This is a genomic window from Phocaeicola sp. HCN-40430 (assembly GCF_037890285.1).
Taxonomy (GTDB): Bacteria; Bacteroidota; Bacteroidia; order Bacteroidales; family Bacteroidaceae; genus Phocaeicola; species Phocaeicola acetigenes.
Genome location: NZ_JBBKBS010000010.1, coordinates 1 through 57671 on the forward strand (window position 1 = coordinate 1; position 57671 = coordinate 57671).

The 57671-nt window shown below is 39.6% G+C and carries 57 protein-coding genes and 4 tRNA genes (1 of these 61 running past the window's edge); 33 read left to right on the forward strand and 28 right to left on the reverse strand.

Annotated elements, in window-relative coordinates:
- Positions 1-73 precede the first annotated feature (73 nt).
- The 7 genes from WKU26_RS05965 to WKU26_RS05995 form a co-directional block, all read right to left on the reverse strand.
- A complete protein-coding gene (locus tag WKU26_RS05965) occupies positions 74-571 on the reverse strand; it encodes a very short patch repair endonuclease (RefSeq protein WP_340321270.1) in 498 nt (165 codons plus the stop codon).
- 25 nt (positions 572-596) lie between these two features.
- Positions 597-719 carry a hypothetical protein gene (locus tag WKU26_RS05970; protein WP_340321271.1) on the reverse strand — a complete coding sequence of 41 codons (123 nt, stop codon included), beginning with the start codon at positions 717-719 and terminating at the stop codon, positions 597-599.
- Positions 720-729: 10 nt separating this feature from the next.
- The gene (locus WKU26_RS05975) at positions 730-2922 is read right to left on the reverse strand and encodes a DUF2357 domain-containing protein (protein WP_340321272.1); all 2193 of its coding nucleotides are present in this window, start codon (positions 2920-2922) and stop codon (positions 730-732) included.
- A gap of 12 nt (positions 2923-2934) precedes the next feature.
- Positions 2935-4842, reverse strand: a complete 1908-nt coding sequence (locus WKU26_RS05980; protein ID WP_340321273.1) for an McrB family protein — start codon at positions 4840-4842, stop codon at positions 2935-2937.
- Positions 4843-4845: 3 nt separating this feature from the next.
- Entirely contained in the window at positions 4846-5970 is a 1125-nt protein-coding gene (locus WKU26_RS05985; protein ID WP_340321274.1) for a DNA cytosine methyltransferase, read from the reverse strand.
- Positions 5971-5974: 4 nt separating this feature from the next.
- On the reverse strand, positions 5975-6178 hold the full coding sequence (locus WKU26_RS05990) for a helix-turn-helix transcriptional regulator (RefSeq protein ID WP_340321275.1): 204 nt from the start codon (positions 6176-6178) through the stop codon (positions 5975-5977).
- Positions 6179-6350: 172 nt separating this feature from the next.
- Complete coding sequence (locus tag WKU26_RS05995; RefSeq protein WP_340321276.1) at positions 6351-8273, reverse strand: HEPN domain-containing protein; 1923 nt, start codon at positions 8271-8273, stop codon at positions 6351-6353.
- Between the two features lie 642 nt (positions 8274-8915).
- Here WKU26_RS05995 and WKU26_RS06000 point away from each other — a divergent pair.
- The 3 genes from WKU26_RS06000 (at position 8916) to WKU26_RS06010 (ending at position 10786) form a co-directional block, all read left to right on the forward strand.
- Positions 8916-9200, forward strand: a complete 285-nt coding sequence (locus WKU26_RS06000) for a hypothetical protein (RefSeq protein WP_340321277.1) — start codon at positions 8916-8918, stop codon at positions 9198-9200.
- A gap of 758 nt (positions 9201-9958) precedes the next feature.
- Positions 9959-10318, forward strand: a complete 360-nt coding sequence (locus tag WKU26_RS06005; RefSeq protein WP_340321278.1) for a hypothetical protein — start codon at positions 9959-9961, stop codon at positions 10316-10318.
- Positions 10319-10417: 99 nt separating this feature from the next.
- A complete protein-coding gene (locus WKU26_RS06010; RefSeq protein WP_340321279.1) occupies positions 10418-10786 on the forward strand; it encodes a hypothetical protein in 369 nt (122 codons plus the stop codon).
- A gap of 11 nt (positions 10787-10797) precedes the next feature.
- Here the strand turns inward: WKU26_RS06010 and WKU26_RS06015 are convergent, their stop codons facing one another.
- Positions 10798-11019: a helix-turn-helix domain-containing protein gene (locus tag WKU26_RS06015; RefSeq protein WP_340321280.1), complete on the reverse strand. Its 222-nt coding sequence runs from the start codon at positions 11017-11019 to the stop codon at positions 10798-10800.
- A 761-nt stretch (positions 11020-11780) separates the two neighbouring features.
- Here WKU26_RS06015 and WKU26_RS06020 point away from each other — a divergent pair.
- The 4 genes from WKU26_RS06020 to WKU26_RS06035 all read left to right on the forward strand — a co-directional run bounded on the left by WKU26_RS06020 (position 11781) and on the right by WKU26_RS06035 (position 13845).
- Positions 11781-12341 carry a phosphoribosyltransferase gene (locus tag WKU26_RS06020; protein ID WP_340321281.1) on the forward strand — a complete coding sequence of 187 codons (561 nt, stop codon included), beginning with the start codon at positions 11781-11783 and terminating at the stop codon, positions 12339-12341.
- A 4-nt stretch (positions 12342-12345) separates the two neighbouring features.
- Positions 12346-12834, forward strand: a complete 489-nt coding sequence (locus WKU26_RS06025) for an SLOG family protein (protein WP_340321282.1) — start codon at positions 12346-12348, stop codon at positions 12832-12834.
- A gap of 115 nt (positions 12835-12949) precedes the next feature.
- Positions 12950-13243 (forward strand): hypothetical protein, encoded by a 294-nt coding sequence (locus WKU26_RS06030; RefSeq protein ID WP_340321283.1) that lies wholly within the window; start codon positions 12950-12952, stop codon positions 13241-13243.
- A complete protein-coding gene (locus WKU26_RS06035; RefSeq protein WP_340321284.1) occupies positions 13195-13845 on the forward strand; it encodes a helix-turn-helix transcriptional regulator in 651 nt (216 codons plus the stop codon). The genes WKU26_RS06030 and WKU26_RS06035 overlap by 49 nt, the downstream gene beginning before the upstream one ends.
- A gap of 134 nt (positions 13846-13979) precedes the next feature.
- Here the strand turns inward: WKU26_RS06035 and WKU26_RS06040 are convergent, their stop codons facing one another.
- The 5 genes from WKU26_RS06040 to WKU26_RS12745 all read right to left on the reverse strand — a co-directional run bounded on the left by WKU26_RS06040 (position 13980) and on the right by WKU26_RS12745 (position 19955).
- Positions 13980-14108 (reverse strand): hypothetical protein, encoded by a 129-nt coding sequence (locus tag WKU26_RS06040; protein ID WP_340321285.1) that lies wholly within the window; start codon positions 14106-14108, stop codon positions 13980-13982.
- Between the two features lie 229 nt (positions 14109-14337).
- Entirely contained in the window at positions 14338-15231 is an 894-nt protein-coding gene (locus WKU26_RS06045) for an Abi family protein (protein WP_340321286.1), read from the reverse strand.
- Positions 15232-15413: 182 nt separating this feature from the next.
- Entirely contained in the window at positions 15414-18707 is a 3294-nt protein-coding gene (locus WKU26_RS06050; protein ID WP_340321287.1) for a DNA primase, read from the reverse strand.
- A complete protein-coding gene (locus WKU26_RS06055; RefSeq protein WP_138273715.1) occupies positions 18704-18907 on the reverse strand; it encodes a DNA-binding protein in 204 nt (67 codons plus the stop codon). Before WKU26_RS06055 ends, WKU26_RS06050 begins: the two co-directional genes overlap by 4 nt.
- 745 nt (positions 18908-19652) lie before the next feature.
- Complete coding sequence (locus tag WKU26_RS12745; RefSeq protein ID WP_445323219.1) at positions 19653-19955, reverse strand: hypothetical protein; 303 nt, start codon at positions 19953-19955, stop codon at positions 19653-19655.
- A gap of 681 nt (positions 19956-20636) precedes the next feature.
- Between WKU26_RS12745 and WKU26_RS06065 the strand changes: the two genes are divergently transcribed.
- On the forward strand, positions 20637-21215 hold the full coding sequence (locus tag WKU26_RS06065; protein ID WP_340321288.1) for an SMI1/KNR4 family protein: 579 nt from the start codon (positions 20637-20639) through the stop codon (positions 21213-21215).
- A gap of 375 nt (positions 21216-21590) precedes the next feature.
- On the forward strand, positions 21591-21716 hold the full coding sequence (locus WKU26_RS06070) for a hypothetical protein (protein ID WP_340321289.1): 126 nt from the start codon (positions 21591-21593) through the stop codon (positions 21714-21716).
- Positions 21717-21987: 271 nt separating this feature from the next.
- On the opposite strand, the gene WKU26_RS06075 is transcribed toward WKU26_RS06070, so the two are convergent.
- Together WKU26_RS06075 and serB are read right to left on the reverse strand one after the other, a co-directional pair.
- Positions 21988-23241 (reverse strand): DEAD/DEAH box helicase, encoded by a 1254-nt coding sequence (locus WKU26_RS06075; RefSeq protein WP_340321290.1) that lies wholly within the window; start codon positions 23239-23241, stop codon positions 21988-21990.
- A gap of 31 nt (positions 23242-23272) precedes the next feature.
- Positions 23273-24499, reverse strand: coding sequence for a phosphoserine phosphatase SerB (gene serB / locus WKU26_RS06080; RefSeq protein WP_340321291.1), 1227 nt, complete (start codon positions 24497-24499; stop codon positions 23273-23275).
- A gap of 432 nt (positions 24500-24931) precedes the next feature.
- On the opposite strand from serB, the gene WKU26_RS06085 reads away from it, so the two are divergent.
- Positions 24932-25426: a thioredoxin family protein gene (locus WKU26_RS06085; RefSeq protein ID WP_340321292.1), complete on the forward strand. Its 495-nt coding sequence runs from the start codon at positions 24932-24934 to the stop codon at positions 25424-25426.
- A 98-nt stretch (positions 25427-25524) separates the two neighbouring features.
- Here WKU26_RS06085 and WKU26_RS06090 read toward each other — a convergent pair whose 3' ends face one another.
- The 4 genes from WKU26_RS06090 to lon all read right to left on the reverse strand — a co-directional run bounded on the left by WKU26_RS06090 (position 25525) and on the right by lon (position 31486).
- Positions 25525-26610 (reverse strand): site-specific integrase, encoded by a 1086-nt coding sequence (locus WKU26_RS06090; protein WP_340321293.1) that lies wholly within the window; start codon positions 26608-26610, stop codon positions 25525-25527.
- 152 nt (positions 26611-26762) lie between these two features.
- Positions 26763-27875 (reverse strand): LptF/LptG family permease, encoded by a 1113-nt coding sequence (locus WKU26_RS06095; RefSeq protein ID WP_269876446.1) that lies wholly within the window; start codon positions 27873-27875, stop codon positions 26763-26765.
- Between the two features lie 6 nt (positions 27876-27881).
- A complete protein-coding gene (tgt, locus tag WKU26_RS06100) occupies positions 27882-29012 on the reverse strand; it encodes a tRNA guanosine(34) transglycosylase Tgt (protein ID WP_269876445.1) in 1131 nt (376 codons plus the stop codon).
- Positions 29009-31486, reverse strand: a complete 2478-nt coding sequence (gene lon / locus WKU26_RS06105) for an endopeptidase La (protein ID WP_445323220.1) — start codon at positions 31484-31486, stop codon at positions 29009-29011. Before lon ends, tgt begins: the two co-directional genes overlap by 4 nt.
- Positions 31487-31663: 177 nt before the next feature.
- Here lon and WKU26_RS06110 point away from each other — a divergent pair, with 177 nt between their 5' ends.
- Positions 31664-32374 carry a tRNA1(Val) (adenine(37)-N6)-methyltransferase gene (locus WKU26_RS06110; RefSeq protein WP_340321294.1) on the forward strand — a complete coding sequence of 237 codons (711 nt, stop codon included), beginning with the start codon at positions 31664-31666 and terminating at the stop codon, positions 32372-32374.
- Positions 32375-32411: 37 nt separating this feature from the next.
- Here WKU26_RS06110 and WKU26_RS06115 read toward each other — a convergent pair whose 3' ends face one another.
- On the reverse strand, positions 32412-33446 hold the full coding sequence (locus WKU26_RS06115; RefSeq protein ID WP_338158668.1) for a diacylglycerol/lipid kinase family protein: 1035 nt from the start codon (positions 33444-33446) through the stop codon (positions 32412-32414).
- A gap of 213 nt (positions 33447-33659) precedes the next feature.
- On the opposite strand from WKU26_RS06115, the gene spt reads away from it, so the two are divergent.
- Positions 33660-34847, forward strand: a complete 1188-nt coding sequence (gene spt / locus WKU26_RS06120) for a serine palmitoyltransferase (RefSeq protein WP_340321295.1) — start codon at positions 33660-33662, stop codon at positions 34845-34847.
- Positions 34848-35324: 477 nt separating this feature from the next.
- On the opposite strand, the gene WKU26_RS06125 is transcribed toward spt, so the two are convergent.
- Positions 35325-36149 carry a Cof-type HAD-IIB family hydrolase gene (locus WKU26_RS06125; RefSeq protein WP_340321296.1) on the reverse strand — a complete coding sequence of 275 codons (825 nt, stop codon included), beginning with the start codon at positions 36147-36149 and terminating at the stop codon, positions 35325-35327.
- 107 nt (positions 36150-36256) lie between these two features.
- On the opposite strand from WKU26_RS06125, the gene WKU26_RS06130 reads away from it, so the two are divergent.
- Positions 36257-36928, forward strand: coding sequence for an MgtC/SapB family protein (locus tag WKU26_RS06130; RefSeq protein WP_340321297.1), 672 nt, complete (start codon positions 36257-36259; stop codon positions 36926-36928).
- Between the two features lie 86 nt (positions 36929-37014).
- Here the strand turns inward: WKU26_RS06130 and WKU26_RS06135 are convergent, their stop codons facing one another.
- Complete coding sequence (locus WKU26_RS06135; RefSeq protein ID WP_269876438.1) at positions 37015-37233, reverse strand: winged helix-turn-helix domain-containing protein; 219 nt, start codon at positions 37231-37233, stop codon at positions 37015-37017.
- Positions 37234-37465: 232 nt separating this feature from the next.
- On the opposite strand from WKU26_RS06135, the gene map reads away from it, so the two are divergent.
- From map to WKU26_RS06235, 20 genes are all read left to right on the forward strand, one after another.
- Positions 37466-38320, forward strand: a complete 855-nt coding sequence (map, locus tag WKU26_RS06140; protein WP_269876437.1) for a type I methionyl aminopeptidase — start codon at positions 37466-37468, stop codon at positions 38318-38320.
- 13 nt (positions 38321-38333) lie between these two features.
- Positions 38334-39356 carry a tRNA (adenosine(37)-N6)-threonylcarbamoyltransferase complex transferase subunit TsaD gene (gene tsaD, locus WKU26_RS06145; RefSeq protein WP_269876436.1) on the forward strand — a complete coding sequence of 341 codons (1023 nt, stop codon included), beginning with the start codon at positions 38334-38336 and terminating at the stop codon, positions 39354-39356.
- Between the two features lie 15 nt (positions 39357-39371).
- On the forward strand, positions 39372-39872 hold the full coding sequence (locus WKU26_RS06150) for a CinA family protein (RefSeq protein WP_269876434.1): 501 nt from the start codon (positions 39372-39374) through the stop codon (positions 39870-39872).
- 103 nt (positions 39873-39975) lie between these two features.
- Positions 39976-40236 (forward strand): 50S ribosomal protein L28, encoded by a 261-nt coding sequence (gene rpmB / locus WKU26_RS06155; protein WP_007569552.1) that lies wholly within the window; start codon positions 39976-39978, stop codon positions 40234-40236.
- A gap of 19 nt (positions 40237-40255) precedes the next feature.
- Complete coding sequence (gene rpmG, locus WKU26_RS06160; RefSeq protein ID WP_005841291.1) at positions 40256-40444, forward strand: 50S ribosomal protein L33; 189 nt, start codon at positions 40256-40258, stop codon at positions 40442-40444.
- Positions 40445-40453: 9 nt separating this feature from the next.
- The gene (locus tag WKU26_RS06165; RefSeq protein ID WP_269876425.1) at positions 40454-40609 is read left to right on the forward strand and encodes a DUF4295 domain-containing protein; all 156 of its coding nucleotides are present in this window, start codon (positions 40454-40456) and stop codon (positions 40607-40609) included.
- A 119-nt stretch (positions 40610-40728) separates the two neighbouring features.
- A complete protein-coding gene (gene ftsY, locus WKU26_RS06170) occupies positions 40729-41694 on the forward strand; it encodes a signal recognition particle-docking protein FtsY (RefSeq protein ID WP_340321298.1) in 966 nt (321 codons plus the stop codon).
- A complete protein-coding gene (rimO, locus tag WKU26_RS06175) occupies positions 41691-42989 on the forward strand; it encodes a 30S ribosomal protein S12 methylthiotransferase RimO (protein WP_340321299.1) in 1299 nt (432 codons plus the stop codon). Before ftsY ends, rimO begins: the two co-directional genes overlap by 4 nt.
- A gap of 21 nt (positions 42990-43010) precedes the next feature.
- Positions 43011-43301 carry an HU family DNA-binding protein gene (locus WKU26_RS06180; RefSeq protein ID WP_340321300.1) on the forward strand — a complete coding sequence of 97 codons (291 nt, stop codon included), beginning with the start codon at positions 43011-43013 and terminating at the stop codon, positions 43299-43301.
- The gene (locus WKU26_RS06185) at positions 43294-44421 is read left to right on the forward strand and encodes an HU family DNA-binding protein (RefSeq protein WP_340321301.1); all 1128 of its coding nucleotides are present in this window, start codon (positions 43294-43296) and stop codon (positions 44419-44421) included. Before WKU26_RS06180 ends, WKU26_RS06185 begins: the two co-directional genes overlap by 8 nt.
- A gap of 220 nt (positions 44422-44641) precedes the next feature.
- Positions 44642-45637: an AAA family ATPase gene (locus tag WKU26_RS06190; protein WP_178265462.1), complete on the forward strand. Its 996-nt coding sequence runs from the start codon at positions 44642-44644 to the stop codon at positions 45635-45637.
- A gap of 136 nt (positions 45638-45773) precedes the next feature.
- A complete protein-coding gene (locus WKU26_RS06195) occupies positions 45774-46643 on the forward strand; it encodes a DUF58 domain-containing protein (RefSeq protein ID WP_269876420.1) in 870 nt (289 codons plus the stop codon).
- 8 nt (positions 46644-46651) lie between these two features.
- Positions 46652-47755, forward strand: coding sequence for a hypothetical protein (locus tag WKU26_RS06200; protein WP_340321302.1), 1104 nt, complete (start codon positions 46652-46654; stop codon positions 47753-47755).
- Between the two features lie 18 nt (positions 47756-47773).
- Positions 47774-48772 (forward strand): vWA domain-containing protein, encoded by a 999-nt coding sequence (locus tag WKU26_RS06205; RefSeq protein ID WP_340321303.1) that lies wholly within the window; start codon positions 47774-47776, stop codon positions 48770-48772.
- A 14-nt stretch (positions 48773-48786) separates the two neighbouring features.
- Positions 48787-49806, forward strand: coding sequence for a VWA domain-containing protein (locus WKU26_RS06210; RefSeq protein WP_178265466.1), 1020 nt, complete (start codon positions 48787-48789; stop codon positions 49804-49806).
- Positions 49807-49813: 7 nt separating this feature from the next.
- Positions 49814-50509 carry a tetratricopeptide repeat protein gene (locus WKU26_RS06215; protein ID WP_178265467.1) on the forward strand — a complete coding sequence of 232 codons (696 nt, stop codon included), beginning with the start codon at positions 49814-49816 and terminating at the stop codon, positions 50507-50509.
- 32 nt (positions 50510-50541) lie between these two features.
- Positions 50542-52371, forward strand: a complete 1830-nt coding sequence (locus WKU26_RS06220) for a BatD family protein (protein ID WP_340321304.1) — start codon at positions 50542-50544, stop codon at positions 52369-52371.
- Between the two features lie 22 nt (positions 52372-52393).
- Positions 52394-53146 carry a tetratricopeptide repeat protein gene (locus WKU26_RS06225; RefSeq protein ID WP_340321305.1) on the forward strand — a complete coding sequence of 251 codons (753 nt, stop codon included), beginning with the start codon at positions 52394-52396 and terminating at the stop codon, positions 53144-53146.
- 4 nt (positions 53147-53150) lie between these two features.
- Positions 53151-53855 carry a phosphatase PAP2 family protein gene (locus tag WKU26_RS06230; protein ID WP_340321337.1) on the forward strand — a complete coding sequence of 235 codons (705 nt, stop codon included), beginning with the start codon at positions 53151-53153 and terminating at the stop codon, positions 53853-53855.
- A 105-nt stretch (positions 53856-53960) separates the two neighbouring features.
- Complete coding sequence (locus tag WKU26_RS06235; RefSeq protein WP_178265470.1) at positions 53961-54221, forward strand: DNA-binding protein; 261 nt, start codon at positions 53961-53963, stop codon at positions 54219-54221.
- Between the two features lie 379 nt (positions 54222-54600).
- On the opposite strand, the gene WKU26_RS06240 is transcribed toward WKU26_RS06235, so the two are convergent.
- The 6 genes from WKU26_RS06240 to htpG all read right to left on the reverse strand — a co-directional run.
- Positions 54601-54674, reverse strand: a tRNA-Arg gene (locus WKU26_RS06240).
- Positions 54675-54699: 25 nt separating this feature from the next.
- A tRNA-Arg gene (locus tag WKU26_RS06245) sits at positions 54700-54773 on the reverse strand.
- A gap of 27 nt (positions 54774-54800) precedes the next feature.
- Positions 54801-54874: transfer RNA gene (locus tag WKU26_RS06250), tRNA-Arg, on the reverse strand.
- Between the two features lie 30 nt (positions 54875-54904).
- Positions 54905-54978 (reverse strand) — tRNA-Arg (locus WKU26_RS06255).
- Between the two features lie 82 nt (positions 54979-55060).
- Positions 55061-57367 carry a patatin-like phospholipase family protein gene (locus WKU26_RS06260; protein ID WP_269876415.1) on the reverse strand — a complete coding sequence of 769 codons (2307 nt, stop codon included), beginning with the start codon at positions 57365-57367 and terminating at the stop codon, positions 55061-55063.
- Positions 57368-57556: 189 nt separating this feature from the next.
- Positions 57557-57671, reverse strand: the end of a protein-coding gene (gene htpG, locus WKU26_RS06265) for a molecular chaperone HtpG (protein WP_340321306.1). It continues 1931 nt past the right edge of the window; 115 of the gene's 2046 nt are visible here — the last part of the coding sequence; its start codon lies beyond the right edge, outside the window — the gene reads right to left on this strand; the stop codon is at positions 57557-57559.

Consider the following 57671-nt stretch of genomic DNA (forward strand, 5'->3'; position numbering starts at 1 on the left):
AATAAAAGTCTAAATATAGTCATCTGTCGAATTTCAGATACTATATTTAGACTTTCTTCTTAACAGACATTTATCAGTCACAATCACGTTCAGCAGCCAACAAATGCTCACTTTCATAATCCTCATAAGGTTTTACCCTTCTGTCACTCAAAAAAATATGATTAAGCGTATACTCCAGTGATTTTAAAGTCTGTTCACGAAGTGCTGGTTTCAGTTGACATTCCCATACTGTTATGCAGTGCCATCCCATGGAAGCCAGCTCTTTTTGCTCTTTTATGTCACGCTCCTTATTTTTCTGGATTTTATTCTTCCAAAACTCAGAGTTTGTTTTGGGTAATACAAAATATTTGCATCCGTCATGGCCATGCCAAAAACAGCCGTTTACAAATATTACAGTTCTGTATTTCCGCAATACAAGATCAGGATGCCCTGGCAGACGAGGATGATTCAGCCGATAGCGGAAGCCCCGGCTGAACAAGAACTTACGGACCAGTAATTCTGGCTTCGTATTCTTGCCACGTATAGCAGACATATTCTTATGTCTCTGTTCCTTTGTCAAACGGTCAGCCATAAAGCTTTATTTTAGTATATCTTGTTCAATGCAATGCACCGATTTGAGGTAAATGTAAGCCTTTACTGAAACAGGTTTCTTTTTTAATCAGAAACTGGCCTTGCCACGAATCGGCAATTTCATCGGAAGTAAGTTTCTCTATGCCCATAAGATTTGAATTAAATTTTATCAATTAAAAATTCTCCCAAAATATCGAATGTCGTATCAATGAATGTGTTATTCGCCATCTTACTTGTATTGATTGGCTGGAATTCATTATATTGTTCACGAACAAATCGCAATTCGAAAGCAAGGCGAAGATCATCCTTACCTTCTTCTCCTTCAGTTTGTTTCGCTTCTTTAGCAGTAATGGTCCTAACCCGTACAATCTCATATACATCACGAATTCCCTGTCCTTTCATGTAAGGCATGAAATAATGTAGGTCTTGTAATGCTATAGTAGTCGGAAAATGACTGCCTGTGTAATATAGAGTTGCAGTACCGTCAAGGAAACTTTGTAAATATCCTTTACGGCTACTATTTGTAACCAATCCTATCAAGACACGGTTGCCCACTTCTATGAATGTACCTTTCTGTGGTATCACACGATTGATTATTTCAGTTGATTTCTTGTTTATAAGTTCGGCAATGAAGTGTTGCAAAAGTTTTCTGTTTTCTTTGTCTTTAGGTCGTAATGGAAATGCACCGATATTCACTTCTTTTATTGACTTGTAGAACCTAGACATCTGCACATCCATCGGTTCTCCATCACCAGGAAACAGGATGTACCCACCAATAACTTCTTTCTTTAATGGAGCATAATCATATTCTTTATAATAAATGGCATCACGGTAACGGTGCATCTGATTAATGGTATCATCAGGTGGTACATCCACATTACCTTCTTTCCCCTCAATACGATATTTTGCGTCAAACAGGTACGTGAATTTCATTTTATTATGCAGATCGCTCTTTGTCAACTGTAAAACAATATCAGGCTTCTGGGGTACGGTAGGAACCACAAGATTACTTATCCCGATTGAAGTGTTTTCCTGATCTGTAGTCTTAGGATTATACACCAACTCAGCCAGCTCCACATTGTCTTTTTTGAAGAGAATTCGCGAATGCTCACCTTTACCTAATTCCCATGTAAAGACTCCATTCATCTCCATGCGATTGCGATGTTCAACCTCCTCGTTTGTCAAATGCAATTGCTCTTTCACTATATGACTTACCTCTATAAAACACCATATCTCATATAGAGTGGCTATGTCCTTTGTTTGGAGACGGAACATTCCATCATAAAGCGAATATCCACGTCTGAGCAGATTCCATGTGCGATAGACTTGACTATATCCAGTTGCTTTATGTAGTATTAAACTCTCTTGATTAAAACCTTTGAATCGCCCGACTGTTCGGAAAAAGGGATTACGTTGCAAGCGTTGAAGTCTGATAAATACATCAGTCATCTCATTTTTCTTTACTTCTGAAATATTATTCAGCCCTTCAATTCTTTTTTTCAGAGACTCATATTTCTTGGTTATCTGATCCAAAGCAAATTTGAGGAAACGATTTTCTTGCGTGTCGTTATTCTGTACCTGTTCCTCCACACGGTATAAATGAGTACTTTCCTTACGGTGTTCAGCCAGTTCGTTCTCTATACCTCTTGATATAATTTTCAGCCTGTCTGCACGCACATAAACTTCCTGTCCACGTAATCTGTGTCGTGGCCTCTCAATTATATTTTTACAGGCACATATGAACTTCTCCTGTTCTTCGGAAAAAATACTCCACCACACAATTTCCGGTGTATCTCCGTTCTGTTCAGGTGAAAAGCCATGGTAAGTACGCTTCATATAATCGAGCGAAAGCATACGATATTCACGTTCAATATCTTCAAGAATACTGCGCCAATGTTCATGGTAATTGAGTTTCGTACTCAATACCTCAAATGAAAATATGAAGTGCTTGATTTTTTCCTTTATCTTGTAAACAAGACGTATCTCACTACGTCCTATTTCATTCTTATAATTTAGGAAACCAGCCAATATATGTTTACGATACGTAAAACGTTCGTTATCTCCCTGTAACAAAGAACCGAACTTTGCATCTTTTACGTAATCCTTAAACTCAACCCATATAGGATAGTCGGCATTATCAAAAAAAACAGCATAAGTTTTCTGTTCTTTTTCTATAAAAATGTCCTCGCCTTCTGCATGGCGAACGACTGACAATACGCCATCAGACCAGGAATAACTGGAGAGCAGCCCTTGCTCACCTATATTATTCCTAGCTTTATTCCAAATAGTATCGAACTTATTACATTCAATACTCATGGTAAAATCAGTATGCGTAATTGTAAGTAATTCCATAACTTTAGAATATTAACTCCAAAAACTGGTATATCCAGAAGAAAGCCTATTTCTCATCTCTTTTATTTTTGAAAGAGAAATGGAAACTTCAAGAGGTCTTTCGCTGGAAATATTACTCAAGTTCTCTTCAATAATATCAGATAGATTAGTCAAAAACTCATCACTCACCTTACTATCATCTCCTTCAATACGTGAGAGAATCTTCATGCTCGTAATTTCATCCAGTGCACGGGCTATCACATAGTCTTGAGGCAGCTCGTTGTTCTCAGCATCCTTATTATAAGGCAGATTGTTCACCACATACAGCAAAAACTCATTACGGGTACGGTAAGCTATTTTGAATGGAGTTCCTTCAAGCGCATCATTAACGGCTTTTAGATAATTCAATGTTTTATCACACACCTCTTGATTCAAAGTATAAACATCTACACCTTCTACAGCAGTTCCTACTAAATCATCATTTGATAATTTACCAATAGATTCATAACGTTGGTTCAATCCACCGTACAAATCAACGTCATTCATTTCGATAGTCATTGCCCTGTCAAGTACTTTCCGAGAGAATGAGAAAGTCGTCTCGTCCATGTTTACTGTACCCACTACAATCAAGTTAGCCGGTAACGATAAACGTTTTCCGTTTTTCTCTGTAAGATATTCCTGACGTTCACTTTCATTTCCAATGAACAATTGGTCTATCAGATTTTTATAAGCTTCTGTATTTTCATAGTCAATGATAGGGTCAGTGACTACTTTCCCATTCTCATTAACTCTACGTGACTCAATAACGCTTAGGTATTCAGCAAAATACTGTTCCACAGGGGCCAGGTTCATCTCATCTAAACATAAGAAATGAGGCACGTCAGGATTCAATAAAGCCTTCACCATAAACTTCAAGAATGGACCTACAACATATCTTTCTCCATTAATTCTGCTCACATAACCGATCAATTCACTGCTGTCATGCCAATTCGGTTTCACCTGTACCATCTCAAAGTTACTAGGTTTTTGCGCTTTGTATTCTTCAGAACTTGAATCCCAACAAGCCCGGGCCAATTCACGTACAATTCGACTCTTTCCAGTGCCAGAGATACCGGCAAGGAGGAGAAAAGGCTTTGACTTTACGGCTGTGATATATGGGCGGTATGAACTATTTGCAATCGATGAATGTTCGATTTTTGTTTCTTGCCTAATCTGCATGGAAGGAGACCAGAATGCAGTATTATAATAATTTGAACTTATTAATTCTGCAAGTTTACACCCTTTATTTACTTCTGCATAGTAGTTTTCTGATATACCTGCGTAGTTTACTATTTCTTTAACATTATACTTATAACGCTTAATAATACGCTGGTATTTAAGGCCAAATAAATGAACGCAAGCAGATTGACTATTATTCTTACTACCTGATTCATACATTTTCTTCAAAATCATTCCTAAATCTGTTAAGGTATAGTCTTTTTCTTCTATATCATTATAGAGAATCAGGTCGATATATTGCCCTTGTAAAGAATGAGATATTTGAGAATGTTCTTTAATAAATGTCATATCTGTCCATTCAACTAGTTCACCAGGCTGATGCGGTTTGGATGGAATCCATACAGTAAATCTTGATCTATCTTTATTCAACCAATAAAATTCTGAAGTGTTAGCTATTATACTATCTACAACAGCTCTATTAGATCCTTTATTATTCAATATCTGACTAGTGTTAAAAGGAGTATTTTCCTCAATCCTATCAGCCAAATCCTTCAAAAAAGATTCTGCAAATGAAACTTCTTTTCCTTCAGGCGTTTTTGCATGAAGTCTGTTTTCATTCTTATCTATTTTCACAAAAACACATTTACTTTCACCTCTCACATAGCTTAAATCGCTATTTTCAGGCAATTCTGAAATCAATTGTATTAAATGACTAAACTCCATAGCTTATTGTTTGATATGATTAAGAAAATCAAATATACTATTTGCAATACCTTTGGCCAACAAAAATGGAACTCCATTACCAATTGTTTTGAAAGCATCAGATAGAGTCATATCCGTAGGCAATATAAAATTGGCAGGAAGAGATTGAATAGCCAAAGCTTCTGCTGCTGATATTCTTCTTGGTAAATACGGATGTATATGTACTTCATTATTTCCGTATGCCGCAGTAGGAGAATATCTCCATCTATGTAATCTTTTATAACACTTTTTTTCCACATCACCTTCATCTTTTGTTTCAAAACGCACTATTCCAGCACGAGGTTGAAAGTACATATTAGCATTCGGATGATTTACAACATCATTCTTTTCCCACCAATATTCTACAGTTAGCTCTTTAATCAATCCATCTGGTATAGAAGTTGGTATGCCTTTGTTATAAGGACTTTTGTCAGGCCAAGGAAGTTTTTTTACATCATCCAATTTATATAATTTATGGCTTTCCCACGGAAATTTTATTAAAGTTCCATCATATGAAGTTAGATTCAAGCGTTCTATCACTTTTTCTTGAATTCCAATCAGAATTATTCTATCTCTATCCTGTGGTGCACCATATTCTAATGAATTGACTAATTGCTCTGTTAGAGAATATCCAGATTCTCTAAATAAAACTTTTAACTCTTCAAAAAAATGGCGATGACGAGCCGTTCTATATAGACCTTTTACGTTCTCAAAAACAAAAAAATCAGGCAAAGCTCTACATATTAGATTTGCATAAGTACCTGAAAGCTTACCATTCTCACCTTCTTTTCCTCGGTTCTTACCAGCCACTGAAAAATCAGGACATGGAGGCCCACCTATAAATCCAGTTATATATTCCTGTTTGGATTCTTCTACCCAACCCAAAAGCCTCTGTAACTTTTCATCATGTTTACCATCTAAATATTCAGTAATATCTTCCACATGGTGACCGTATTTAGGAGTTGGAAGACCCATATGTTGTCTTGCATATTGATAAACACGATTGAAAGCTTTATGAAATTCATTAACAAACACAATATTATAATTGCCCTGTAACTCAAATCCTAAATCGAGAAAACCTGCTCCAGAAAAAAAAGAAAATATATTCATGTTACTAATTTATTGGACACAACAAATCCTTAATATCAACTTCAAGACACTTTGCAATTTCCACCAACGTTTCTAAATTTGGCTGCAAGGTATTAGTACACCATTTAGAAACAGTGGCAGGATCCTTTCCCAATTGTTCTGCTAACCATTTGTTGGTACGTTTCTTTTCAGCTAGAACAACTTTTAGTCGATTTATATCTTTACTCATAATATCATATATTTTAATACAAAAATAATAGTTTACTCTTTAAAAAAGAATATGAGGATTGAAATATCAAGTTTTATTATGATTTATTTTTCTATAACATGATATATATGTCATTTTATAGAACTAATTATCATTATAACTTGACTACGAAAGCTTCAAGTCATAAAATTGATTAAATCATTCTAATTAGCACATCATTGATAGACATTTTATTTATTTTTATTTTTAGAGCATTCAACTTTTCATGATTCCCTTCCTTTGTAACTTCTTGAACTTCTTGCATTAATTCATCTAATTTGGTACTAAATTCCAAAAAGAAATTATTCCTTCTTTTCTCATCTAATAGATGAGCATAAAAATCCAAATTAATAATATGACCTTTATATCCCACATACTTTAATAAAAGACAAACAATCAAAGTATGTAGCCTCAATGATATTTGTGTTAATTCAAATATATCACTTGTTTTTAATGGTTTACTTCCATGAAGATAAGAATTCCTCTTATCTATTGTTTCTTCATCTTTTTTTGAAAGAGTTATTCCATAATTTGTAAATGTCTTAATCAGTTTATCTTTGTTAGTAGGGAAGTTTATTCCATCAATTCTTTTGCTCAATATAATAAAACCTTCATCTGTAATCCTATCTCTATATTGTTCTAGGACACTTTTAAGTCCATTTGTAATTTCTAAAGATAATTTATTATCTTCTATTGGCTTTTGTGGTTTTTTGTTACCCAAATTCTTAGTTAAAGTTTCTAATGCAACTGCATATAAAGCTCCTTGTTGCATGGGATCTTTATTACCCATAGCACTTATAAGAATTTCTGCTACACGAAGCAATTCATTATCATTACATAAAAATTCACAGAATCTAGAAAACTGTTCCGAAGAAACTCGAGAATCAGATGTATGTTCTTCTGTTTTTGCTGATTTATATAGCTCAAAATTAATAACTTGACGAGCAGATAGCATTGATTCCTTTTCTATTTCAAACCATGCGCCGTTAATTTCCTTGAAAGACGAATCGTTTGAACTAACATAATAACAAGAGTCACCATAAAATTTACCACTTAAAATTGCAAAAGCAATTCTAATAACTTCAGCTTTTTGCCTAAATACATCAAGACTCTCTTTATTTTGGCTTTCAATCACTAACAATGTGCGTTGAGATTTGATATCCGTTACATTATAAAAATTATAACTTGATTCAGCAATGTTCAAAGTAGTATAAGGACCACCTGTTTTAAATGACAAGCCCAGTAATGATTGATTTATGTTAAAACCATCATTATCATAAACATTATATCCAGTTGTTTTAAGAATATTTTGAGGACTAATAGGTTTATCATCTTGTATTAATATTATTAACCTGTTAAATTGGTTTTCATATTTACTTTCAATATGAAAATTGGCCTGTTTAAATCTACCTCTAAGTACTTGAGGTTGTGTTGGAAATTTTGTCTCAAAATCAAAAACACTGTTTTTTTGAATATGAATGATTGTATTTTCTCCCTTGAGCCATAGTTCTCTATGTAATCCATAAGATTCTTCATACATTACTCCATGGACTAAAGGAGGAACAGTCATTGAAATCTCAAATTTAATTCCTGGTTCGTCATCCAAAAATAATTTAATTGGATACTCTGTACATTTCGCAGTTTGGACATCATCTTGAAATTCTAAATATAATAACTTAACTTTAAAGTTTCCTGGTGCGATGAAGTCATTAATTGTTACTATTGAAGGTATTAAATACGATTGAGTAATCTTACTTGGATCGTTTTTTATTTGGATTGGTCCTGTAAACTTAAGATACTTATTTTTTCTAGAAAACTTAAATCTTAATTTCTTTACAATATTGATAAAGTAGACTTTTAAATAATCTTTAAATACACATTTTGGGAAAACATGAAAGGCATATTTACGAGCATAAATAGATTCAGTTGGTGTATTAACACTCTCTCCATACATTTTATTATTCCAAACAAATGAATGCATAGTTACTGTACCATTAAAACACAAGTATAACATTTGTAAATAATTATAAGATCCTTTCCATTGTTTATGTTTATCAAGAAAATAATATTGTTTCATGTTTAAATTATTTTATTAGATTGTTATAATTCAGTTTGTTTAATATCCTAGATGAACAAAAAACCTAAATTATATATAATTAACAGTATCAATGAAGATGCAAATACATTCATCACTTAATTCATCTTGACATCATATAGAATTAATACAAATGTACGAAATACCATATATAATATATAATTCAAATTTATTAAATATCTTTCTTTTATCAATTATGGGCACTATTTAAATATTGAATATAATTAGCAGTTATTTAAATGGCATTACGTAATCATTTTCAAAACACCTAGCAGTTGAACTAGCTATCAATATATGTGTTTAACATCAAAATCTCCCGTAGATGTAGGCTAAAGCCTGCAATACTAGAGGAAGTAATATTCTTGAACACCTATCTTAAAATACAGGCAAGCTGTTCCGACTTTTCGTATTTCATGCGATGCCGAAACAACTTGCCTTATACTACGGAAACTTACCGGCTGACTTGCTTCGTATCTACAATACCAGGCAAGTTTCACCCGACAGGTTCATACAATCATGCAGATAAATCAGGGCAGTTACCAAAGACAGAGCCATTAAGGTTGCGCTACTCTTCACTTTAAAGGCTCTGACATTGACAACTGGTTATCGATAATATGTCTGAAAATGAAAACAAGCAGACCGTCCCGATTATACAGGCTAAAGCTTGCACTGACGGAACGTCCTATATCCTTGAATACTCGTTTTAAAATACAGGCAAGCTGTTCCGACTGTTCGTATTTCATGCGATGCCGGAACAACTTGCCTTATACTACGGAAACTTACCGGCTGACTTGCTTCGTATCTACAATACCAGGCAAGTTTCACCCGACAGGTTCATACAATCATGCAGATAAATCAGGGCAGTTACCAAAGACAGAGCCTTTAAGGTTGCGCTACTCTTCACTTTAAAGGCTCTGACATTGGCAACTGGTTATCAGTGACTCGTCTGAAAACGAAAACAAGCAGTCCGTCCCGATGATGCAGGCTAAAGCTTGCACTGACGGAACGTCCTATATCCTTGAATACTTGTCTTAAAATACAGGCAAGCTGTTCCGATTGTTCGTATTTCATGCGAAGCCGGAACAACTTGCCTTATACTATGGAAACTTACCGGCTGACTTGCTTCGTATCTACAATACCAGGCAAGTTTCAGCCGACAGGTTCATACAATCATGCAGATAAATCAGGACAGTTGCCAAAGACAGAGCCTTTAAGGTTACGCTGCTCTTCACTTCAAAGGCTCTGACATTGGCAACTGGTTACCGGTGGTTTGTCTGAAAACGGATACTGTGTTCTTCGGAAATCTCAGAATATTGAATATCAGGAAAACATTGGAGCATCATAGCCGAAACCATTTTTTATGTGCAAAGATACTTCGGACTGGAGAAACGCCAAGTGACGCTTGCGCTTTCAGTCGGAGGACTTGACGGCAGCCTTCCGCAAATTTTCTCATACCTCAAAAATTTGGGTATTCCGTCTGCATTCTCTGACTTCACACTTGTCTTTTTCTCCCTTTGGTCCGCAGTTACAAATGCACATAAAACGGTTTTTCCCGGCCATGAAGCTCAATGAGCTTTACTGGAGGGAAAAGAATCAGAACTTAAAAATTCAAGTGTTATGCGAACAAAAAGAATGAGTATCAAACAATCTTTTAATTTTTTACTGATATGTGCAGATTGATGACAACACAACTGGCGGAAGCTCTGGAGGGTTATCCGCTCTACTCCCAGGACGGCAAGGGAAAAGAGGCTGTTTGCCGTGCGGTTTTTGCCCTTGGTTCTGTAAGGTGGTTTATCCTTGAAGGAAACAGGGAGGACGACGATGTGATTCTATTCGGTATCGTAGTCGGACTCATGGAGGATGAATACGGGTATATTTCCCTCAATGAGCTTTCGGATGTGGAGCTTGACCTGAGTGCTCAGGGACTTGGCAAGCTTCAGGTAAGACAGCAGCAGAACTTTAAGCCGGTTCCGCTGAAGCAGATTCAGGACAGCAGGCTTCAGGAATTTCTTGAAAGGTTAAAATAGGCTGTATGAACACAGAAGTGGCCGGTCCTATCCGTCACGGACAAGACCGGCTGCTTATTATAGCAGGTAAATGAAAACAAAACTATAATTGTATGGTAAATGGAAAATTGTCGTAATATTTTTAATATCGCTGCCCGGCATGGGTGGAGCGTTTCTATGGAAGACATGGATGGAATCCGGTTTCTCAATTTCAGGAGGAAGACTTCGAGCGGTGTACCGTTCTGCTTTACCATTGAAGCCGATGACGGTACAGCCGGCTGCATAACAAAAGAAATATTCTCTTTCGTCAGTGCCGTTGTTCCTGAGAAATGTGCAAGGGAGTGGATGATTCAGTCAGGAGCAATGGAACCTTCGGAGTTCCTTCAGGCCGTGGCTGACATGGAGGATGTCAGGCTAAGGGCAAGGCTGCTGGCTCTTGAAATTGCAGCTATGAATGGCAAATGTAATCTTTTGGATACCATTCCATGAGACAGACTGAACTAACGGTGTTTCTTACGCTTGCGGCCACGTTTGGGCAGACCGGTTTCCTTGTAGGCTATCAGGTCAGTTCCTCTGAACACCTTTTTTGCCTTATCAGGAATCTTCAAGAAAGCCAGCGGCTTTTCCAGATAACGGATATAGGCATAGATGGTGCAGCGGTGAACACCCAGGTAGCGTGCTGCCTCCTTTACTGAATATGTCTTTCCCGGAACGACTTTCATTATATCTCATGCTGGTTAATCTTTTCGTTTATTGGATGCCGTAAAGGTAAACAGTTGATTATTAGTTGTCAATACGTCAAATATGGGATTATTTCGGAGATTGTGGGATTTGTATGGATTATGTGTTACCTGTCATATTCAATACAGTAGGTTTGGCGGTTGATAGCGAATCTTTTTTATGAAAATCAGGAAGGCATATATTTGATGGTTGACAGCGTTGACAGCAAATCCAATGAAAATCCGGCATAAAATCAGTCTTGGAAAATACTGTAATACAATATATTATATTCTTTCTGATTTTTCTTATAAAGAATAGAGTATTATAGTGTGTCAACGTTTGGCTATGGGTTTTTAGCGGACTGAAAATTGTGGCTACACTTGTCAACGTTTGTCAACGCATGATTTCTATGTGAAGTATCTGATACACTGACAGATACTCTCTGTCAACACTGTCACTCCTGAAACGTGTGCATTTTATTATCTGAAAACATCTGATGTGAAAGGGATACATGGTTATCCTAATGTACCATTACAGCCACAGGTTTGTTCAGCATGCCTCTTCAGATATTTTTTTGCAAAGGTATCTCCGGCATTGCAAACGTCAAACACAGGGCTGAAAATCTTCCTCAAACGGGGTTGAGCGTATTTTCAGCTTTCCTTGAAGTTTGCCTTATTGAATGCCTGCGCTTCTGAGAACTGCAAAAAATATCCTTCGGGCAAGCTGAAAAACTTGCTGACAGAAGGGAAAAAAATCAGAGCGTATGGTACAGATGGACGAAAGCATCAGAAGGCAGTTGGAAAAGCCACAGACATGGTTCTGCAAGTATTTTCCCAAACGTATTCAGAATGTGGGCGAGAAGGAAATCGCCGACAGACAGTTGGTTTATGACTTCAAGGACGGAAGGTCTCATGAAGAGGTGGCACAGATGACGGCAGCAAGAATGATTGAGGAACACGGCAACAGATGCTCACAGTTGGTATTCATTCCGGTTCCGGCATCATCGGTAAGAAAGAATGAAATCCGGTATATGGACTTCTGCAAAAGGGTATGTGAACTCACAGGAGCAATAAACGGATATGACCATGTAAGGGTATGCGGAGAAAGACTTGCTATTCATGAAAACCGTAAGGCTGAAAAGGAAATCAGAAAGGTAAGCATCATCGAGTTTGATGAAGAGTGGTTCAGAGGAAAAGCAGTCATAGTCTTCGATGATGTAATCACACGCGGAATCAGTTTCGGTATGTATGCTAATCAGCTGGAGAGTTTCGGAGCGAATGTCATTGAAGGCATCTTCCTTGCAAGAACCCATTATAAAGTATAGAACTATGAACGGAATATTATCAGACAAATCAAAATCACTGGCTTTCACGGGACACAGAACTATTCCCATTGAAAGGCAGAATGAAATAAGGGCACGGCTTGTTGAAGCCGTGTCCGTCGCCTGCAAATCGGGTATAACCTGCTTCTTCTCAGGCATGGCCATGGGATTCGACCTGATGGCCGCTGAAGCTGTATTGTCACTGAAGGGAAGGTATCCGGATATACGGCTCATTGCCGTTGTACCTTTCAGAAGACAGAGCTGCCGGTGGCCTTCAATTGAAAAGGAACGTTATAAGAAAATAATTTCCCAGGCAGACCGGGTTATCGTATTGAGTGAACACTATTTCAAAGGATGTCTTCTAAGACGCAATGACTTCATGCTGGAGCATTCATGTGGCGTGATTGCCTATTATGACGGCAAGCCTTATGGAGGAACATTCTATACCTGCAGGGAGGCAAGGAAAAGATGTATGGATATAATCAATCTGTACTGAAAACCTGCCCGGATTATACTGAAAATATTGTACAAAACAGATATGCAAATTTCTTGCATATCTCATTTATAATGCTTATATTTAGATAGTTAAACAAGTTGCAAGAGGTGATTTTATGAATAATATATACAACCGCTACATTTGGCTGCTGCATACAGTCTATCAGGAAAGAAAGGTCACTTTTGAAAGGCTTTGTGATATTTGGAAGCATCATTTTCTGTACAACGGGAAGCCGCTGAGTCTGCGCACATTCCATCATCACCGGAAAATGATTGAGGAAAATTTTGATATAGTCATTGCGTGCAACAGAAAGGACTATACATACTATATCCAGAATCTGGATGAAATACTCGGTGACAGTTGCCGCAACACTGGCTGTTCAACAGCCGTATCATTGATGTGGCTCTGAAAAGCAGTCCGTGTCTGTTCCAACGTGTTGTACTGCCAGACATGTCAGGTGGTATTGAATACCTGCCGGATATATCTGAGTGTATCAGCGATGGGCATGAACTGTACATATTCTACACGAATGACAAGGGTTATGAAGTGGAAGGCCGTTTCCGACCGGAAGGTTTGAAGCTGTTCCATAACCGCTGGTATCTGCTCGGGTACAGGAACGGATCAGAGTTCTGTGCCGTTCCTCTTGATGCACTGACCAAAATCTATCTTAGCGGTAAGAGATTTGATACTGATTACAGATTTTCTCTTGCTAGACGTCTTTCAGACTCCATCGGTGTTGTAGCTCCAACCGGACAGCAGCCAGAAGAGGTTACACTACGGGCTTATGGGCCATTTGCAGATTATCTGAGAAAGCATCCTTTCCACCATTCGCAGGTGGAAAGGAATGATATGGGGACTTTCACGTCTTTTGATTACATGCTTCTTGTGACTGACGAACTGGTGGATGAAATCCTGGCTCTTGGTGATAAGGTGGAGATTACTTTTCCGGAAAAGTTGAGAATGAAGTTGCTTCAGAAAATTGGACGTATCAGAAACAGGTATGCAACATAAAAATCTGCAATTGTAGAATATTACTTTTGAGTAGCAAACATTCGCTCAATCATTGCTTCAAGCTCAGGACCCAATGGACGTTCTGTGTCCATACACTCCTTCTCACCGGCAACCAGGTCACCATATATATTCCTTTAACGTTCAGCTTCACTGCCATCACAGCAAAGCATAGCCGTCTCAAACTCCTTAATCATTTTCTTACGCTGGCTCTCTGGATATTCCTTAGTCTTGCCATAACTGGTAATAGTAAATGTTCTTGCCATAATCATAGGATTTATTTGTTATACCTTTGTTTATAATCTTTTTTGCTATACTAATATACGAAATAATTTTGATAATCAGAAATTTAACCGTATAAAACTTCTATAAAGTTTAATCCAATACGGATAAAAATACAATCAGAATCCGCACATCTTTTTATCAAAAAACAACTATAACAATGAAGGTATCAATGGTACAATCCTGATTATTTAAACAAAAAACTTATATAAATCAACATTTCCAGAGCGGTTGTTCCAACCAGTTATCAACAAATCCCATAGCTTGTGTGTCAATCATCGGATATTTTTCCAAAAGGACTAAAAGATTCTGCTTGAAATCATTATCAGGCCGTATTATGTCTATAAAATGTTTCAATATACATAGTGTAAAGAAGACCCGTCCCTGTTGTACATCATCTTCCAACCAAGGTCTGAGCGGTCTTGTCATGGTGAGAGCACGTAAAGATAAAGAACGGTTCCACAATCTTGCATGATGACAGCATGAATTACGGGTAAGCGTAATAATAGTCATCCAGGAAATGAACACAGGAACAGATAAGCCAAAATATCTGGCTATTTTTTTGCGAATCTGATTACTTGAAATATTCTCATAGACTCTGGTAAGAGTTCCTAATGGAATAATCTCCGCAATCATCCATGATGGAGGGTATGGTTCCTCGTATGACTCCTTAAAATGAAGAATGAAATCTTCACGACTGGCCTGAATTTCCTTATCCACAAGTTGTATAGTCTTATTAAACTTGTCACTGTTCGCAAAATATTCAGGTTTGGACATCCAGAACACATCTTCAGTTTCTTCACAGGCTATATTCGTTATGGCACTTCTGACTGCTATTTCGATACGTTCTATCTGATTGAATAAAAGCAAACGTAATTCACGGTCAAACTCATATAAACTGAGTGCTTTACCTAAAGTGCTGTCACTCTTATAAATATGTTCTGATTTCGGAGCTTTTAAAAAGGGATATAAATATCCGGATAACCGGTAATAACCAATAGACCGTAATATATGTTCTGCATTTTCCGTGTCAGAACAATCAAGTCCACGATTTTCTAAAATTACCAGAAGCTCGGATGGGGATGAATATTGTTTGGTGTATCTCATATATAAAAAAACGACCCGCCGATTTAAGCATTGTGAAGAGGCTTGGCGGGTTCTTGTGTTGCAAAGATATGTAAAAATCATGATTCAACAAAATATTCTGCTGATTTTCATATCCAAAACAAGCTTCTTCTTTATTTTTTTTATTTATATCAATCTCCTTTATTACTTATATGACCTGATGATTAAAATGATAAATCCTGTTGTACCGGAACTGAAGGCTGAGAATCTGATTTGTCAGACAAAACTTCCTTCATGTCCTGCACTTCAGCCACAACCTCAGTTTCAAGATCCAGCCCGAAAGTCTCTTTCAACTGGAGATAATCAAAGCATAATGCTTTAGGTCGGTTTACCTTTACCTTCTTAACCTGCTCGCCATTTACAATGTCGATGGTATAGTCAGGAAGTCCGCTTGGCAGAAGTATGGTGAATCTGTCCTGTTTCAGGCCCAAATATGAAGCATGGGATTTCAGGTACGACATGATGGTGGACCAGTTCGAGCGGTTGGAGGTGGAACCTGCATTCCGGCTATTGAACAGTGATGCTACGGCTGCTGTGTTCAGATAGAGAATCGGACGTGCCTCCTTAAATTCTATATCTTCCTTGACAGACAACGGACGGAAGGATTTCATATACCTTATACGGTAATGTGCCTTCTCAATACATTTCCCTGAAGTCTGGAATCCTTGAAGCATACTCCAGAAGTCCGCTATTTCCGAACTTTCCTGAGCCAGTTCATTCTGATTGCGTATTCCCCTGACTGCCGTATCAAACAATTTTGCATAGCTGAAAGGCACGTCAATTACTGTCTCCAGTGTTCTGAAGGTGGCCAATGGAATAACCCAGTTTCCGAATATACGGTCATGGATGGTTTCATTCTCCAGTTTCGCAGCCAGCTCACGCTTGGTAATGGAATATATTTCCGGAAAGTTCTTCTCAAACAGTTCCCGGTGTCCCAGTATCTCCAGGGTGAGGTGGGTAAGTCCCATGTTGCAGACTGATACAAGGTCTTCATAAGCCCTTTTCTCATTCTGGTTGAATGATGTCTTTGAAAAGGCAAGGAAGATGACACGGGTATAGAGTGCCATATCCTGTGTAGGCTTGTCCTGGCCGCAAAGGGCTACACCTGTTGTGACAATGGTCTGGGCTGCCATACCGTCTGTGTTCGTATTCTTCTTGGTCTGGCCGCCACCGCCCCAGAGTCCTTTCAGATAGGCTATCTTGCGGATGTCAAGGTCATTCTTGTATTCGTCCAGCACGGCAAGTGTATTGACGGCCTGTGATACACGGTCGTTCATGGCAGGTACGGAAGTTACTCCGAGATTGGGCGGATCAACTCCGTGCAGGAAGAAGGACTGGAGGGAAGTAGCCAGGGTTGTCTTACCGGTTCCTTTCTCACCGAAAAGGTTCAGGATGGGAAAGTGGCGGGTGCGTCTGAATATGATGTCACGGAAAAGGGTGGCAAGCAGGTAACAGAAGGCTACGCTTGCATTCTCACCGAATACTTCCATAAGTCGTTTTACGTAATCATACAGTTTTATCCCGTTACGGTTCTCATGCACCATAAGTCTCTCAAACTGGAATATCTCCGGATTATTGAGATAGATTTTTGACGTGGCCGGTATATAGAAGGCCTTGCCGTTGATTCCACGTACAATACCCAAATCATCAACGGTATTGAATGTACCTGCAAGGAATATTCCGTTACCGAAAGCGAAGAATCCTTCAGCTGCATTCCAGCCGAGCTTTCTGATACGTTCTGCCGTATCGGTCTTTGAGTACAGGTATTCCTTTACACGGTTGAGTTTGTCTATCTTGGCCAGCCATACATAATTGCCCAGTGAGCCGACCTTCTGCTGGAAGTTGTTCAGTGAGCAGAGTTCTGACTCCTTCAGTTCTATTACCCGGCATACATTATACATATTCCTCATACGGAAGATTCTGGTTCCGTTTATCTCATCCTCGATATGGAATAGTGGTTCCATGATGAAGTTGGAGATTCTTGACGGTTCATCATCATCTTCACCGATGGAGTAGTAACAGTTTTCCCTGATGAACAGACCGAACTGGCGCAGCAGTTCAGCTTCACGCTGCATCTCGTTCATGGCCGCAGGTTTGTCGTTCCTTCTCCTGGCTTCCCCACGTGCCTGGGTAACGGCATCACGCCATAGCTTTACCTTGCCGTGTAGTCTGGAAAGCTGTTCTATGCACTGGTCATACACAAGCTGGTCTTTTATATAGTGCAACAGGTCTGCTATTTCCGCAACACACTTTCTTTCCTCTACCATGGAACCGGCTACCAGAAAACGTTTCTGTGCCAACCAGATGATAAAATGCTTTTCCGGCAGTGAGGTATAATCCTCCCTGCTACGGATATAGCTGTCGGCATCATTCTTGGCATATTGTACTTCTCCTTCTGCCTCGGATGGTCTTTCTGCAAAAGGAAGTTCCCTGACTGTTACATGGAATCCTTTTCTTATGGCTGCAGCCCCGTTGGTCATCACCGCCTCAAATCCCGGTCCGTATGGTTTGCCTTCCGCAATATCTGAATCAGGAATGAAACAGAGTGAGGATACATATTTCTTCAGCTGCTCGAACTGGCTGTCACTCCAGGCTGTTCCAAGTGACGCTACTGTATTGTCGTATCCAATCGACTGCATTCTCAGGACATCAGGAGCACCTTCCACAATGATATAATAGTCGGCATCACGCAATCTGACGGCACGGTCAATACCGAATACTGTTTCTCCCTTGGAGTAAATCATGCTTGTTGCCGAGTTGATATACTTGGGAGCTTTCCTGTTGTCTCCGATGTATCTGGCCGTATAGGCAATGATGCGTCCCCATCTGTTTCTCACGGGAATCATGATACGCTGTCGGAACATGGCGTATGTGTTTCCGTCCTCGCCACGCTTGAACATACCGAGTTCGTACAGCAGTTCTTCGTTCAGAGCCTTGCTTCTGCAGAAATCCATAAAGACCTGTCCGTCCTTCGGTGCATAGCCTATTCCGGCAAAGGCACAGAACTCCTCATGCCACCGACCGTATGCGTAGGCCCTGGCATCAAGGCTTTCTTCCTTGTCTGTTGCTCTGAGGCATTGAAGGAAGAAGCTCTGGACTGTATCGAGAACTGTCAGAAGTGATTCCCGGTGCCTGGCTTCGACCATCTGTTCCTCACTGCGCTCTTCACTGATGTATTCTACCGGAATATTATGGTTCCTGGCAATAAATTCCACTGCGGCACTGAAGGAAAGGTTTTCCTTTTCCATTATAAACGTAATGGAATCACCGCCACGGTTACAGCTGAAACAGTGGAAGAGATTCTTGCTTGGGGTAACGGCAAAGGAACCGGTCTTTTCGGAATGAAAAGGACAAAGTCCCATCAGTGTTGAACCTTTTCTGGACAGTCTGACATAAGGACTGAGTACGTCTTCTATGGCAAGTTCCCTCACTTTCTGTATGGTTGTTTCGCTTATCATATCGTCCTCAGTAAGTTCCAACAATCGATTATTGACTGGCCGGAGTATTTCGGACGGCTGACATTATTAGGATTGAGCGGTTGGATATACCCGTTTTCTCTGTATTTTTTAAGTGTCTTGTTGCTGATACCAAGTTCAGCACAGGTGCGCTTGACTGAATAGACACCGTTTGGATCGCACGCTGGTCTGATTTCTTTCATTATTATAAAATCATTATGAATGTGCGATAAAAAAGACCTGTCCGGCTTTATTGTTAAGTGGCAAAACTATAAGCTGGTGAACAAAGGTTACTGATGCACATTCCTGTACCTACTATAATTGCTTTCTTTATATTTCATAGAGTATCATGGCTAAGCTAAACAAATAAAGTTTATCAATATTAAAATGTTAGCCATAATATGTTTATCATTTATCTTTCTTGACCGGTTTTTCTGCCTGTTTTGGCAGACTTCCATCAAAATAGTCCTGGGTGGTACGCTGCAAGAGCCTGAGGTCTGCCGTGCGATATTCCACCTTACCGGGTCTTTTATAGGAAACCACCTTTCCCTGACGTTTCCACCGTTCTACATTCCTGCAGCACAAGCCGCTATTGAGGATATCCTCTAAGCTGGGGAATCATTAATCAAAACAATATTAGATAAATATTCGCTTACTGTAGGCTTACACGATACAGTTAAGTATTTGAATATTAAATCTATATCGGTATGGCGAAGGCCGCTATTGAGGAAGCATAAGCAATATAGGATAATATTTGATTTAGGCTGTAATAATCTGCTGGTCGGATGTTACAGCCTAATTTTTACTTGTAATGTAATTATTCTCCACTATCAGTCTTTGATTTTATTAATTGTAAAATAATTTTGTTGATTTTACCGTCAATTCTTGCATCTTTATTATCTTCTGCGATATCGGATTTAGGTATAAATTCACCACAAATGTCTATCCCTAATACAGGATGGTTCTGAAGAATGATATATAATAACTTTTCCAGTTTTTTTCTTTATTCAGATCATTGTCGCTATAGAAGTGAACTCTATCTTTATATTCAGGTGATACTGATTGTACGAGCTGCTCAGAAGCCCCTACAATGATAACTTTCTTACAATTTACATTGCTGTCAAGAATATCTTTTACCCAACTTCCACATGAAAGAATATGTTCGAATAGAGAAGGTTGCATATCCGGATGATGATCAAATACTACAAGAACAAATGGTTCTTCGATTCGGTCTGTCCATAATTTAGTCACATAGTGATAATTACCGGAATCAATGAAATGAATACCAGTTATAGGACACCTTTTGATTATTTTTATTAGAGCGTTTTTGCCTTCATCATCACAGTAGCAGTCTGTTCCTGATAGGTGTCTGCAATCCAGCCAATGGTACTGTTTATTATGTGGAAAGCCTTCCATGTTATAGACACCGGAAAAGTTCATTATCACTACATCATTTGAAATTAGTCCATTTTTTTGTGTCAGTCTTTATTGACATATTAATAGGTTTATAAAATAAGATATATTGATTTTGTATTTGTCAGTTTTATAACTGTAAAATACGAATTGCAAACAATGTATCTTATTTGGTGCTCGGGTAGAAAACAGAAACACGTTTAACCAGTATTATATATCTGCCTCTTAATTTAACTCTGTATAAACATTGATGTTGTCAAAGTGTCATTTTGAACTGGATGTAGAGTTTGTATATTGTTTTTTATTTCTGCTGGATTTTTTGAAAGTTAGGGGTTGTGATAAAATATTATAATAGCAAACACAACTGCTGTGTGCGAATAGCTTTACAATAGATTGTGAAAGATTTGCTTAACTGTTGTAGTAAATTAATTACAAAGGTTTTACTATGCCTCTTTGATTTGCTATCTGTCTGAATTAATTTTCTATCTTTACCGAAGAAGAATTTAACTGAATAAGCTTATGTCGGATAACGGACGATGGGGTATGATGCAACAAGATGCAGAACATATGATAGAGTGTCTACAGACCAGAGGAGTGGGGTTTGATGCGGGATTGTCGGACGAAGAAGTGCAGAATATAGAGCGTACATTTAAGTTTGTGTTTCCACCAGATTTAAAACTTCTTTTACAAACAGCATTACCTGTGTCGGAACGGTTTCCAGACTGGCGGTCGGGAGTAGGAGTGCAATCGATGATGGATTGGCCTGTTGAAGACATTATGTTCGATGTAGAGTATAATAATTTTTGGCTTGAAGAGTGGGGGCAGAAACCAGACTCTTTGGTGCAGCGTGTGTTGACGGTGCGTTCTTTGGCCAAAAAATGGCCTCGTCTTATACCCGTCTATGGTCATCGTTATCTTCCGGCTTTCCCAAGTGAAGCGGGAAATCCCGTATATTCTGTTTATCAAACAGATATTATCTGTTACGGCAATGATTTGCTGACATATCTGTGTCGTGAGTTTAAGATTGCACCGTATCGTTTTTCTTTTCAAAGGAGCAAGCCTAGACAGATTCCATCTTGGGGAGATTTGGCACTGTGAGTTATTGTGTTCTGGGATAGAGGAGGTTCCTAAAGCTAGATATAGAGGTGATAAATGAAGAAAGTCTGAGCTTACCGTCATCTGTTTTGTAGAAAATATTTTTGTCTTTTTGACAATGGAAGAAATTTTTCTATTCCTTTTAGATTGTATGACAAAGTGTCAATTCAGAGTATCAAAAAACGGCCTTATTTGTACCGGAGTGCAGGATTGCCTGTGAAAATGCGATTTTTTAAGGATACGGAAAATGCAATATTAAAGGATAATGGGTGAGTAACGGCGTGTTGTGTAGTTGGTTTATAATAAATGCTTTCATTAATATTGTTGTAATATGTGTAAAGGTGTCTTTTTGATAGTTGGAAAAGTGTGCGAAAAACTGTGGGAAAAACTGTTTTAGCATGTAAAATGTCGGCTGAAAATACGCGATTGGTAGTGTTGGCTTACGTGAATAGTAACGGAAGTGAACGATACAAGTCGCGTAAGCCGATGATACTAGTATCGTAAAGAGGTTTTATGGGTAGAAAAACGATGCGTTATAAGGTATGAAAACATGCTGTATAGCAGAAATACTCATATTCTCAGACTGAAAAAAGGAGATTTGAAGCCTCTTGAATGAAGATAAAAATCAAAATACGCGTTAGCGGAAAACGTGTAAAATGGAAATTATGATTCTATTTCCGTGTTTCTGCTTACAAAATGAATACTGCCGGTTCTCTTTCTACGTGGGGTAGGGAGAACCGGCAGTGCTGTATATAAACGATAGAGCTTTATGTACTTACGATTTGTTTACTCTTTTCTTGAAGAATTTACCGTTGTTGCGCCGGTATCCTTTTTTGTTGTTCTGGTTTTTCTGAGAATTGTTCTTTCTGGCTACCCGAGGTGCATAGAGCGGAGCTTCACCCAACTCGTATGGAACAGGAATTTTGTAAATATCTTTTCCTAAGAAATTTTCTATTTGCTTGAAGCGGGTCTGTTCCGTTTCGCTTACAAAAGTAATGGCACAACCGTCGTGGTTGGCACGGGCTGTACGTCCGATACGGTGTACATAATCTTCACTGTCGTGAGGGACGTCGTAGTTGATAACCAGACGGATGTCGTCAATGTCAATTCCTCTGGCAACGATGTCGGTAGCGATAAGAATATTGATTCTGCTGTTGCGGAATTCGTGCATGATTTCTTCGCGTTGGCTCTGGTCCAGGTCGGAGTGCATTTCGCCTACGTTCAGCTTCATTCGTTTCAGTGATTTGGTAACTTCTTTTACCTTCTGTTTGGAAGAAGCAAAGATGATGACACGTTCGGGCTGTTGCTCGGAGAACAGCGATTCGATAATGCCTAATTTCTGAGTCTCATAACAAATATAGGCTGTCTGTATAATTTTTTCGGCGGGTTTGGATACTGCCAGTTTGACCTCTTCCGGATTGTTCAGAATGGTTTTGGCCAACTGTTGTATCTTGGTGGGCATGGTAGCCGAAAACATGATGGTTTGCCGTTCTTTGGGAAGATGTTTTACTATCTGCATAATGTCGTCGGCAAATCCCATATCGAGCATACGGTCGGCCTCATCGAGGATGAAGAATGATACCTTCGACAGGTCTACGTATCCCAGACTGATGTGGCTGATGAGTCGGCCTGGAGTGGCGATTACTACGTCTGCTCCCAGTGTAAGGCCTTTTTTCTCCTGCTCAAATCGTACTCCGTCGTTTCCTCCGTAAATGGCCACACTTGAGATGGACATGAAGTAGGAGAAACCTTCCATCTGCTGGTCTATCTGTTGTGCCAGTTCGCGGGTAGGCGACATGATGATGCAGTTGATGGAGTCTTCGGGATATCCGCCTTTGCTCAACTGATTGATGACGGGTAGCAGGTAGGCAGCCGTTTTTCCGGTACCGGTCTGTGCTACACCGATAAGGTCTTTTCCTTCGAGAATGACCGGAATAGTATGTTCTTGTATAGGAGTGCATTCTTTGAAATTCATGGCATCCAATGCCTGCAGAACACTCTCCTCTAAGTTCAGTTCTGAAAATTTCATATATAGTAATATCCGTTTTTGTTATCGTTGACTATAGTTTGCCGCGTTCGTCCAAATATGAATCTTTGAATCCCAGAAAGTACAATACACCGTCAAGACCAATTGTATTGATCGACTGGCGGGCATTGGCTTTTACTTTGGGTTTGGCATGGAAGGCAATACCAAGTCCGGCTACGGAGAGCATAGGCAGGTCGTTAGCACCATCGCCTACTGCAATGGTTTGTGCGATGTCTACATTTTCTACCTGAGCTAAGAGTTGCAGCAGTTCCGCTTTTCGTTTTCCATCCACAATGTCGCCTATGTGGCGTCCGGTGAGTTTCCCATCTACAATTTCCAGGTTGTTCGCGTATACGTAGTCGATGCCGAATTTCTCTTTCAGATAGTTTCCAAAGTAAGTAAAACCTCCGGAAAGAATGGCTATTTTGTATCCATATCGCTTTAGTACGTACATCAGGCGTTCTACGCCTTCGGTGATGGGCAGATGCTCGGCAATATCACGCATTACGCTTTCGTCGAGTCCCTTTAGCAGAGCCACCCGTTCCTTGAAACTTTCGATGAAGTCTATTTCCCCTCTCATGGCCCGTTCGGTAATGGCTTGTACCTGTTCGCCTACTCCTGCACGTTTGGCCAGTTCGTCTATTACTTCTGTTTCTATCAAGGTAGAATCCATATCGAAACAAATCAGACGGCGCATGCGGCGGTACATGTTATCTTGCTGGAAAGAGAAATCCATTCCCAGTGTGGTACTGAGTTCCATCAGACGGCTCTGAAGCACATCACGGTCTTTGGGAGTTCCTCTCACAGAGAATTCGATGCAGGCACGTATGCGTGCTTTCTTCTCATCCAGGGGCATACGTCCTGTCAGACGGCGTATGGCATCAATGTTCAAACCCTGTTCGGCCAGAATCTGTGTGGCGCCCGCTATTTGCTGGGCAGTCAGTTTTCTTCCAAGCAGAGTCAGGATGTAACGGTTCTTTCCCTGCATGCTTACCCATTCTTCATATTCTTCTCGTGTAATGGGGTAGAAGCGGATATTGATACCTAAGGCAGAAGCTTTGAAAAGCAATTCTTTCATAATATTACCCGAATCTTTTTCGTAGCATTTAAACAGGATACCCAATGAGAGGGTACTGTGAATATCGGCCTGTCCGATGTCCATGATGTCCACATCGTATGTCGACAGGATTTCTGTAATGGAAGCTGTCAGTCCCGGACGGTCCAAGCCGCTGATTCGGATTAATATTAGTTCGGTATTCATAGTTTGCCTTATTCCATAATTATTATATTGCAAATGTAACGATTTTATTGGATTCGGGCGCATAAAAAGGTATCAATTATCCCCTTGGAAGCATATGGAAGCCATATTATGGTAATTTTAAAGGGGGAAATTTATTTACAGAGAGGAGAACTGAGAGGATGGAATGGAGAAGATTTGCCGAATTCCGTCATGGGTTAATCGTGCAGGTGTAGGGATGGATGAAGGTAGAAAATAATTTCTTTTTTGTGAAAATATGCTCAAAAACATAAAGTTTTATTTGTTTTTGTAGGATGAATGATGAAAAACACTTATTTTTGCACCGGATTTCAAAATGAAAGGGGTATTGGGCGACCAATATCTATAAGATGATGTTCCGAGTAGAAATCACTGTGAAGGGACAGACTCGGATAGTATTAACTAAAATCAAATTACATGATTAAAAGTGTAAAATGGTTTTTTGTTGTATTGATATTCAGTTCTTTCATTTCTTTTTCATTTGAAGAAGAAAGAGTTTCGGCAGAGACTTTGACTGTAGGAGAGAAAGCTCCGGAGTTGCTACTCTGCAATCAGACGCAGTCGCTCGACCTGCGTGCCGGTGACGGTAAGTATACTTTGTTGAGCTTTTGGGCAAGTTATGATGCGGCTTCCCGAGTAAAAAACGCAGCATTAAGCAAAGAGGTGCGGGATTATGACCGCATAAAGATGATTTCTGTTTCTTTCGACCATTATGCGTCGGTATATCGGCAGGCTGTCAAACAAGATGGAATTCAGTTGCCGGAAAGTTATGTAGAAACAGAAGGCGCTAATTCCAAAGCTTTTCAGGCGTACGGTCTGGAAAATGGTTTCGGCAATTATCTGTTGGATAGTAACGGGGTGATTATTGCCAAGAATCTGGATGCAGAGGAATTGTCTTCTTATCTGAATTGATGGGAAGAGTCAACATTGAATAAAATTGAATACAACAAAAAGCAAAAGTTGCTTTGTCACAAGGAAACTTGTACAAAGCAACTTTTTCATTTTTTAGCTTATTTGTTCAGGCTCTTTCTGGTAACAAGCATACGGTTGATGAGCTTTTGGTTGGCTTGGTCTAACTTTTGCTTTTCCAGCGCTTTCATGTAAATACGTGTGGTTTTTTCTGAAGTGTGCCCCAAACTTTCACTGATAATGGATACGGAGATTCCTTGCTCTTTGGCCAGTGAGGCCCATGTATGGCGGGATACATAAGATGAAAGATGATATTGGTCGCCCAGGAGTTTGCTGAGCTGGTTGAGCCGTTTGTTGTAGACTCCCAACTGGTAACGGTATTCTCTGTAATTGTCTGCGGGGGATGTGTCTCTTAAAATAGGGAATAAATACCCGGCTTGAGAAGTGTCGGCGTAACGATTTAGAATTTCAAGACTGGGAGATTCCAGCTTTACAGTGATTTGCTGATGGGTTTTACGCCTGTAATAAGTAAGATAGTTGCCGTAAATGTGTGATTTCTTCAGAAAAGCAATATCGACAAAGGATATTCCGCGTACATAGATGCTGAATAGGAAAAGGTCCTTGGCCAGTTGCAGGGTGGGACGTTTACTGCAGTCCAGACTGATAAGTTTACGTATCAGACGCTTGGGGATTCCTCTTTTTCTGGTGTTTTCGTATCCGGTAAAGGCACGGATAAAAGGAGATTGTTGCGGAGTAAGTTCCAATTCTACTGCTTTGTTGTAGATGGCGCGCAGAGTACGCAGGTAACACGATATTGTATTCAGGTTGCAACCTTGATTCTGGAGATATTTTTCGAAATTATCGATAAACAAAGGAGTGATGGAGTGGAAAGGGAGAGGAGTAAATGATACATACTGATGTAATCGGGCGATAGCCGTTCGGTAGTTTCTTGCAGTATTGAACCTCGATGCTTTTGTCATATTCTCCGTTTCGGCACGGGCAAACTGGAAAAAGTCTGTCTGCTGTTTCGGAGGTGGGGAGGTTCGGAAGGAATTGTTTTTTGTGTACTGCGCCTGTAGTTTCTTTACTGTAGTGGCTAACTCTTGCTGAATTTTTTGCAAGGCTTCTGCATCGTATTCGGAACCTGTTCCGAATGATACTTCAAAACGAATGTTGATACTGTTCATAATATATATTATTAAGGAGTAAACCTAATAATATAGGTCAGTCACAGTTTTCTTCGGAGAAAAACAAAATACACCCTAAAAGTAAGTACTGCTTTTAGGGTGTATTCTGATGTTTTCGGAAAGATTTTCTCTTCTTCTTGTAGAGAAAGTCTTTATTTCGGTGCTTTCCGATAGAGGTAGATTGCAATAAACAAATAGAGAATATTAGGTATCCATACTGCAATGCCTGCCGGGAGGTTTCCATTGATGGCAAATGTAGACGATACAGTCTGGAACAAAATGTAAGAGAAGCTTAGTGCAATACCGATACCCAGATGGAGTCCCATGCCACCTTTCATTTTGCGTGAAGATAGTGAAAGACCGATTGTTGTCAGGATAAATGCGGCAAATGACATCGCTATTCGTTTGTGATATTCTACCTCGAATACCTTGATATTGGCAAAACCTCTCTGTCTCTGTTTGGCTATGTAGTCACTCAGTTCGGAGCTGGTCATCGTTTCCTGCTGTCCGCGTGTGATAAGGAAGTCTTGCGGTTCCATTTTGATGACGGAATCTATCACATCTCCTTTCGTGATGTATTCGCGCATACCTTTCATCTCACGAATCATATAGTCTTTTATAATCCATTTGTGCACACTGGTCGTATCGTAAGTCACACGCCGTGCCGTGAGATGGGATACCAACTTGTGGTTTTCGAACTTGTCCAACGAGAAACGATATCCGGTTTTATTGTAATCCTCATACCGTTCCATATAGGCTATTACGCCTGAATCTACTTCCAATTGTACATTGCGTACATAATCTACCTTTTTCTTTTTCTTGTATACCTGTTCGAACTTCAGGCGGGTGACACTTCCAGTAGGAATGACTTCCGTACTCAGTCCGTAGGTTACAAGAGAGATGATGGCGGCCGAAATCATATAAGGGCGCATCAGCCGTTTAAAACTCATGCCCGTAGAGAACATGGCTATAATCTCAGAATTCTCTGCCAGTTTGGAGGTAAAGAATATTACGGCAATGAAAACAAACAACGGACTGAAAAGATTGGTATAATAAGGTATGAAGTTCAGGTAATAGTCGAAGACAATTGCCTTGAGTGGTGCCTTATTATTGATAAAGTGGTCGATGTTTTCATTGATATCGAATACTACTGCAATGGAGATAATCAATGCGATAGCAAAGAAATAAGTTCCAAGGAACTTGACAATGATGTATCGGTCAAGTCTTTTCAGCCACTTTGTCTGTTTGAAAAAGTTTTTATTCATGACTTTTTATAATCGCGTTGATAAACGTTTTACCATTGCCGGCTTCCATGTAGAGAAATCACCTGCAATAATGTGCTTACGGGCTTCACCTACTAACCAGAGGTAGAATGCCAGATTATGGATGGAGGCAATCTGCATGGCCAGCAATTCTTGTGCATGGAACAGATGGCGCAGATAGGCACGGCTGTACATCGTATCTACGTAAGAGGCACCGTCGGCTTCGATGGGTGAATAATCGTTCTCCCACTTTTTGTTGCGCATGTTCATGATACCGTCTTTGGTAAATAGCATTCCGTTTCGTCCGTTTCGGGTAGGCATTACGCAGTCGAACATGTCGACTCCTCGTTCAATACCTTCCAGAATGTTGACCGGTGTTCCTACCCCCATCAGGTAACGAGGTTTGTCGGTCGGAAGAATTTCGTTTACCACTTCAATCATTTCATACATCTTTTCCGTCGGTTCTCCTACTGCCAGACCTCCAATGGCATTTCCATCTGCATTTTTTGATGCGATGTATTCGGCAGAACGGCGGCGCAGGTCAGGGTATACACAGCCTTGCACAATAGGGAAGAGTGATTGCTCGTATCCGTATTTGGGCTCCGTTTCATTGAAGCGGGTAATACAACGATCCAGCCAGCGGTGAGTCAATTCCATGGATTTCTTGGCATACTCGTAGTCTGAAGTTCCCGGAGCACACTCGTCGAAAGCCATCATGATATCGGCACCAATCGTACGTTCGATATCCATGACACGCTCTGGAGTGAAAAGATGTTTCGATCCGTCTATGTGAGAACGGAACTCTACTCCTTCTTCCTTCATCTTGCGAATGCCGGAAAGAGAGAATACCTGGAAGCCACCACTGTCGGTCAGCATGGGACGGTCGAAACCGTTGAACTTATGTAGTCCACCGGCTCCTTCGATGATGTCCAATCCCGGACGAAGGTACAAATGATAGGTATTACCTAAGATGATTTGTGCCTTGATATCGTTTTTCAACTCGTGCAGGTGAACACCTTTTACCGTGCCCAGTGTACCTACTGGCATGAAAATGGGAGTTTCAATCTGCCCGTGAGCTGTGGTGATAAGCCCGGCACGTGCATTCGACCGGGCATCTTTATATTGCAATTCGAATTTCATGTTGTTTTCTTCTCTTCTTCCGTTATGGTAAAATCGATTGGATCAGCGACCTTTTCGTTTGTCAGAGCCAGTTCCAATACTTCTTTAATATCTTTTACATAGTGGAAAGTCAGTCCCTTCAGGTAGATAGGCTGTATTTCCTCAATGTTTTTACGGTTCTCTTCACAAAGAATAATATCCTTGATACCTGCTCGTTTGGCTGCCAGTATCTTTTCTTTGATACCGCCTACAGGAAGTACTTTTCCTCTCAAAGTGATTTCTCCTGTCATGGCAAGGTTTGCTTTCACTTTACGTTGAGTCAAGGCTGAAGCAAGCGAGGTTACCATGGTGATACCTGCAGAAGGTCCGTCTTTTGGAATAGCTCCTTCCGGTACGTGGATGTGGATGTTCCAGTTGTCGAAGATACCTTCGGGCAAATCCAGCAGATGGGTATGCGATTTCAGATACTCCAATGCCAACATGGCAGATTCTTTCATTACATCGCCCAGATTACCGGTCAGTGTCAGACGTCCACCCTTTCCTTTGCTCAAGCTTGTTTCTACAAACAGGATTTCTCCTCCTACAGCAGTCCATGCCAGTCCGGTTACTACTCCGGCATATTCGTTGCCCTGGTATTTGTCGCGGGAGTATTCCGGTGCTCCCAGGAATTTCTTGATATCTGCCGGCTTCAGATCGTAGTTGGGAACCTCATCCTGACTGGCTGTTTCAAGAGCAATCTTACGCAGTACCTTGCTGATTTTCTTTTCCAGTTCGCGTACACCGCTTTCACGTGTATGATACTCTACGATATACTCGATGGCAGCCTTGTTGAACTTGATGTTCTCTTTTTTCAGTCCGTTGGCTTCCAATTCTTTCGGTATCAGATGGCGACGTGCTATCTCAATCTTTTCTTCCGTAATGTAACCGCTTACCTCAATCAGCTCCATACGGTCGAGCAGAGGAGTCGGGATAGTACCCAGATTGTTGGCTGTTGCGATGAACATTACTTTCGACAAATCATAGTCCATATCGATGTAATTGTCGTGGAATGTATTGTTCTGTTCCGGATCGAGTACTTCCAGCATTGCCGATGACGGATCGCCCCGGTGGTCGCTGCCCAACTTATCTATTTCATCAAGGATAATGACCGGATTGGATGTCTCGGCTTTTATCAGGCTCTTGATAATACGTCCGGGCATGGCACCGATGTATGTTTTACGATGTCCGCGGATTTCCGATTCATCGTGTACACCGCCCAATGACATACGTACATATTTACGTTTAAGTGCTGCTGCAATAGAACGTCCTAAAGAGGTTTTTCCTACTCCCGGAGGACCGTACAGACAGATAATCGGCGATTTCAAATCACCTTTCAGTTTCAGTACCGCCAGATGTTCAAGAATACGTTCTTTTACTTTCTCCAGTCCGTAATGATCTTTGTCCAATACTTTTTTAGCATTGTTGATGTTAATCACATCGGTAGTATAGGTATCCCATGGAAGAGCCAGAAGAGTCTGCAGGTAAGTCAACTGTACATTGTAATCGGGTGATTGGGAGTTGATTCGCTCCAACTTAGCCAACTCCTTCTCGAATGTCTTTGCAACTTCCTTCTTCCATTTCTTTTCCTGACTTTTCTTGCGCAGCTCTTCGATGTCTCCATTTTCGCCTTGTCCCAATTCGTCTTGGATGTTTCGGATTTGCTGTTGCAGGAAGTATTCTTTCTGCTGGCGATCCAAGTCTTCCCGGGTACGAAGCTGGATATTTTGCTTAAGAGTTGCCAATTGTATTTCTCTGTTCAATACCTGAATAAGACGATACAATCGCTCCTTCAGAGAGTTTGCACTTAACAGGTCGAATTTGGAGTCGATAGGGAACGGGAAATTAGATGAAATAAAATTCACCAGAAGTTCCGGTGTTTCCAGATTCTTGATAGCTACAGAAGTGTCTGGGCTAATCCGGTCGGATACTTCTATGTATTTCATACTTTGCTCGCGGCAAGTATCCATCAATGCCTTGAATTCGTCTGTATTTTCTACAGTCATATCATCTTCGGCTACAGTGACTTTCCCTTTCATATAAGGATGGGTAGAAGTTATCTTGTCAAGATAAACCTTCGGTCCATGAGCCTGTACGATAGCTGTGGTGTTCCCTCCGGGTATTTCGAAGACACGAAGTATGCGTCCGATAACTGCTACAGGAAATAAATCCTTCAGTTCCGGCTCTTCTACTTCGCTCACTTTCTGTGTAGCCAGGACTATCAGTTTCTTTTCCTTTAAAGCTGCATCTACCAGCTTCAGTGTAGGCGGGCGTCCTATAGCTACAGGCATTATAACAGTGGGGAAAACAACCATATTACGCAGTGTCATAATAGGCAACTCCTGATCGATGTCTTTCACTTCGACAACGGGAGCTGTATCTTCTATTTCGGCCATCATTGCAATATCCTCGTTTTCTGTATTCATTAAAAGATGTTCTTTTTTTCTCTTTTTTATCATAGCTGTTTTTATGTTCTTATTTTTATGGCTTTGCAAATGGTTGCAAAAACGTTACAAAGTTAATCATTCTGCTTTTAATATGGAAATGTAATACCTTATATTGCATTAAAGAATGTAAGGTTTTATGGTTTTATATAAATAAGTTTTGCGTATTTTTGGCGAAAATTTGAGAAGTATATGCCAAATCCTTTCTTTCAGTTTAAAAAGTTTACGGTTTACCATGATAAGTGTGCCATGAAAGTCGGTACAGATGGAGTTCTTTTGGGAGCTTGGGCTTCTGTAGAGAATGCACGGCGGATACTGGATATCGGTACGGGCACGGGGCTGATTGCTTTAATGCTGGCCCAACGTTCGGATGCGTCTGTTGTTGGGGTAGATATTGATGAAGCTGCAGTAGAGCAGGCTCGTGAAAACATCGAACGTTCCGAGTGGAAGAATCGGATTGTGGTAGAACATAAAGATGTACGTGATTTGTCTGGAGAAAAGTATGGCTTGTTTGATGTCATTGTATCGAATCCTCCATATTTTACCGAAGCTGTATATTGTCCGGACAAGCAGCGGAATACTGCCAGACATATGGATAGCCTGCCGTTTGATGAGTTGTTGCAGGCTGTAGACAGACTGCTTGCCGAAGAGGGATGCTTTTCGGTGATTCTTCCGTCGGGGGTTGCCCCGGACTTTATAGCGAATGCACTTCACTATCGGTTGTATCTGTGCCGGCAGACTTTTGTGCATACCAAGCCTGAGGCTGTTCCTAAAAGAGTTCTTATGGCTTTTTCGCGTATGGCATCGGAATGTAAAACTGAACATCTGGTTGTGGAACTGGCCCGGCATGAGTATTCTCCTGAATATATAGCTTTAACCCGTGACTTTTATTTGTCGATGTAAAATACAGGGCAGGAGAGTGGAAAAGAGCAAGAACGCTTTAATCCTTCTTGCTCAGTCTTCGTAAGATATTTTGATTTAGCTTGACCAGTTGTTTGTGTCTGTGAGCCAGTGTGGTGGTAAGGGGACGCTTGTCTACAAAATCGGTCAGGTTTTGCAGGAGGCTAAAAGGGTCGAATGTCTCCTTAGGCTTTTCTGGGGTAATGATATGTAGTCCTTTGGGCTTGATTTCCACTTCCAGATCTTTTCCTCCTATCATCGGGTCGCCATCAAAATGGAATACACCTTCCTTGCTTCTGTGGATAATGATTTTTTTATCCGTCATAGTTTTGATACGGCTGTTCTGGTCGATAGTTTTATTGAATAACTGGAATGACAAGGCCGGTACATCCAAGACAGTAAACGGCTCCAGGATGGTAATATTCATTAATCCGTCTGTCAGAGAAGCTTGTGGAGCAATGTATGCATTGTTCCCGTATTGAGAGGCGTTGGCGCAAGCAATGAGAAACGCTTTGTATTTTACTGTTCCCTCGGAATTTTCTATTTCGTATGTTTCAGGACGGTATGTCAGACTCTCATGAAGTGTATTTTCCAGATAAGTCAGCAGTCCTCTTTTCCCCGAATCTGCAAATTTCAAACTGACAAATGCATCAAACCCTACGCCACAGGTACAGAAGAACAGATGACCGTCTATGATTCCATAATCGATGGTTGTCTGAAACCCCTTGTTGAGTGTGTCGATAGCTCCTTTTGCATCCATGGGTATGTGTAAATGACGGGCCAGACCATTGCCTGAGCCACATGGAATAATTCCCAATGCTGTGTTTGTATGTACCAATGAACGCCCGATTTCATTTATCGTGCCATCTCCTCCAATTGCTACTACTATATCGCAGCCTTCTTCACTGGCTTTTCTGGCTATTTCGGAAGCATGGCCGGCATATTCGGTTCTACAAACAGTATATTCGTATTTTGTTAAGTCTAATTTTTTCTCTATCAAGTCCAAAATGGCTTGTTTTCCGTGGGTTCCGGATATGGGGTTGACTATAAATGTTATTTTTTTCTTTGCATCCATATTTTTGAGTCCGTTAGGGCTTTTAGATAAGACAAAATTACGATTATTTTGTTTATAATTCATCCGTTTTTTTGGAGAAATGATAGTTTGATTGTTTTTTTTAATCGGATGAATGTTTTACTTTCCGATTTTTTGTATCTTTGCGCGTTCTTTTAAAAAACGGCATTTATAATAAATAATGTAAGTTGAGTAAACTTACTCTACATTTTAGATATGGGATTATTACAAGACAAATTAAGTAAATTCAGAGTGCCTCAAATGTATATGGAGAGAGGCGTTTATCCTTATTTTCGTGAAATAGACAGTGCCCAGGATACAGAGGTAATGATGGACGGAAAGAAGGTCTTGATGTTTGGGTCTAATTCTTATATGGGATTGACTCATGACAGTCGAATAATCGAAGCTGCTATTGCTGCAACTCGTAAATACGGTACAGGATGTGCGGGGTCGCGTCTGTTGAATGGAACTCTTGATATTCATGTGGAACTGGAAAAAGAGTTGGCTGAGTTTGTTGGTAAAGACGAAGCGCTTTGTTTCTCTACCGGATTTACAGTAAACGAAGGTGTTATCCCTCAGCTGGTTGGTCGTGGCGACTATGTGATTTGTGATGACCGTGACCACGCTTCTATTGTAGATGGACGCCGTTTGTCTTTTGCTAATCAGGTGAAATACAAGCATAATGACATGGACGCTTTGGAGAAAGAACTTCAGAAGTGTGAGCCGGATGCAATTAAACTGATTGTTGTAGACAGTGTCTTCTCCATGGAAGGTGATTTGGCAAACTTGCCTGAAATCGTGCGTCTGAAAAAGAAATACAACGCTACTATTTATGTAGATGAAGCTCATGGATTGGGTGTGTTTGGTCGTCAGGGACGTGGTGTCTGCGATCATTTTGGTGTAACAGAGGATATTGACCTTATTATGGGTACATTCAGCAAATCACTTGCTTCTATCGGTGGTTTTGTGGCAGGTGATAAGGATACAATCAACTGGTTGCGTCATAATGCCCGTTCATATATATTCCAGGCAAGTAACACACCGGCAGCTACTGCGGCAGCCAGAGAAGCGCTTCGTATTTTCAAAACAGAACCGGAACGTCAGGAAAACTTGTGGAAGATTACAAACTATGCATTGAAGAGCTTCCGCGAGGCTGGTTTTGAAATCGGTGAAACAGAAAGTCCGATTATCCCATTGTATGTACGTGATACAGACAAGACTTTCGAGGTAACTAAACTGGCGTTTGATGAAGGTGTGTTTATTAATCCGGTTATTCCTCCTGCATGTCATCCTCAAGATACGTTGGTGCGTTTTGCATTGATGGCTACTCATACAAAAGAGCAGGTTGATTTTGCGATTGAAAAACTGATTAAATGCTTTAAGCAGTTGGATATCTTGAAATAATATACGAATTATTCAGTATACAGAAAGAGAGGTTGTTTCATGGCTTGAAACGACCTCTTTTTTTGTATTTGGATTTCTTTGTATTAAAAAGCTGTGTGGTGTAATGTATATTTATTTCAATTCGCTCGGAATCGGAGGTTGGAATTCTTGCTTCTCGATAGTCGGGTAGTGCGGCTGGGATAAAAAGATGGTGATGAATGTCGTAAGTTTTAGCCGCCGTCGTTGATTATGGATTTGCCGCTGTGGGATGCACAGCCAACGTGGGCGAATGTGCAGCCGACGTCGTCGTTTTTAATCAGTTTATAGAATCATGCGTTTATGTGTATGGCAATTAATGTATTTCCTGCAGGTGTGTAGAAAGTCTGATGGAGATGTGAAAAAAATCCTGCAAGATTGCTGTGTTTGAAATAGCTATCCTGCAGGGCCTTATGTTTAATCAGAAAAGCAAGTGCTTTGCTGAAAATGGTATCGAAAACTTTATTTATCTGTGTTTTCTGATAAAATAAACTTCTCTACAACATGTGCAACTCCGTCTTCTTCGTTGGATAAAGTGATGAAGTCGGCGTTTTCTTTTACGACTTCTTGTGCATTGCTCATGGCAACTCCCAGTCCGGCATATTTTATCATGGAAAGGTCGTTGAATCCATCACCTACGGCAATCATTTCGTCTTTGGTCATGCCGATTTCTTTTAATAACACGGCCAGCGATTGGGCTTTGTCTATGCCTTTGGGTACAAGTTCCAGAAAGTATGGCTCCGAACGGAATACCCCCATCCGGTCGTGCAGATGGTTATACATTTCTTTTTCCAAAACAGCCAGCCGGGTAGGTTCTCCTACAATGAGACATTTTGCAATAGGGTGTTGTACTGCTTTAAGGAAATTGTCTACTTTCTTAATTTTCATCACATTAAGCAGTGCTTCCTTGAGTACGTATTCATCGTCTGGATATTCGGTCAGTACATATTCTCCATCGTATGTGACAATGGCAAAGTGGTTGTCGTTGGCACATTGATATAAATAAGGAAGCACTTCCGGGTCCAGAAGATTCTTATAAAGTAAATCACCTGTTTTCCAGTCAATGATTTCTCCGCCATTGTACGACAAAACATAGCCTTCGTATTTGTCCAATTGCAGCAGGTTGGCCAGAGGGGCAATGCCATAAGTTGGTCTTCCGGAAGCCAATACGATTTTCAGCCCCTGTTCTTGTGCCTTGATAAGTGTAGTACGTGTGTGTTCGGTCACCTCTTTTCGGGTATTGGTCAATGTCCCGTCGAGATCTAATACTAAGAGTTTATATTTCATAGAGTTTTAATACGTAGATTAATGAGGCAAAGATAGTATAATATTCGAAGTTTTTATTTATCTTTCGGGGTAAACGAAGGTATTTTCTTTAAAAAAAAAGAATAGATATGACAGAATTGTTTTGGGATTTTGCTTTAAGACTTTTTGTGGCTGGAGCAATGGGAGTACTGATCGGTTTGGAGCGTGAGTACCGTGCTAAGGAGGCTGGTTATCGTACGCATTTTTTGGTCGCCTTGGGAAGTGCATTGATTATGATTGTTTCTCAATATGGCTTTATGGATGTGTTGAAGGCTGATTTGGTTCGTCTTGACCCCAGTCGGGTGGCTGCCCAGGTTGTTACGGGAATAGGTTTTATAGGTGCTGGAACCATTATTCTGCAGAAACAGGTGGTACGTGGCTTGACGACCGCTGCGGGAATTTGGGCTACTTCGGGTATTGGACTGGCTGTAGGAGCTGGAATGTATGGAATAGGGATAATGGCTACGGTTCTTGTGCTTATTGGTTTGGAAACGTTGAGTTTCTTTTTTAAAAGTATGGGCATGAGAAATATGATGATAGAATTCTCTGCTCCCAATAAAGAAGCGATACGTAAGGTGTCCTCCAACTTTAATTCGAAGAATTATGTAGTTGTATCGTATGAGATGACAGAGATTGCTGTGGGAGGTGATGTGGTTTATCGGGTTACGATGGTGATTAAAGCCAAACGTATGAATGAGGAAGGGTTATTGCTGATGTTTTTGCAGGATTTTCCTGATATTACGGTAAATAAGATAATATAAATAACGGGTTCTGATGTATGTTGATATAATCAGAACCCGTTAACGCTGGATGAGATTGTCCGTGTGCTGCAAATGTGTACCCTTTGTCATCCTATGTATACATTTACGCTTAAAAATAGAGTGTCGTTTTCCTTGTTGATGTCAAAGTCTATTTTGTTTTCACGGGCAAGCCATCCGATAGCTGCATTTAGATCTCTGTCGGACAGTCCCGATGCAGTCTTTAGTTGTTCGTAACTCCAATGGGCGTTATTTTTTAATACATTCCAAACGATGCCTGCATTTGTTCCAATTTGATATTTGTCCATACGCTAATAAATTTATGGGTTCTCTGATAAAATAAAATTATTTGCGGCAATTTAAGATAAAAAATCTATTAATGAAAGCTTTTTGCTTGCGTTTTATTAATAGAGTCTTCTTGTTTAACACTTTTTAATGTATCAGGAAATCAGTTTGTAACTTATATGGATATTTTTATCTTTAATCTTCGTTGATTCTTTTTTTTCTGTTAACTTTGCAATACTTTTGAATCGTATAAGTATGAGAAGAAATAAGATAAACTGGAGGGTTCCCAAAGGGGCTGAATTGACAGAGTTGGATAAGAAAGTCCTTTATTATCAGAATAAAGGATGTTTGGTTCCTACTCGTCAGTTGATTAAGACTCCAGAACAGATCGAGGGAATTCGTCGTAGTGGCATAATAAATACCGGTGTATTGGATTTGGTTGAAAGTGAAATCCGTGCAGGAATGAGCACTGCTCAAATAGATAAGTTGGTGTATGACTATACGGTGGCTCATGGAGCTATTCCGGCTCCGCTGAATTATGAAGGATTCCCTAAGAGTGTATGTACGTCAATCAATGAAGTGGTGTGCCACGGAATCCCTTCGGAAGATGAAATCCTGGAAGAGGGAGATATCATAAATGTGGATGTCTCCACTATATTGGATGGCTATTATTCGGATGCTTCGCGTATGTTTATTATCGGGAAAACTACTCCGGAAAAAGAAAAGCTGGTTAACGTTGCCAAAGAATGCCTCGAAATAGGTATGCAGGCTGCACAGCCTTTTGGCTTTGTGGGAGATATAGGCAATGCCATTGAAAAGCATGCCAAAAAGAATGGCTTTTCGGTGGTTCGCGATTTGTGTGGACATGGAGTGGGATTGGAATTTCATGAAGAGCCGGATGTAGAGCATTTTGGCAAGAAGGGAACAGGTATGCTGTTGGTACCGGGTATGGTCTTTACTATTGAACCTATGATTAATATGGGAACATGGGAGGTTTTTGTGGACGAAGAAGACGGATGGACGGTAGTAACAGAGGATGAATTGCCTTCTGCTCAATGGGAGCATACATTTGTGATGACGGAAAATGGCTTGGAAATCTTAACGCATTAATTACGTAGAAATTATGGATACAATAATATTGGGTATAGAGTCGTCTTGTGACGATACGTCGGCTGCAGTAATTAAGAATGGTGTATTGCTTTCGAGTGTAATTGCAAGTCAGGCTGTACACGAAGCGTATGGAGGTGTGGTGCCGGAACTGGCTTCCAGAGCACACCAGCAGAATATTGTACCGGTGGTACATGAGGCTTTGAAGCGTGCCGGAGTAACAAAAGAACAGTTAAGTGCAATTGCGTTTACTCGTGGGCCGGGCTTGATGGGTTCTCTGCTGGTAGGCGTTTCCTTTGCAAAAGGATTGGCTCGTTCTTTGGGTATTCCGATGATTGATGTGAATCATTTGCAGGGGCATGTGTTGGCACATTTTATAAAAGAATCGGAAGAAGATCAGAATCAGCCTAAATATCCGTTTATTTGTCTGCTGGTTTCAGGAGGAAATTCTCAGATTATCCGTGTGAATGCTTATAATGATATGGAAGTGCTTGGCCAGACCATTGATGATGCGGCAGGTGAGGCTATTGACAAATGTTCAAAGGTAATGGGACTTGGTTATCCGGGAGGACCGATTATCGACCGTTTGGCTCGTCAGGGAAATGCTAAGGCGTATACATTTAGCAAGCCTCATATTCCTGGTTATAATTATAGCTTCAGTGGTTTGAAGACTTCTTTCCTTTATTCTCTGCGTGAATGGCTGAAGGATGATCCTGATTTTATAGAGCATCACAAGGAAGATCTGGCAGCTTCGTTAGAAAAAACGATTGTAGATATCCTTATGGACAAGTTGCGCAAAGTCGTGAAAGATACAGGTATTAATGAAGTGGCTGTTGCCGGTGGTGTTTCTGCAAATAACGGTTTGCGGAATGCGTATCGTGAGCATGCTGAAAAATATGGCTGGAAGATATATATCCCTAAATTTGGGTATACCACAGATAATGCGGCAATGATTGCGATTACAGGATACTATAAGTTTTTAGATAAAGATTTTTGTTCAATAGATCAGCCGGCTTATTCGCGGGTTACAATTAAATAAAAAGAGGGGGTTGTTATGTCAGTAGAGACGAAAATATTAAGTAAGGAAATTAGTGAAATCTTTTGGAAGGAAGGTTTTTCACTTTCTACAGCAGAAAGTTGTACTGCAGGAAATGTAGCAGCTATTATTACAGCTGTTCCGGGAAGTTCTCATTTTTATAAAGGGGGTATAGTGGCTTATGCAAATGAACTGAAGCAAAATATCTTGCAGGTGAAAGCTGAGACATTGGAAACTTACGGGGCTGTCAGCGAGGAAACAGTCATAGAAATGGTAAAAGGTGCAATGCAGGTATTCAATACAGATTTTGCTGTGGCTACTTCGGGTATTGCTGGTCCTGCAGGTGGTACACCGGAAAAGCCTGTCGGTACTATTTGGGTGGCTGCAGGTTGTAAAGACAAGATTGTCACTGCTAAATTAACAGAAGATAACGGACGGGATAAAAATATACAATCGGCAACCAAAAAGACGCTTCAATTGCTTTTGGATATCTGTCAAAAGCAAGAAAATGAGTTGTAAAACATAATTAGTTGCTGAAATACTTGTATATATAAAATAAAATGACTTACTTTGCACTCCGTTTGAGAGAACCAAGAATAAAACTATAAAAAATCAGATAGAAATGTCGAAAATTTGTCAAATTACCGGAAAGAAAGCCATGATTGGCAACAATGTTTCACACTCAAAGAGAAGAACTAAAAGAACTTTCGATGTGAACTTGTTTACTAAGAAATTCTACTATGTAGAACAGGATTGCTGGATTAGCCTGAATATCTGTGCTAACGGCTTGCGAGTTATTAACAAAAAAGGCCTGGACGCAGCGCTGAATGAAGCAGTTGCTAAAGGTTACTGTGATTGGAAAACTATCAAAATTATTGGTTAATTAAAAGGAGAGAAAGACTATGGCTAAGAAAGCTAAAGGAAATAGAGTACAGGTAATCCTTGAATGCACAGAAATGAAGGATAGTGGTATGCCGGGAACTTCTCGTTATATTACAACTAAAAACAGAAAAAATACCACTGAAAGATTGGAATTGAAAAAGTACAATCCTATTTTGAAAAGAGTTACAGTTCATAAAGAAATTAAATAATAACAGACCATGGCAAAGAAAACAGTCGCAACCCTTCAGACAGGTAAAGAAGGACGTTCTTATACTAAGGTTATCAAAATGGTTAAGTCTCCTAAAACTGGTGCTTACGTATTTGATGAACAGATGGTTCCTAATGAAAAAGTACAGGAATTTTTCAAGAAATAATTTAGCTAATATAATTTGCTAGTAAAAGTTCCTTCCATTGTTAAATGGAAGGAACTTTTTTTGTGTGTGTACGAGATTAGTTTTATCTTTGTGCTATTAATAGATAATTATTGATTTGTATGGGATTTTTTAGTTTTTTCTCAAAAGAAAAGAAAGAGACCTTAGATAAGGGGTTATCCAAGACCAAAGAGAGTGTGTTTAGTAAGATTGCGCGTGCTGTGGCAGGCAAATCTAAAGTAGACGATGAAGTATTGGATAATTTGGAAGAAGTCCTGATTACATCCGATGTAGGGGTGGAAACAACTCTGAATATTATTAAGCGTATAGAAAAAAGAGTGGCACAGGATAAGTATGTGAATACTCAGGAACTTAATAATATTCTGAGAGAAGAAATTGCCGCCTTATTAACTGAAAATAACACAGTAGATGCTGATGAATTTTCTGTTCCTGAAGGGAAACATCCTTATGTGATTATGGTTGTGGGGGTAAATGGAGTTGGAAAAACTACAACCATAGGAAAGTTGGCTTATCAATTTAAGAAGGCTGGTAAATCGGTTTATCTGGGAGCTGCCGATACTTTCCGAGCTGCAGCTGTAGAGCAGTTGGTGATTTGGGGAGAACGTGTAGATGTTCCGGTAATCAAGCAGCGTATGGGAGCCGATCCGGCATCTGTTGCTTTCGATACCTTGAGTTCTGCTGTGGCTAATAATGCAGATGTGGTAATTATTGATACTGCCGGTCGCCTGCATAATAAAGTAGGATTGATGAATGAGCTTACCAAAATCAAGAACGTAATGCGTAAAGTCGTTCCCGATGCACCTCATGAAGTTTTGTTGGTATTGGATGGCTCTACCGGACAGAATGCTTTTGAACAAGCTAAACAGTTTACGCTGGCTACAGAGGTAAATGCTATGGCAGTAACCAAGTTGGATGGTACTGCTAAGGGTGGTGTTGTAATTGGTATCTCAGACCAGTTTAAAATTCCTGTTAAATATATCGGACTGGGTGAGGGTATTGAAGATTTGCAAATATTCCGCCGGAAAGAATTTGTGGAATCATTGTTTGGCTCAAATACAGATAAATGAAAAAAAATACAGTAGATATAATCACTTTAGGGTGTTCGAAAAATCTGGTTGATTCTGAAAAGTTGATGAAGCAACTGGAAGCAAACGGCTATAAAGTAACTCATGATAGTGAAAATCCTCAGGGAGAAATTGCGGTAATTAATACTTGTGGCTTTATTGGTGATGCTAAGGAGGAATCTATTAATATGATTCTGGAGTTTTGCCAGGCCAAGGAGGAAGGTAGACTGAAAAAACTTTATGTGATGGGATGTCTGTCTGAACGCTATTTAAAAGAATTGCAGATGGAGATTCCTCAAGTTGATAAGTTTTATGGAAAATTCAACTGGAATGAATTGCTGGCTGATTTGGGAAAAGCTTATCATTCTGAATTTGCCATAGAAAGACACCTGACAACTCCTAAGCATTATGCTTATCTGAAAATATCGGAGGGATGCGACCGTAAATGCTCGTATTGTGCCATTCCTATTATAACAGGGCGCCATGTATCTCGACCTATGGAAGAGATATTGGATGAGGTGCGGTTGCTGGTTTCCGAAGGGGTAAAAGAGTTTCAGGTAATAGCTCAGGAACTGACCTACTATGGAGTAGATCTGTATAAAAAGCAAATGCTTCCGGAACTGATTGACCAGATGGCAAAAATCCCTGGTGTAGAGTGGATTCGTTTGCATTATGCTTATCCAGCTCATTTCCCGACTGAATTGTTCCGGGTAATGCGTGAAAATCCGAATGTTTGTAAATATATGGACATTGCTTTGCAGCATATTAGCGATAATATGCTACAGAAAATGCGTCGTCATGTGTCAAAGGATGAGACTTATGCTTTGATTGAGCAATTCCGAAAAGAAGTTCCGGGCATCCACTTACGTACCACTTTGATGGTAGGACATCCTGGAGAAACAGAACAGGATTTCGAGGAACTGAAGGAGTTTGTCCATAAAGCACGTTTTGATAGAATGGGAGCTTTTGCATATTCTGAAGAAGAAGGAACTTATTCTGCTCAACACTACGAGGACAATATTCCGCAGGATGTGAAACAGCAGCGTTTGGATGAATTAATGGAAATGCAGCAGGAAATTTCTGCTGACTTAAGTCATGCCAAAATCGGAAAGGAGATGAAGGTGATTATAGACCGTATGGAAGGGGAATACTATATTGGTAGAACTGAATTTGATTCTCCGGAAGTGGATCCTGAAGTATTGATTAAGGCAGAAGGGAATTCTCTTCAGATAGGTTCATTCTATCAGGTGAAGGTTTATGATGCCGATGATTTCGATTTGTATGCATCATTAGTATAATATAGGATAAAAGCGGAAGACATGAATCATAAAGAGTTTATCGGCGAATTGTCTCGCCGCTTAGGATATACCAACAAAGATGCTACCCGTCTGGTGGCGTCTTTGGTGGATATTATGGGAGAAGAATTGCTGGAAGGAAAAACATTGACTTTCCAGGGATTCGGAACTTTCGAGGTGAAAAAAAGGTTGGAGCGTATTTCTGTAAATCCAGTTACTAAACAGCGTCTGCTGGTACCTCCAAAATTGACATTGAATTATAAGCCCAGTCCATTATTAAAGGAAAAGTTTAAAAAGAATTCGTTTGATGAATGATAAAACAACTTTACAAGATCTGATAGGATTGTTAGCGCAGCGTCATCAGATGGAGACAACGGATGCCGAGGTCTTCGTGAAGACTGTGCTGAGCTTGATAGAGGAAGCTCTTGAAAAGGATAAATATGTCAAAATTAAAGGATTGGGAACCTTTAAGCTGATAGAAATAGAGGAGAGAGAAAGTGTTGATATAAATACGGGAGAACGTATTAGAATACAAAGCCATTCTCGCATTTCTTTTCTTCCTGATTCTTCGTTGCGGGAATTGGTAAATAAACCTTTTTCTCATTTTGAAACAGTCGTGTTGAATGAAAATACTCATTTTGACGATTTGGAAGAAGTTTCAAGCATAGAGAAAGAGGAAACAGAAGAAAATGAAGAACAGGAAATTGTTTCTGAAGTGGAACCGGCAGAGCAATCACAAGATTTAACTGTCGTAGAAACGCAGGAAAATAAAGTCTCTAAGGATGTTCCCCTTGTAAAGGAAACAGAAGAAAGAGAAAATATTGCAGAACATAAAGAGGAAACGCAATTGAATTTGGAGGAGGACAAGAAAACTCGTTTGCCTTGGTGTATGATTGCGTCTGTACTTTTGGCTGGAGTAATTCTTGGTGGTGGAATTATTTGGGGACTACTTTCTGGACGGAGGTATATTCCGGAAGCTTACTTGTCTTCTTTAGTGAAAGAGCAGGAGGCAATACCTTTATCTAATTCATCTTGCAAGGATAGTTCGGCTGTATTGAAGCAGGTTCCAACGGAGTCTGTGGTTGATACACTTAAAGTAGAACAAATAATACCGAAAAAGGATACGTTGAAGCAATCCTCTGAGCGAAATAAGGTTTCTGCAGAGTCTACTGCAAAAGGCCAAGTAGTCGGAGCAAAATCCTCAAAACAAACCGCAGAAAGTCTTTCAGATACAGTGGAATATGTAATTTCAGGTACTAAATTCACATATACAATTGGAGAGGGAGAGACTTTGGTCCGTGTTGCACTTAAATTCTATGGCAATAAAAAATTATGGCCTTATTTGGTGAAGCATAATGCAAATATTATCAAGGATCCGAACAATGTGCCGGCTGGATTGATTATTAATATTCCTGAACTGACTCCTCGAAAATAAGCCATTATTGTATCGGAAGAGAATAGAAAGAGTGTGATTTTGTTCATTTTTCTGTCTTTTTGAATGAATTTTGCTTTTGTTTTTGCTCTCTTCCAAATTAAATATTTACTGTGTAGGCAATATTTTTTAATAAAAATTAGTTGCTGCTGTTAATATAATGCCGTATTTTTGGCTGCAATAAAAATAAAGAAGATAAAAAACACAGTAAAACAATAAAATTATGGCTGAAGCTATTGATATTCGAGAACTAAACGAGCGCATAGAACGTCAGAGTGCGTTTGTTACTAATCTGATGACAGGAATGGATCAAGTCATTGTCGGTCAGAAACACTTGATAGAATCTTTGTTAATTGGTTTGTTGTCTGATGGACATATTTTGTTGGAAGGTGTTCCAGGATTGGCAAAAACCTTGGCTATAAAAACACTTGCCTCACTGATTGATTCAAAATATAGTCGTGTGCAGTTTACCCCTGACTTACTTCCGGCCGATGTAATCGGAACTATGATATATAGCCAGAAGGATGAACAATTCATCGCTAAAAAAGGACCTATCTTTGCTAACTTTGTGTTGGCCGATGAAATCAACCGTGCTCCGGCAAAAGTACAGAGTGCTCTGTTGGAAGCAATGCAGGAACGTCAGGTTACTTTGAGTAAGGAAACATTCCGTTTGCCAGAGCCGTTCCTGGTAATGGCTACTCAGAATCCTATTGAACAAGAAGGTACTTATCCATTGCCGGAAGCTCAGGTAGACCGTTTCATGTTGAAGGTTATTATTGATTATCCGAAACTGGAAGAAGAGAAGAAAATTATTCGTCAGAATATTACAGGTGAAAAAATTGAAGTACGTCCTGTACTGAAAGCGGAAGATATTATAGAGGCACGCAAAGTGGTACGCCAAGTTTATCTGGACGAAAAAATAGAACAATATATTGCTGATATCGTATTTGCAACTCGTTATCCTGAAAAATATGACTTGAAAGAACTGAAAGGTTTGATCGGCTTTGGTGGATCTCCACGTGCTTCTATCAATCTGGCTCTTGCTGCACGCAGTTATGCGTTTATCAAGCGCCGTGGCTATGTGATTCCGGAAGACGTTCGTGCTGTGGCTCATGATGTATTGCGTCATCGTATTGGATTGACTTACGAAGCTGAAGCAACCAATGTTACTTCGGATGAAATTGTAAGTAAGATTCTGAATAAGGTTGAAGTGCCCTAATTAAATCTTGACTTTTTGCCTTGTTTTTTTAGACTTAAGGCAAAATGGATGTTTGAAGTGAGAAATTCTCAAGTTAAATAAGGTTATTCCAGATTTGCATAAGCAAGTCTGGAATAATCGGATTAATTTCAGAAAAATGGAAACAAGTGAACTACTAAAACGTGTTCGCCAGATCGAAATTAAAACAAGAGGGCTTTCCAATAATATCTTCGCCGGCCAATATCATTCAGCTTTTAAGGGTAGGGGTATGGCTTTTTCGGAAGTGCGTGAGTATCAATATGGAGACGATGTACGTGATATTGACTGGAATGTAACAGCTCGTTTTGATAAACCTTTTGTAAAAGTATTCGAAGAAGAACGTGAACTGACGGTAATGCTGTTGGTAGATGTTTCGAATAGCTTGGATTTTGGTACGGTGAAACAGACAAAGAAAAATATGGTGGCAGAGATTGCGGCTACACTTGCCTTTTCTGCTATTCAGAACAACGATAAAATCGGTGTTATATTTTTTTCCGACCGGATAGAGAAATTCATTCCTCCAAAGAAAGGAAGAAAACATATTCTGTATATTATTCGAGAGTTGCTTGATTTTCATCCGGAAAGTAAGCGTACCAATATACAGTGTGCTGTAGAGTACCTGACCAATGTATTGAAGAAACGGTGTACGGCTTTTATGCTTAGTGATTTTATCGATGATAAGGATTTTCGTAATGCACTGACTGTAGCCAACCGTAAACATGATATTGTGGCTGTCCAGGTATACGACCGTCGTTTGGAAGAACTTCCGGATGTTGGTTTGATGAAAGTTTGTGATGCTGAGACCGGACACGAACAATGGATTGATACTTCTTCGAAATCGTTACGTGCAGCGCATCATGCTTGGTGGAAAGAACGTAAGGAAAAACTGAACGATGTGTTTACTCATTGTAATGTAGATTCCGTATCGGTACGTACAGACCAAGATTATGTAAAGGCTTTACTTAATTTATTTGCTAAACGAAATTGAGGAAGATAATGAAATATTCTTTATTTAATACTTGTAGAAAGTATCTGAAAGTTGTGCTATGTGCCGTATCTCTGTTTGCTGGAACATCATTTGTGCATGCTCAGGTGACGGTGGAAGCTACTATTGATTCTTTACAACTTCTAATTGGCGAACAGGCGAAGATAAAGTTACAGGTAAGCATGGACGCAAATCAGAAGTTGCGTTTACCTTTGTTTAGTGACACAATTGTACGTGGCGTAGAAATTGTAGATGTAGCAAAACCTGATACTCAGTTGCTGAATGATAATAAACGTTGGCTGATTTCACAAGAATATACAGTCACTTCATTCGATTCGGCTTTGTATTATCTTCCACCAATGAAAGTAATGGTGAATGATAAACAGTATCAATCGGAAGCTTTGGCTCTGAAGGTGTACTCCATACCAGTAGATACATTACATCCGGATCAGTTCTTTGGACCTAAGGAAATCCGGAAAGTACCTCTTATCTGGAGTGATATCGCTCCTTTGGTATATTCTTCAGTTCTAATGTTGATTTTGGGAGCTGTTGCAGTATTCCTTGTAATACGTTATCGTAATAACAAGCCTATCATTAAGATTATTAAGGTGGAACCCAAACTTCCTCCTCATCAGACAGCCTTAAAAAGAATCGAAGAAATTAAGTCGAACCAGTCATGGCGTCAGAATGATCCGAAGATGTATTATACTGAACTGACTGATGCTATTCGAGCTTATATAAAAGATCGTTTTGGTTTTAATGCACTGGAAATGACTTCTTCCGAGATTATCGAACATTTGCTGCAGGAAAAAGATAAAGATTCCATTAAGGATCTTCGTAATTTGTTTGAAGTGGCCGATTTGGTTAAGTTTGCCAAATATGCACCTTTGATGAATGAAAATGATATGAATCTTTTGAATGCTGTGGATTTTATTAATCAGACTAAGATAGAGGAAGATCCTAATGCAAAGAAAGAACCAACAGAAATCAAAGTAGAGGAAAAGCGGTCAAAGCAAGGACGTATAGCATTGATTTGCTGTATTGCTGTGGCTGGAATAGGAGCGCTGATTGCGTTGTATGTGGCTATTCGTCATATTATTAGCCTTTTCTTCTGATATTAAAATATTGAAGTTATGATTTTTGCAAATATTGAATATCTGTTTTTACTGATTTTGCTGATACCCTATGTGGTGTGGTACTTCATGCGGAGGAAAAAAACAGAACCAACGCTTCAAGTCTCTACAACCCGCATGTATATGAATGTACCTAAGACATGGAAGGTATATTTGCTTCATGCACCGTTTTTACTGCGTATTGTTGCTTTTGTGATGATTGTACTTGTATTGGCGCGCCCACAAACTACTGACAACTGGCAGAATACGGAAATAGAGGGTATTGATATTATGCTTGCTGTCGATGTGTCTACCAGTATGTTGGCAGAAGATTTAAAGCCTAACCGCTTGGAAGCTGCAAAGCAAGTTGCTTCGGAATTTATTAACGGACGTCCGAATGATAATATAGGGCTGACTATTTTTGCAGGAGAGGCATTTACCCAATGCCCGTTGACTGTAGACCATGGTGTATTATTGAATCTTTTCAATGGAATAAAAGGGGATATTGCTCAGCGTGGTTTGATTGAAGATGGTACAGCTATTGGTATGGGAATTGCCAATGCAATTAGCAGATTAAAGGACAGCAAAGCAAAGTCGAAAGTTATTATTCTGCTGACAGACGGTAGTAATAATCGAGGAGATATTTCTCCGTTGACTGCAGCAGAGATTGCTAAGCAATTTGGCATTCGAGTTTATACAATTGGAGTTGGAACAAACGGTACAGCACCTTATCCGATGCAGACTTATGCCGGAGTACAATATGTAAATGTTCCTGTAGAAATTGACGAGCAGACTTTGACACAGATTGCAGGTACGACAAATGGAAATTATTATCGTGCAACCAGCAATTCTAAACTGAAAGAAGTGTACGAAGAGATTGATAAGCTTGAGAAAACCAAACTTAATGTGAAAGAGTTCAGCAAACGTGAAGAAGCATATCAGCTTTATGCTTTGATAGCTTTTATCTGTATTTTGCTGGAAATTGTTTTACGTAATACGGTATTAAAGAAAATACCTTAAAAACAAAAAATACTATGTTTAGATTTGGAGAACCTTTATATTTATATCTGTTGATTATATTGCCGGTATTGGTAATACTTTATTTATACTCCAATTATAGACGCAGAAAAAAAATTCGCTTGTATGGTGATCCTGACTTATTGGCTCATCTGATGCCGGATGTGTCTAAGTATCGTCCGGATGTTAAGTTCTGGTTGATGTTTGCGGCATTGACGATGGTTATTCTTATGTTAGCCAGACCACAGTTCGGCTCTAAGATGGAAACCGTAAAACGTCAGGGAGTGGAAACGGTGGTAGCATTGGATATTTCAAATTCTATGCTGGCACAAGATGTGACTCCCAGTCGTTTGGATAAGTCGAAAAAGCTGATTTCCAGATTGGTGGAAACATTCAATAACGATAAAGTCGCAATGATTGTGTTTGCCGGAGAGGCATTTACACAACTTCCTATTACAAGCGATTATGTATCAGCGAAGATGTTCCTTGAAACAATTAATCCGTCTTTGATTTCAACTCAAGGTACAGATATACGTGGAGCAATAGACTTGGCCATGAAAAGTTTTACTCCGAATGAAAATGTAGGACGTGCAATCGTTCTGATTACAGATGGAGAAAACCATGAAGGAGGAGCAATAGAGGCTGCCCAGGAAGCTGCCAAAAAGGGAATACGTGTATTTGTATTGGGAGTGGGTTCACCCGATGGTTCGCCTATCCCGATGGAAGGTACTAATGAATTTCGCAGAGACAAAGACGGTAATGTTGTCGTGACTCGGCTTAATGAACAGATGTGTCAGGAAATTGCGAAAGCAGGAAATGGCATATATGTGCGGGTGGATAATACAAACAACGCAGAAAAGGCATTGAATGCAGAGATCAATAAATTGGCAAAAGCCGATGTCGAAACTCAGGTCTTTACAGAATTCGATGAACAGTTTCAGGTTTTGGCATGGCTGGCTTTGATTTTATTGATAGCTGAATTGTTGATTCTGGAACGTAAGAATCCGTTGTTCAAGAATGTGAAACTCTTTAAATGAGACTGATATGTTACAGAAATTATATATTGTTGCTGCTTTTGCATTAGCTGCCGGTACAACTTATGGGCAAAAAACAGTACGCGATTATTTGCGTAGTGGTAATAAATTGTATCAGGACAGTTTGTTTGTGAAAGCTGAAGTTGATTATCGTAAAGCGCTAGAACAGGATCCTAATTCTACGGATGCGATGTATAATTTGGGTAATTCTTTGCTGATGCAGCAGAAAGCAAAAGAAGCTATGGAACAATTTGAGGCTGCTTCCCGGATAGAAAAAGATAAATCGAAGTTAGCACAGATTTATCATAATATGGGAGTGATTCTGCAATCCTCCAAGCAATACCCTCAATGCATCGAGGCATATAAACAGGCTTTGCGCAATAATCCGAAAGATGATGAGACTCGCTATAATTTGGCTTTGGCTCAAAAACTGTTGAAAGATCAGCAACAACAGCAGGATCAGCAACAGAACCAGGAACAAAAGCAGGATCAGAAGCAAGATGATAAGCAGCAAAATAAAGAGCAGCAAGATCAGCAGAATAAAAATCAGCAGCAAAACCAACAACAGCAGCAAAATAAAGACCAGATGTCGAAAGAAAATGCAGAGCAATTGCTGAATGCAGTCATGCAAGATGAAAAAAATGTGCAGGATAAAGTAAAGAAAGGCATTCAGGTACAGGGACGCAAGCTGGAGAAAGATTGGTAATTATAAAGACAATTTAAAAAGAAATTATACGAATGAGGAAATTTATCTTCTTATTGTTGTTGTTTGTATCCATATTACAGGTACAGGCAGACAAAAATGTTACTTTTAAAGCCGAAGCTCCTGATGTAGTGGTAAGCGGCGATCAGTTTCGTTTGACTTTTACAGTCAATACGCAAAAAGTGAAGGACTTCCGTATGCCTTCTATTAGCGGATTTGATGTATTGATGGGGCCGAGCCGTTCACAGCAAAGTAGTACCCAAATTATAAATGGTAAGGTTTCTTCCAGCAGTTCCATCACATATACCTATATATTGATGGCTGGAAAAGAAGGAACATATACCATTCCGTCTGCAAGTATTGAAGTTGATAAAGAGAAAGTGTTTTCTAATCCAGTAACGATTAAGGTACTTCCTCAAGACAAAACTGCCGGAAATTCAGGGCAGAGTGGACAAGGTGGCTCTGCATCTTCTTCACGAAGCCAGATTGCAGGTAGCCGTATTACAGATAAAGACCTGTTTATTACAGCAACGGCCAGTAAGACTACAGTGCATGAACAAGAAGCTATTTTGTTGACCTACAAGGTTTATACCTTGGTAAATCTTCGTCAGCTTTATGGTAAAATGCCGGATTTGAAAGGGTTCCATACTCAGGAAGTGGAATTACCTCAGCAGAAAACTTTCTCTTTGGAGCATTACAAAGGACGCAATTATAACACAACAGTATGGAGTCAGTATATCTTATTCCCTCAACAGACAGGTAAGTTAGAAATTCCTCCAATTACCTTTGATGGAGTTGTCGCACAACGTACTGTATCGGACGATCCTTTCGATTTCTTCAATGGAGGCGGTTATGTAGAAGTAAAGAAGAAGATTGTTACACCGAAACTGACAATTAATGTACAGTCTCTTCCCGCTAAACCTGCCGGTTTTTCGGGTGGTGTAGGAGAGTTTACACTTTCATCCTCAATCAATGCCAAGGAAGTAAAAACCAATGATGCAGTCACTATCAAATTGGTTTTGTCGGGTACTGGAAATATGAAATTAATCAGTGCTCCGGAAGTGAAATTTCCACAAGATTTTGAGGTATATGATCCGAAAACAGAAAATAACTTCCAATTGACGCAGAATGGTTTGACTGGAACTCAGACTATAGAGTATCTTGCTATCCCTCGTCATGCAGGAGATTTTACTATCCCTCCTGTAGAATTTACATATTTCGACCTGAAAACAAAATCGTATAAAACCTTGAAAACTGAAGCTTATCAGTTGCATGTTGCAAAAGGAGAAGGAAATGCAGATCAGGTAATAGCCGATTTTACAAATAAAGAAAATGTAAAAGTATTAGGTAAGGATATCCGTTTCATCAAGTTAGGTAATACAAAATTGCTTCCAAAGGGTGATTTCTTTTTTGGAACATTCGGGTATTATTTGTGGTATATCATTCCTTTTGTATTGTTTGTTGCTTTTGCAATTATCTATAGAAAGCAAGCATTGGAAAATGCCAATATTGCAAAAGTGAAGACAAAGAAAGCTAATAAAGTTGCAAGCAAACGTATGAAGTTTGCAGGTAAGCTGTTGGCAGAAAATAAGAAGAATGAGTTTTATGATGAAGTCTTGAAGGCATTGTGGGGATACATCAGTGATAAATTGTGCATTCCGGTATCTCAATTGTCGAAAGACAATATTGAATCTGAACTGGTAAAATATGGTGTATCAGATGAATTGATTCAGAAGTTTATCGGTGCGCTGAATGAATGTGAATTTGCACGTTATGCTCCGGGAAATGAAAATGAAGCGATGGATAAAGTCTATACGGCAGCTATTGATGTAATAAGCCAGATGGAAGGTAGTATTAAACATTAAAAGGATAGGAGAAAGAGAAAAAATGAAGAAGCTATCTATTGTGTTGATTTTATTATTAGGAATTGCTCAATTTATAAATGCAGCTGTCACAAAAGAGGAAGCGGACCAGGCGTACCAGGCGAATGATTTTGCAGCTGCAATAGAAAAATATGAGGCAATCTTAAATACAGAAGGAGAATCTGCCGATGTATATTATAATTTAGGAAACAGCTATTATAAGGAAAAGAATATCGCAAAGGCGGTTCTGAATTATGAACGTGCTTTACTTTTAAGTCCGGGAGATGCTGACATTCGCTTTAATCTGGAAATGGCCAGAAGTAAAACCGTAGACCAGATAACTCCTGTAAGCGAGGTATTCATTGTAACCTGGATGAATTCTCTGATTAATGTAATGAGCGAGAAAGAGTGGGGGGTGACAGGAATCTTGTCTTTCTGGCTTATGCTGGTGTCGTTGATTGTATATATCTTCGGGCGTCGTATTTTGTATAAGAAAATAGGATTTGCAGGAGTTGTTGTATTTTTGTTGATAGTTATTGGAGTTAATATTTTTGCCAGCTCACAAAAGGCAGAACTGATAAACCGTACGGGAGCTATTGTGATGAGTCCTAGTCTGACCGTAAAAAGTACTCCTAACGAGAGTGGTACAGATTTATTTGTGCTACACGAAGGTACAAAAGTATACGTGGAGGATGACTCTATGAGAGAGTGGAAAGAAATCCGCCTTGAAGACGGCAAAAAGGGATGGGTTCAAACAAGTACCATAGAAATTATCTGAGATGATTGATATTCAGCAATTAATAGATAAAGATAAAGAACTACTGTTGTTCCTTAATGGAAGTGATTCTTTGTTTTGGGATGGATTCATGTCTGTTGTAACCGATACAAAGACATGGATTCCTTCCGCTATTATATTGTTATATGTTATTTTAAAGAATAACAAATTGGCACAAAGTATTACTATTATTGTAATGCTGGCCTTGGCTATTACTTTTGCAGATCAAATAGCCTCAGGTATTTGCAAACCTTATTTTGCCCGCTTTCGTCCGGCTCAGGATCCTGAATTAATGTATTTGGTAGATGTTGTGAATGGATATAGAGGTGGAATGTATGGATTTATATCCAGTCATGCGGCAAATACGTTTGCTGTAGCAGTGTTTGTATCTTTACTTATCCGCAACAAATGGCTTACCATTATGATGTTGGGATGGGCTTTTATTCCTTCGTATTCCCGCATTTATCTGGGCGTTCATTATCCTGGTGATATTTTGTGTGGTGCATTGGTGGGAAGCATTGTTTCAGTTTTGCTATATCTGCTGTATACTTATATTCAGAAGAGATATTTCTTTCAGTCGCAAGGATATGTGTCTACTCAGTATACAAGCAGCAGATACGAGATAAGTGATATTCAGGTTTTGCATATGGTATTACTGGTGACCTATTTTTATGCTGTGGTGGCAGGAATGGTAGTTGGAGTAAATTGCTAAGATTAAAAAATCTCTGTTTTTAATTTGGATATTTATTTTCTTTCACTAACTTTATATCGTGATTTAACAATTAATCTGTTTAACGCTTAAAAATCTTAGACTACTATGAACAGAACAATAACTTTTAATGAACTTCGTAAAATTAAAGATTCATTACCCAGTGGCAGTATGCATCGTATTGCCGATGAGTTAAATATAAGTGTTGAAACTGTACGTAACTTTTTTGGAGGACACAATTTTAAAGATGGTAAAAGTGTAGGTATTCATTTGGAACCCGGACCGGATGGAGGTTTGGTAATGTTGGATGATACCACAGTGCTTGATAAAGCTATTGCCATTCTGAAAGAAGAACAAGCTTCAGTCTAAAATCAGTAGAAGAAATTATAGGAAAAGGTCATCTCAATTTTGGGGTGGCCTTTTTGTTTTGTCTTTACTGCCTTTCCTGGCAGATAATGATGGATCAGGAATAGACAGGTGATAAGGAGTGTAGAGAGCTTTAATTCCCGTCGTTGATTGCAGAGTTGTCGTCGTTGTCTGTACATTCAACGTGGGCGGTTGTATAGCCGACGTCGTCGATTCTAATGGGTAAATAGAATCATGAATTCGTATTCATGATAATGAGTCGTATTTTTTCTGCAGTTAAATTGGATTGGGACAATCTTATTTTAGGGGAAATATTCAAATCGCTTAATCTGATACTAAAAAAAGAAACCACTTCAAAATAAATTTGAGGTGGTTTCTTTTGTGACCGCGACAGGATTCAAACCTGTAACCGGCTGATCCGTAGTCAGCTACTCTATTCAGTTGAGCTACGCGGCCAAACATAAATCATTTCCAGAAAGAGTGACCGCGACAGGATTCAAACCTGTAACCGGCTGATCCGTAGTCAGCTACTCTATTCAGTTGAGCTACGCGGCCAAAACTTTCAATCATTTCAAAGAAGAGTGATCGCGACAGGATTCAAACCTGTAACCGGCTGATCCGTAGTCAGCTACTCTATTCAGTTGAGCTACGCGACCAAACTCTAAAACTGTCATTTCAAAGAAGAGTGACCGCGACAGGATTCAAACCTGTAACCGGCTGATCCGTAGTCAGCTACTCTATTCAGTTGAGCTACGCGGCCATATCTTTTTGTTTGACGGGTGCAAAGGTATGGACTTCTTATGACATATCCAAATATTAGGGCAACTTTTTTGTGAACTTTTTTAGTCCATGAATCGTGAATTGAATATTTGCCATCCTAATGTAATACCTATATTCCAGTTCTTAGATGGTGAGCTATAGTGGTTTAGATAGGCGCTGATAGCCCCGAAAGGTAACTTAACCACTAAAGATAATTCTCCCATATATTCTATCCGATGAAATAAATTTCCATAAGTAGCATTCGAAGATTGGTCTCTTTCTATAGGGAATATGGGGGCAAATCCGTAGATTTCTGTACGAACTTGGAAAACCGGAGTAATTTGATACACCGGCATGATACCCGCGCCGATAAACTGATTAGCCCGGAAAGCTTCGTTGTAGGTAATTTTACTATGTGCAGTTGGGGCAAACTCTCCAGCTTGCATCATAGTAGCCGTATAGTTGTGACTGAAGTTTCGGGAAGAGTAATAGGCCTTGATGTAATTTCCCAAAGAAAACTTCGATGTTAAAGGGAAGTAACGTTCCATTTCGTACGACAATTGCAACCACGACTGGATATACTTATAGCTTCCTTTGTATGGGTCGGATGCTTCTGTTCCCGCCCGATAACGTTCTGTGCCGGTATAGATTTGCGCAACAAGTCTTTCTCTGCGTCCTTCGGTTGCATATTGCCGGCTGTTCAATGTGTTTCCGTCTAAAGCTACTGAACCGCCAAAAATAGTGTAGCGGCTACGGTCGTGTTGGGCATTATTAAAATCTATCACGTTGGTTTGGAAGTATTGGTCTTGCAATTTGGCTATACCTATACCAAACTCAGCCTTTTGTCTGCTTAAAAAGGGAAAAGAAACAAAGAGCTTGACAAAATCTTCTTTCTTTTTATTGAATACGGCCGTACTTCCAGTAGTGAATAGTTTTTCCTGCTTAAAATAATCAAAAGAGGATAGTGAAGCTACCAGACGGCAGGATGTAGGCAGATGGGTAGGGAGGTCCAGTCTTCCTGCAATTTGTATGCTGTTATAAATCTGACCTAAATGTCCGTCTAATGAAAGTTCTTTCGCATAATTGTTCAGGTTATAATAAGTAGCACCCGCATAGATCTGATTGGAGCCATTGGAGGCTATATTTCCCCCTACACGAAGAGAAAGATCATCTGCCATGGTAATTTTTAAGTCAAGATCGAAAGTATGGTCAGAACTGTTGTATATTGCATGGGGAATGATTTCAGATATCATATTGTCCGACATTAACCGGAAATATCCTACACGAAAATCTTCCAGAGAAAAAATTTCATTCTCTGAGGAATGAAATTCTTTGGCAATATATTTTTTCTGCTGTTCATTACCACCATGGATTATAATTTTCCGAAAGCGAAGTTCGGGCATGTAATTTTTGTATACCATACGTTTGCGTTCCAATTGTCTGTAATTGGTGCGGCGGGAAATACGGGATTTAATAGAATCCATCAGTTGGATAGTACGGTTGTATCCGATATCGTGCAGTTCGTCAAAACGCTTAAAGTCCATTAAGTTGACGTCTGTGTATTTAAAAGTCATCAGAATACCCAGCGAATCGGGAAGGGTATAGTCTGTCTTTTGCATGATCATATTTTCAAGTTGTCCCATAATATTGCCCAATTCAGGTTTTCCGGGATTGGAGCTGACTACACTTCCTATGATAATATCCGGGTGGAAGTCTTCAGTCATGATATTGACAGGGAAATTATTGTAGATACCTCCGTCATATGCTAACACAGAATCGATTTCAATGGGCTTAAACATGGCAGGAAAACTCATGGAGGCGCGGACTGCATCCCCTAAATCTCCTTTTCGGAAGATAATCGGACGTTTATTGTATACATCCGAAGCTACACAGCGAAAAGGGACAAACAGTTTGTCGAAGTCACCCTGGCAAGAAGCTGTCGCTTGTCCGAAAAGCTCTAAAAAAGCAATATTCATTTGTGTAGGATCCACTACACTGGGAGGCAAAAACTGTGTTTTTACCTTATTTAAGGGGTTCTTAAGAGATACTCGTATGTTTATAAATTCGGGAGTTGGGGCGTTTCGTTTGAAATAGTAAATGTATTTTTCTTCAATGTTACCCGAATACCAGCGTTTGAAGTCGTCCGATTTTAAAAGCTTTTCCATGTCGTCGGGAGAGTATCCCATTGCATAGAGTGAACCGACAATCGCTCCCATGGAGGTGCCTGTAATATAGTCTATCGGAATATTGTTTTCCTCTAAAGCACGGATAATACCAATGTGGGTGATTCCTTTGGCTCCACCACCACTTAATACCAGTCCAACTTTTTGGGCTTTAAGAGAATATGTGCATAGTATCAGGCAACAAAAAATATAGAGTATTTTTTTCATTCGGAAAATGTAAGTTACAACGTTTCTTCCAAAGATAGTGAAAAAGTGATTCAGACATCAAATAATGTCGGGTTTTTATTAAAGACGATAAAAAAATCCCCTTGCTTGAGCATGATAATACAGATATCATATCAAGTAAGGGGATTTACCTTAGTCTTTCTTATGCTTTATATCACAAAACGAATATTGTTAAATCATTTCAATGCTTCGTTTTACAAAATTGGTCAGAGCTTCTCCTTTCAGCATATTGTTTTGAAGCAGTGCCAGGTCTATCAACTGATGTACAACCTTATTTCCTGCTGCA

Excerpts from the sequence above, each read along its gene's own strand:
- WKU26_RS06000 (WP_340321277.1), top strand. The coding sequence starts at position 8,916 with ATGAAAACAAGCAGACCGTCCCGATTATACAGGCTAAAGCTTGCACTG.
- spt (WP_340321295.1), top strand. The coding sequence starts at position 33,660 with ATGGGATTATTACAAGACAAATTAAGTAAATTCAGAGTGCCTCAAATG.
- WKU26_RS05965 (WP_340321270.1), bottom strand. The coding sequence starts at position 571 with ATGGCTGACCGTTTGACAAAGGAACAGAGACATAAGAATATGTCTGCT.
- WKU26_RS06025 (WP_340321282.1), top strand. The coding sequence starts at position 12,346 with ATGAACGGAATATTATCAGACAAATCAAAATCACTGGCTTTCACGGGA.
- WKU26_RS06050 (WP_340321287.1), bottom strand. The coding sequence starts at position 18,707 with ATGATAAGCGAAACAACCATACAGAAAGTGAGGGAACTTGCCATAGAA.
- rpmB (WP_007569552.1), top strand. The coding sequence starts at position 39,976 with ATGTCGAAAATTTGTCAAATTACCGGAAAGAAAGCCATGATTGGCAAC.
- WKU26_RS06085 (WP_340321292.1), top strand. The coding sequence starts at position 24,932 with ATGATTAAAAGTGTAAAATGGTTTTTTGTTGTATTGATATTCAGTTCT.
- WKU26_RS06030 (WP_340321283.1), top strand. The coding sequence starts at position 12,950 with ATGAATAATATATACAACCGCTACATTTGGCTGCTGCATACAGTCTAT.
- WKU26_RS06195 (WP_269876420.1), top strand. The coding sequence starts at position 45,774 with ATGGAAACAAGTGAACTACTAAAACGTGTTCGCCAGATCGAAATTAAA.
- WKU26_RS06015 (WP_340321280.1), bottom strand. The coding sequence starts at position 11,019 with ATGAAAGTCGTTCCGGGAAAGACATATTCAGTAAAGGAGGCAGCACGC.
- WKU26_RS06065 (WP_340321288.1), top strand. The coding sequence starts at position 20,637 with ATGTCGGATAACGGACGATGGGGTATGATGCAACAAGATGCAGAACAT.
- WKU26_RS06110 (WP_340321294.1), top strand. The coding sequence starts at position 31,664 with ATGCCAAATCCTTTCTTTCAGTTTAAAAAGTTTACGGTTTACCATGAT.
- WKU26_RS06215 (WP_178265467.1), top strand. The coding sequence starts at position 49,814 with ATGTTACAGAAATTATATATTGTTGCTGCTTTTGCATTAGCTGCCGGT.
- serB (WP_340321291.1), bottom strand. The coding sequence starts at position 24,499 with ATGAATACCGAACTAATATTAATCCGAATCAGCGGCTTGGACCGTCCG.
- tsaD (WP_269876436.1), top strand. The coding sequence starts at position 38,334 with ATGGATACAATAATATTGGGTATAGAGTCGTCTTGTGACGATACGTCG.
- WKU26_RS06205 (WP_340321303.1), top strand. The coding sequence starts at position 47,774 with ATGATTTTTGCAAATATTGAATATCTGTTTTTACTGATTTTGCTGATA.
- lon (WP_445323220.1), bottom strand. The coding sequence starts at position 31,486 with ATGATAAAAAAGAGAAAAAAAGAACATCTTTTAATGAATACAGAAAAC.
- WKU26_RS06130 (WP_340321297.1), top strand. The coding sequence starts at position 36,257 with ATGACAGAATTGTTTTGGGATTTTGCTTTAAGACTTTTTGTGGCTGGA.
- WKU26_RS06045 (WP_340321286.1), bottom strand. The coding sequence starts at position 15,231 with ATGAGATACACCAAACAATATTCATCCCCATCCGAGCTTCTGGTAATT.
- WKU26_RS05975 (WP_340321272.1), bottom strand. The coding sequence starts at position 2,922 with ATGGAATTACTTACAATTACGCATACTGATTTTACCATGAGTATTGAA.
- WKU26_RS05990 (WP_340321275.1), bottom strand. The coding sequence starts at position 6,178 with ATGAGTAAAGATATAAATCGACTAAAAGTTGTTCTAGCTGAAAAGAAA.
- WKU26_RS06225 (WP_340321305.1), top strand. The coding sequence starts at position 52,394 with ATGAAGAAGCTATCTATTGTGTTGATTTTATTATTAGGAATTGCTCAA.
- WKU26_RS06150 (WP_269876434.1), top strand. The coding sequence starts at position 39,372 with ATGTCAGTAGAGACGAAAATATTAAGTAAGGAAATTAGTGAAATCTTT.
- WKU26_RS05995 (WP_340321276.1), bottom strand. The coding sequence starts at position 8,273 with ATGAAACAATATTATTTTCTTGATAAACATAAACAATGGAAAGGATCT.
- WKU26_RS06165 (WP_269876425.1), top strand. The coding sequence starts at position 40,454 with ATGGCAAAGAAAACAGTCGCAACCCTTCAGACAGGTAAAGAAGGACGT.
- WKU26_RS06185 (WP_340321301.1), top strand. The coding sequence starts at position 43,294 with ATGAATGATAAAACAACTTTACAAGATCTGATAGGATTGTTAGCGCAG.
- WKU26_RS06125 (WP_340321296.1), bottom strand. The coding sequence starts at position 36,149 with ATGAAATATAAACTCTTAGTATTAGATCTCGACGGGACATTGACCAAT.
- ftsY (WP_340321298.1), top strand. The coding sequence starts at position 40,729 with ATGGGATTTTTTAGTTTTTTCTCAAAAGAAAAGAAAGAGACCTTAGAT.
- WKU26_RS05980 (WP_340321273.1), bottom strand. The coding sequence starts at position 4,842 with ATGGAGTTTAGTCATTTAATACAATTGATTTCAGAATTGCCTGAAAAT.
- WKU26_RS06200 (WP_340321302.1), top strand. The coding sequence starts at position 46,652 with ATGAAATATTCTTTATTTAATACTTGTAGAAAGTATCTGAAAGTTGTG.
- map (WP_269876437.1), top strand. The coding sequence starts at position 37,466 with ATGAGAAGAAATAAGATAAACTGGAGGGTTCCCAAAGGGGCTGAATTG.
- WKU26_RS06055 (WP_138273715.1), bottom strand. The coding sequence starts at position 18,907 with ATGAAAGAAATCAGACCAGCGTGCGATCCAAACGGTGTCTATTCAGTC.
- WKU26_RS06115 (WP_338158668.1), bottom strand. The coding sequence starts at position 33,446 with ATGGATGCAAAGAAAAAAATAACATTTATAGTCAACCCCATATCCGGA.
- WKU26_RS06135 (WP_269876438.1), bottom strand. The coding sequence starts at position 37,233 with ATGGACAAATATCAAATTGGAACAAATGCAGGCATCGTTTGGAATGTA.
- WKU26_RS06005 (WP_340321278.1), top strand. The coding sequence starts at position 9,959 with ATGTGCAGATTGATGACAACACAACTGGCGGAAGCTCTGGAGGGTTAT.
- WKU26_RS06010 (WP_340321279.1), top strand. The coding sequence starts at position 10,418 with ATGGAAAATTGTCGTAATATTTTTAATATCGCTGCCCGGCATGGGTGG.
- WKU26_RS06090 (WP_340321293.1), bottom strand. The coding sequence starts at position 26,610 with ATGAACAGTATCAACATTCGTTTTGAAGTATCATTCGGAACAGGTTCC.
- rimO (WP_340321299.1), top strand. The coding sequence starts at position 41,691 with ATGAAAAAAAATACAGTAGATATAATCACTTTAGGGTGTTCGAAAAAT.
- WKU26_RS06260 (WP_269876415.1), bottom strand. The coding sequence starts at position 57,367 with ATGAAAAAAATACTCTATATTTTTTGTTGCCTGATACTATGCACATAT.
- rpmG (WP_005841291.1), top strand. The coding sequence starts at position 40,256 with ATGGCTAAGAAAGCTAAAGGAAATAGAGTACAGGTAATCCTTGAATGC.
- WKU26_RS06095 (WP_269876446.1), bottom strand. The coding sequence starts at position 27,875 with ATGAATAAAAACTTTTTCAAACAGACAAAGTGGCTGAAAAGACTTGAC.
- WKU26_RS06220 (WP_340321304.1), top strand. The coding sequence starts at position 50,542 with ATGAGGAAATTTATCTTCTTATTGTTGTTGTTTGTATCCATATTACAG.
- WKU26_RS06235 (WP_178265470.1), top strand. The coding sequence starts at position 53,961 with ATGAACAGAACAATAACTTTTAATGAACTTCGTAAAATTAAAGATTCA.
- WKU26_RS05985 (WP_340321274.1), bottom strand. The coding sequence starts at position 5,970 with ATGAATATATTTTCTTTTTTTTCTGGAGCAGGTTTTCTCGATTTAGGA.
- WKU26_RS05970 (WP_340321271.1), bottom strand. The coding sequence starts at position 719 with ATGGGCATAGAGAAACTTACTTCCGATGAAATTGCCGATTCGTGGCAA.
- WKU26_RS06040 (WP_340321285.1), bottom strand. The coding sequence starts at position 14,108 with ATGGCAAGAACATTTACTATTACCAGTTATGGCAAGACTAAGGAATAT.
- WKU26_RS06190 (WP_178265462.1), top strand. The coding sequence starts at position 44,642 with ATGGCTGAAGCTATTGATATTCGAGAACTAAACGAGCGCATAGAACGT.
- WKU26_RS06020 (WP_340321281.1), top strand. The coding sequence starts at position 11,781 with ATGGTACAGATGGACGAAAGCATCAGAAGGCAGTTGGAAAAGCCACAG.
- WKU26_RS06075 (WP_340321290.1), bottom strand. The coding sequence starts at position 23,241 with ATGAAATTTTCAGAACTGAACTTAGAGGAGAGTGTTCTGCAGGCATTG.
- WKU26_RS06210 (WP_178265466.1), top strand. The coding sequence starts at position 48,787 with ATGTTTAGATTTGGAGAACCTTTATATTTATATCTGTTGATTATATTG.
- tgt (WP_269876445.1), bottom strand. The coding sequence starts at position 29,012 with ATGAAATTCGAATTGCAATATAAAGATGCCCGGTCGAATGCACGTGCC.
- WKU26_RS06180 (WP_340321300.1), top strand. The coding sequence starts at position 43,011 with ATGAATCATAAAGAGTTTATCGGCGAATTGTCTCGCCGCTTAGGATAT.